The organism is Aestuariivirga sp. (assembly GCF_046294715.1).
Taxonomy (GTDB): Bacteria; Pseudomonadota; Alphaproteobacteria; order Rhizobiales; family Aestuariivirgaceae; genus Aestuariivirga.
On sequence record NZ_JBKBKI010000009.1, the window covers coordinates 57145 to 112689 of the forward strand.

General features: G+C 66.2%; 52 protein-coding genes and 1 tRNA gene (1 of these 53 only partly in view). 25 read left to right on the forward strand and 28 right to left on the reverse strand.

Going from position 1 to position 55545, the window contains the following annotated elements; all coding sequences use genetic code 11:
• Positions 1 to 84 precede the first annotated feature (84 nt).
• Positions 85 to 1947: a putative bifunctional diguanylate cyclase/phosphodiesterase gene (locus ACK4HL_RS08520; RefSeq protein ID WP_409758625.1), complete on the forward strand. Its 1863-nt coding sequence runs from the start codon at positions 85 to 87 to the stop codon at positions 1945 to 1947.
• Between the two features lie 49 nt (positions 1948 to 1996).
• On the opposite strand, the gene ACK4HL_RS08525 is transcribed toward ACK4HL_RS08520, so the two are convergent.
• A complete protein-coding gene (locus tag ACK4HL_RS08525; RefSeq protein ID WP_409758628.1) occupies positions 1997 to 2917 on the reverse strand; it encodes a sulfotransferase domain-containing protein in 921 nt (306 codons plus the stop codon).
• A gap of 102 nt (positions 2918 to 3019) precedes the next feature.
• Positions 3020 to 3628 carry a L,D-transpeptidase gene (locus ACK4HL_RS08530; RefSeq protein WP_409758631.1) on the reverse strand — a complete coding sequence of 203 codons (609 nt, stop codon included), beginning with the start codon at positions 3626 to 3628 and terminating at the stop codon, positions 3020 to 3022.
• Between the two features lie 203 nt (positions 3629 to 3831).
• On the opposite strand from ACK4HL_RS08530, the gene ACK4HL_RS08535 reads away from it, so the two are divergent.
• Positions 3832 to 5850 (forward strand): CocE/NonD family hydrolase, encoded by a 2019-nt coding sequence (locus ACK4HL_RS08535; protein ID WP_409758634.1) that lies wholly within the window; start codon positions 3832 to 3834, stop codon positions 5848 to 5850.
• Positions 5851 to 5938: 88 nt separating this feature from the next.
• Here the strand turns inward: ACK4HL_RS08535 and argE are convergent, their stop codons facing one another.
• Both argE and apaG read right to left on the reverse strand, forming a co-directional pair.
• A complete protein-coding gene (gene argE / locus ACK4HL_RS08540) occupies positions 5939 to 7096 on the reverse strand; it encodes an acetylornithine deacetylase (protein WP_409758637.1) in 1158 nt (385 codons plus the stop codon).
• Positions 7097 to 7102: 6 nt separating this feature from the next.
• Positions 7103 to 7495: a Co2+/Mg2+ efflux protein ApaG gene (gene apaG / locus ACK4HL_RS08545; RefSeq protein WP_409758640.1), complete on the reverse strand. Its 393-nt coding sequence runs from the start codon at positions 7493 to 7495 to the stop codon at positions 7103 to 7105.
• A gap of 83 nt (positions 7496 to 7578) precedes the next feature.
• Here apaG and ACK4HL_RS08550 point away from each other — a divergent pair, with 83 nt between their 5' ends.
• The 6 genes from ACK4HL_RS08550 to ACK4HL_RS08575 all read left to right on the forward strand — a co-directional run bounded on the left by ACK4HL_RS08550 (position 7579) and on the right by ACK4HL_RS08575 (position 13006).
• On the forward strand, positions 7579 to 8691 hold the full coding sequence (locus ACK4HL_RS08550) for a 2'-deoxycytidine 5'-triphosphate deaminase (protein ID WP_409758643.1): 1113 nt from the start codon (positions 7579 to 7581) through the stop codon (positions 8689 to 8691).
• A 404-nt stretch (positions 8692 to 9095) separates the two neighbouring features.
• Positions 9096 to 9833 (forward strand): DUF6065 family protein, encoded by a 738-nt coding sequence (locus ACK4HL_RS08555; RefSeq protein ID WP_409758646.1) that lies wholly within the window; start codon positions 9096 to 9098, stop codon positions 9831 to 9833.
• 58 nt (positions 9834 to 9891) lie between these two features.
• Positions 9892 to 10869, forward strand: a complete 978-nt coding sequence (locus tag ACK4HL_RS08560; RefSeq protein WP_409758649.1) for a hypothetical protein — start codon at positions 9892 to 9894, stop codon at positions 10867 to 10869.
• A 66-nt stretch (positions 10870 to 10935) separates the two neighbouring features.
• Positions 10936 to 11010 (forward strand) — tRNA-Gly (locus ACK4HL_RS08565).
• A 71-nt stretch (positions 11011 to 11081) separates the two neighbouring features.
• Positions 11082 to 12821 (forward strand): YbaL family putative K(+) efflux transporter, encoded by a 1740-nt coding sequence (gene ybaL, locus ACK4HL_RS08570; protein WP_409758652.1) that lies wholly within the window; start codon positions 11082 to 11084, stop codon positions 12819 to 12821.
• On the forward strand, positions 12818 to 13006 hold the full coding sequence (locus ACK4HL_RS08575; RefSeq protein WP_409758655.1) for a hypothetical protein: 189 nt from the start codon (positions 12818 to 12820) through the stop codon (positions 13004 to 13006). The genes ybaL and ACK4HL_RS08575 overlap by 4 nt, the downstream gene beginning before the upstream one ends.
• An 8-nt stretch (positions 13007 to 13014) precedes the next feature.
• On the opposite strand, the gene ACK4HL_RS08580 is transcribed toward ACK4HL_RS08575, so the two are convergent.
• The 4 genes from ACK4HL_RS08580 to ACK4HL_RS08595 are packed head-to-tail and all read right to left on the reverse strand — an operon-like array spanning position 13015 to position 17188.
• Positions 13015 to 14634 carry a N,N-dimethylformamidase beta subunit family domain-containing protein gene (locus ACK4HL_RS08580; protein ID WP_409758658.1) on the reverse strand — a complete coding sequence of 540 codons (1620 nt, stop codon included), beginning with the start codon at positions 14632 to 14634 and terminating at the stop codon, positions 13015 to 13017.
• Positions 14635 to 14649: 15 nt separating this feature from the next.
• A complete protein-coding gene (locus ACK4HL_RS08585) occupies positions 14650 to 15804 on the reverse strand; it encodes a serine hydrolase domain-containing protein (protein WP_409758661.1) in 1155 nt (384 codons plus the stop codon).
• Between the two features lie 59 nt (positions 15805 to 15863).
• On the reverse strand, positions 15864 to 16904 hold the full coding sequence (locus tag ACK4HL_RS08590; RefSeq protein WP_409758664.1) for a DNA topoisomerase IB: 1041 nt from the start codon (positions 16902 to 16904) through the stop codon (positions 15864 to 15866).
• A gap of 8 nt (positions 16905 to 16912) precedes the next feature.
• On the reverse strand, positions 16913 to 17188 hold the full coding sequence (locus ACK4HL_RS08595) for a hypothetical protein (protein ID WP_409758667.1): 276 nt from the start codon (positions 17186 to 17188) through the stop codon (positions 16913 to 16915).
• Between the two features lie 188 nt (positions 17189 to 17376).
• Here ACK4HL_RS08595 and ACK4HL_RS08600 point away from each other — a divergent pair, with 188 nt between their 5' ends.
• From ACK4HL_RS08600 to ACK4HL_RS08655, 12 genes are read left to right on the forward strand one after another with little or no spacing between them, the layout of a single operon-like run.
• Positions 17377 to 18501: an NAD-dependent epimerase/dehydratase family protein gene (locus tag ACK4HL_RS08600; protein WP_409758670.1), complete on the forward strand. Its 1125-nt coding sequence runs from the start codon at positions 17377 to 17379 to the stop codon at positions 18499 to 18501.
• Positions 18498 to 19574: an SDR family NAD(P)-dependent oxidoreductase gene (locus tag ACK4HL_RS08605; protein ID WP_409758673.1), complete on the forward strand. Its 1077-nt coding sequence runs from the start codon at positions 18498 to 18500 to the stop codon at positions 19572 to 19574. The genes ACK4HL_RS08600 and ACK4HL_RS08605 overlap by 4 nt, the downstream gene beginning before the upstream one ends.
• A complete protein-coding gene (locus ACK4HL_RS08610; RefSeq protein WP_409758676.1) occupies positions 19571 to 20866 on the forward strand; it encodes a TIGR04295 family B12-binding domain-containing radical SAM protein in 1296 nt (431 codons plus the stop codon). The genes ACK4HL_RS08605 and ACK4HL_RS08610 overlap by 4 nt, the downstream gene beginning before the upstream one ends.
• A complete protein-coding gene (locus ACK4HL_RS08615) occupies positions 20859 to 21983 on the forward strand; it encodes a glycosyltransferase family 4 protein (protein ID WP_409758679.1) in 1125 nt (374 codons plus the stop codon). Before ACK4HL_RS08610 ends, ACK4HL_RS08615 begins: the two co-directional genes overlap by 8 nt.
• The gene (locus ACK4HL_RS08620; RefSeq protein WP_409758682.1) at positions 21980 to 23086 is read left to right on the forward strand and encodes a glycosyltransferase; all 1107 of its coding nucleotides are present in this window, start codon (positions 21980 to 21982) and stop codon (positions 23084 to 23086) included. The genes ACK4HL_RS08615 and ACK4HL_RS08620 overlap by 4 nt, the downstream gene beginning before the upstream one ends.
• Positions 23083 to 24180, forward strand: a complete 1098-nt coding sequence (locus ACK4HL_RS08625; protein WP_409758685.1) for a glycosyltransferase — start codon at positions 23083 to 23085, stop codon at positions 24178 to 24180. Before ACK4HL_RS08620 ends, ACK4HL_RS08625 begins: the two co-directional genes overlap by 4 nt.
• Positions 24177 to 25289, forward strand: coding sequence for a glycosyltransferase (locus tag ACK4HL_RS08630; RefSeq protein WP_409758688.1), 1113 nt, complete (start codon positions 24177 to 24179; stop codon positions 25287 to 25289). The genes ACK4HL_RS08625 and ACK4HL_RS08630 overlap by 4 nt, the downstream gene beginning before the upstream one ends.
• Positions 25286 to 26365 carry an inositol-3-phosphate synthase gene (locus tag ACK4HL_RS08635; protein WP_409758691.1) on the forward strand — a complete coding sequence of 360 codons (1080 nt, stop codon included), beginning with the start codon at positions 25286 to 25288 and terminating at the stop codon, positions 26363 to 26365. Before ACK4HL_RS08630 ends, ACK4HL_RS08635 begins: the two co-directional genes overlap by 4 nt.
• 13 nt (positions 26366 to 26378) lie before the next feature.
• The gene (locus tag ACK4HL_RS08640) at positions 26379 to 26996 is read left to right on the forward strand and encodes a histidine phosphatase family protein (protein WP_409758694.1); all 618 of its coding nucleotides are present in this window, start codon (positions 26379 to 26381) and stop codon (positions 26994 to 26996) included.
• The gene (locus tag ACK4HL_RS08645) at positions 26993 to 27769 is read left to right on the forward strand and encodes a TIGR04290 family methyltransferase (RefSeq protein WP_409758697.1); all 777 of its coding nucleotides are present in this window, start codon (positions 26993 to 26995) and stop codon (positions 27767 to 27769) included. Before ACK4HL_RS08640 ends, ACK4HL_RS08645 begins: the two co-directional genes overlap by 4 nt.
• Positions 27766 to 28692 (forward strand): beta-xylosidase, encoded by a 927-nt coding sequence (locus ACK4HL_RS08650; RefSeq protein ID WP_409758700.1) that lies wholly within the window; start codon positions 27766 to 27768, stop codon positions 28690 to 28692. Before ACK4HL_RS08645 ends, ACK4HL_RS08650 begins: the two co-directional genes overlap by 4 nt.
• Before the next feature lie 42 nt (positions 28693 to 28734).
• Positions 28735 to 29949 carry a cytochrome P450 gene (locus ACK4HL_RS08655; RefSeq protein ID WP_409758703.1) on the forward strand — a complete coding sequence of 405 codons (1215 nt, stop codon included), beginning with the start codon at positions 28735 to 28737 and terminating at the stop codon, positions 29947 to 29949.
• 3 nt (positions 29950 to 29952) lie between these two features.
• Here the strand turns inward: ACK4HL_RS08655 and gyrB are convergent, their stop codons facing one another.
• The 7 genes from gyrB to betI all read right to left on the reverse strand — a co-directional run bounded on the left by gyrB (position 29953) and on the right by betI (position 38997).
• Positions 29953 to 32379, reverse strand: a complete 2427-nt coding sequence (gyrB, locus tag ACK4HL_RS08660) for a DNA topoisomerase (ATP-hydrolyzing) subunit B (protein ID WP_409758706.1) — start codon at positions 32377 to 32379, stop codon at positions 29953 to 29955.
• Complete coding sequence (recF, locus tag ACK4HL_RS08665) at positions 32379 to 33533, reverse strand: DNA replication/repair protein RecF (RefSeq protein WP_409758709.1); 1155 nt, start codon at positions 33531 to 33533, stop codon at positions 32379 to 32381. Before recF ends, gyrB begins: the two co-directional genes overlap by 1 nt.
• Positions 33534 to 33542: 9 nt before the next feature.
• The gene (dnaN, locus tag ACK4HL_RS08670) at positions 33543 to 34655 is read right to left on the reverse strand and encodes a DNA polymerase III subunit beta (protein WP_409758712.1); all 1113 of its coding nucleotides are present in this window, start codon (positions 34653 to 34655) and stop codon (positions 33543 to 33545) included.
• Between the two features lie 97 nt (positions 34656 to 34752).
• A complete protein-coding gene (dnaA, locus tag ACK4HL_RS08675) occupies positions 34753 to 36180 on the reverse strand; it encodes a chromosomal replication initiator protein DnaA (RefSeq protein ID WP_409758715.1) in 1428 nt (475 codons plus the stop codon).
• A 766-nt stretch (positions 36181 to 36946) separates the two neighbouring features.
• Positions 36947 to 37213, reverse strand: coding sequence for a 30S ribosomal protein S20 (gene rpsT, locus ACK4HL_RS08680; RefSeq protein WP_409758718.1), 267 nt, complete (start codon positions 37211 to 37213; stop codon positions 36947 to 36949).
• 160 nt (positions 37214 to 37373) lie between these two features.
• The gene (locus ACK4HL_RS08685; protein ID WP_409758721.1) at positions 37374 to 38363 is read right to left on the reverse strand and encodes a Gfo/Idh/MocA family protein; all 990 of its coding nucleotides are present in this window, start codon (positions 38361 to 38363) and stop codon (positions 37374 to 37376) included.
• Positions 38364 to 38379: 16 nt separating this feature from the next.
• Positions 38380 to 38997 (reverse strand): transcriptional regulator BetI, encoded by a 618-nt coding sequence (gene betI / locus ACK4HL_RS08690; protein ID WP_409758724.1) that lies wholly within the window; start codon positions 38995 to 38997, stop codon positions 38380 to 38382.
• Positions 38998 to 39131: 134 nt separating this feature from the next.
• Between betI and choX the strand changes: the two genes are divergently transcribed.
• The 3 genes from choX (at position 39132) to choV (ending at position 42229) form a co-directional block, all read left to right on the forward strand.
• Positions 39132 to 40070 carry a choline ABC transporter substrate-binding protein gene (gene choX / locus ACK4HL_RS08695; RefSeq protein ID WP_409758727.1) on the forward strand — a complete coding sequence of 313 codons (939 nt, stop codon included), beginning with the start codon at positions 39132 to 39134 and terminating at the stop codon, positions 40068 to 40070.
• Positions 40071 to 40187: 117 nt separating this feature from the next.
• On the forward strand, positions 40188 to 41042 hold the full coding sequence (gene choW / locus ACK4HL_RS08700; protein WP_409758730.1) for a choline ABC transporter permease subunit: 855 nt from the start codon (positions 40188 to 40190) through the stop codon (positions 41040 to 41042).
• Positions 41039 to 42229: a choline ABC transporter ATP-binding protein gene (gene choV / locus ACK4HL_RS08705; RefSeq protein ID WP_409758733.1), complete on the forward strand. Its 1191-nt coding sequence runs from the start codon at positions 41039 to 41041 to the stop codon at positions 42227 to 42229. Before choW ends, choV begins: the two co-directional genes overlap by 4 nt.
• Here the strand turns inward: choV and ACK4HL_RS08710 are convergent.
• The 8 genes from ACK4HL_RS08710 to ACK4HL_RS08745 all read right to left on the reverse strand — a co-directional run bounded on the left by ACK4HL_RS08710 (position 42189) and on the right by ACK4HL_RS08745 (position 50539).
• Positions 42189 to 43403 carry a phosphopentomutase gene (locus ACK4HL_RS08710; protein WP_409758736.1) on the reverse strand — a complete coding sequence of 405 codons (1215 nt, stop codon included), beginning with the start codon at positions 43401 to 43403 and terminating at the stop codon, positions 42189 to 42191. The genes choV and ACK4HL_RS08710 overlap by 41 nt on opposite strands.
• Positions 43404 to 43415: 12 nt before the next feature.
• Positions 43416 to 44723, reverse strand: coding sequence for a thymidine phosphorylase (gene deoA, locus ACK4HL_RS08715; protein ID WP_409758739.1), 1308 nt, complete (start codon positions 44721 to 44723; stop codon positions 43416 to 43418).
• A 1-nt stretch (position 44724) separates the two neighbouring features.
• The gene (locus ACK4HL_RS08720) at positions 44725 to 45507 is read right to left on the reverse strand and encodes a purine-nucleoside phosphorylase (RefSeq protein ID WP_409758742.1); all 783 of its coding nucleotides are present in this window, start codon (positions 45505 to 45507) and stop codon (positions 44725 to 44727) included.
• A complete protein-coding gene (gene cdd, locus ACK4HL_RS08725) occupies positions 45504 to 45896 on the reverse strand; it encodes a cytidine deaminase (RefSeq protein WP_409758745.1) in 393 nt (130 codons plus the stop codon). Before cdd ends, ACK4HL_RS08720 begins: the two co-directional genes overlap by 4 nt.
• A 3-nt stretch (positions 45897 to 45899) precedes the next feature.
• Positions 45900 to 46856, reverse strand: coding sequence for an ABC transporter permease (locus ACK4HL_RS08730; protein ID WP_409758748.1), 957 nt, complete (start codon positions 46854 to 46856; stop codon positions 45900 to 45902).
• On the reverse strand, positions 46857 to 47957 hold the full coding sequence (locus ACK4HL_RS08735; protein WP_409758752.1) for an ABC transporter permease: 1101 nt from the start codon (positions 47955 to 47957) through the stop codon (positions 46857 to 46859).
• Positions 47957 to 49474, reverse strand: a complete 1518-nt coding sequence (locus ACK4HL_RS08740; RefSeq protein WP_409758755.1) for an ABC transporter ATP-binding protein — start codon at positions 49472 to 49474, stop codon at positions 47957 to 47959. The genes ACK4HL_RS08735 and ACK4HL_RS08740 overlap by 1 nt, the downstream gene beginning before the upstream one ends.
• Positions 49475 to 49537: 63 nt before the next feature.
• Positions 49538 to 50539, reverse strand: a complete 1002-nt coding sequence (locus ACK4HL_RS08745) for a BMP family protein (RefSeq protein ID WP_409758758.1) — start codon at positions 50537 to 50539, stop codon at positions 49538 to 49540.
• A 210-nt stretch (positions 50540 to 50749) separates the two neighbouring features.
• Between ACK4HL_RS08745 and ACK4HL_RS08750 the strand changes: the two genes are divergently transcribed.
• Complete coding sequence (locus tag ACK4HL_RS08750; protein WP_409758761.1) at positions 50750 to 51172, forward strand: Hsp20 family protein; 423 nt, start codon at positions 50750 to 50752, stop codon at positions 51170 to 51172.
• A 2-nt stretch (positions 51173 to 51174) separates the two neighbouring features.
• Positions 51175 to 51429 carry a DUF1150 family protein gene (locus tag ACK4HL_RS08755; protein ID WP_409758764.1) on the forward strand — a complete coding sequence of 85 codons (255 nt, stop codon included), beginning with the start codon at positions 51175 to 51177 and terminating at the stop codon, positions 51427 to 51429.
• A gap of 41 nt (positions 51430 to 51470) precedes the next feature.
• On the opposite strand, the gene ptsN is transcribed toward ACK4HL_RS08755, so the two are convergent.
• The 5 genes from ptsN to ACK4HL_RS08780 form a co-directional block, all read right to left on the reverse strand.
• Positions 51471 to 51950: a PTS IIA-like nitrogen regulatory protein PtsN gene (ptsN, locus tag ACK4HL_RS08760; RefSeq protein ID WP_409758767.1), complete on the reverse strand. Its 480-nt coding sequence runs from the start codon at positions 51948 to 51950 to the stop codon at positions 51471 to 51473.
• Between the two features lie 34 nt (positions 51951 to 51984).
• Complete coding sequence (gene hpf / locus ACK4HL_RS08765) at positions 51985 to 52557, reverse strand: ribosome hibernation-promoting factor, HPF/YfiA family (RefSeq protein WP_409758770.1); 573 nt, start codon at positions 52555 to 52557, stop codon at positions 51985 to 51987.
• A gap of 190 nt (positions 52558 to 52747) precedes the next feature.
• Positions 52748 to 54268 (reverse strand): RNA polymerase factor sigma-54, encoded by a 1521-nt coding sequence (gene rpoN / locus ACK4HL_RS08770; protein ID WP_409758773.1) that lies wholly within the window; start codon positions 54266 to 54268, stop codon positions 52748 to 52750.
• Positions 54269 to 54286: 18 nt separating this feature from the next.
• Entirely contained in the window at positions 54287 to 55048 is a 762-nt protein-coding gene (gene lptB / locus ACK4HL_RS08775; protein WP_409758893.1) for an LPS export ABC transporter ATP-binding protein, read from the reverse strand.
• 108 nt (positions 55049 to 55156) lie between these two features.
• A protein-coding gene (locus ACK4HL_RS08780; RefSeq protein ID WP_409758776.1) for an LptA/OstA family protein crosses the window boundary here: on the reverse strand, positions 55157 to 55545 show its 3' portion. The gene runs 97 nt beyond the window's last position; 389 of the gene's 486 nt are visible here — the last part of the coding sequence; the start codon falls outside the window, past its right edge; it ends in the stop codon at positions 55157 to 55159.

Below are 55545 nucleotides of genomic sequence, written 5' to 3' on the forward strand. Positions count from 1 at the left end.
GAAATGCCGGCATCGCCCCGTAAGGCGAGCTTAACGGGTTTTAGGATAACGGGTGATGTCGCCTCCCTCCGCAGACTGGAAAACGTGAGTACAGGGTCCGAGACCGAGTTCTTCCAGGCACTGTTCGCCAGCAACAGCATCAAGACCCCCGGACCGCAAACGCAACCTGAGGCTGCCGGCGAATACCAAAGTCTCTTCGAGAATGCAGTTTGTGGCATCTATCGCGACCGTCTCGACGGTTCGCCGGTGCGCGCCAATCGCGCGCTCTACACCTTCAACGGCTACGGCAGCGAGGAAGAGCACCTCGACGCGGTGATCCAGCACGGGGGAAGCTGGTACGTCGACCCGGACCGGCAACGCCTGTTCCAGCACCTGATGGAGACGCAAGGCTTCGTCCGCGATCTCGTGTCGGAAGTCTACCGCCACCGGACGAAGGAGCGCGCCTGGATCACCGAGAACGCCTGGTATGTGCGGGACGGGGACGGCAACCCCATCTACATCGAAGGAACCATCCAGGACGCGACGGACCGCGTCACCGCCTTGGCGGAGGTCGAGAGGCATGCCAACACCGATCTCCTGACCGGAGCGGCCAGCCGCTTCTGTTTCCTCAAGGAGCTGCATGACCATGTCGCGCGGTGCGCGCAGGCGCCCGTGGCCCTTCTCACGGTCGATCTCGACAAGTTCAAGGAGGTGAACGACCTGTTCGGCCACAGCGCGGGCGACATGGTGCTGCGCATGACGGCACGCCGGCTCAGGAAGGCCGCCGAAGGCCGGGAGGCGATCGTGGCGCGGATGGGCGGCGACGAGTTCGCCGTCCTGCTTCCGGACTGTGCGGACGAGGCGGCGGCTTCCGCCGTTGCGGCGGCGATCGTCGAATCCATGGCCCGGCCCATCGACATCGAAGGCCACGAGATGACGATCGGGGCGAGCGTCGGAGTGGCCCTCTGCCCCGCTCATACCCAGGCCGCGAAGGAGCTCCTCACCTTCGCAGACCTGGCGCTCTACCAGCGCAAGCACGCGGGCCGCAACGGCTACAGCATGTTCAACATGGAGATGCAGGCCCGACACAAGCAGCGGCTCGCCCTGGAAAAGGAACTGAACGAGGCGATCGCGGCCGGTGCGCTCGAACTCTACTACCAGCCGATCGTGGCGAGCGGGTCGCGGCGCATCACAGGCGTCGAGGCGCTCATGCGGTGGAACCACCCGAGCAAGGGACTCATCCCGCCGGACGAATTCATCCCGCTCGCGGAAGAAGCAGGGCTCATGGTGGAGCTCGGGAACTGGGCCATCCGGCGGGCCTGTCTCGAGGGTGTGCGGATGCCGGCGCCGGTGCGGGTCGCCGTCAACGTCTCTCCGAGCCAGCTGCGCTCCGCCGGCATCGTCGAGACCGTGCGGCAGGCGCTTGCCGAGAGCGGCATCGCGCCCGGGCGGGTGATCCTCGAGATCACGGAAACCGCGATCCTGAGCAGCGAAGCGCTCGTCGGCCGCGTCACCGAGGAATTGCGCGCCATGGGCGTGGGCCTGGCCCTCGACGATTTCGGGACAGGCTACAGCTCGCTCAGCTATCTGCAGCGATACGCCTTCTCCGAAATCAAGATCGACCGGTCCTTCGTCGCCGGCGCGGTGAGCCGGTCGGTCAACGCCGCGATCATCCGCGGCGTCATCAGCATCGCGCGGGACCTGAACATCGATGTCGTCGCCGAGGGGGTGGAGACCGAGGAGCAGGCCGCATTCCTCACCCAGGAGGGCTGCGGCTTCCTGCAGGGCTACTTCTTCTGCAGGCCGACGCCGTTCAGCGAGATCTGCACGAGCCTCGCCGTCAACGCGCTGCAGGAGATGGCCTTGAAGCTGCAGCGGCTGATACGGAGCGGCGTGCGGGAGGACGAGGCACCGCCGGTTCACGCCGAAGGCCCGCGAGCCGCGAGCGCGGGCGAAACGACGGCCTGACAAGAGGAAGGAGGAGCATGGCTCTCTCCTTCCCTCGGTGCAGCGGGGCTCAGGCGACGGCGCGGGAGAAGCGCCCGGCCTCGAGCCAGGCGGCGCAGTCGGGCCCGAGTTCGGCGATGGCGCGCGCCTCATAGGCGCGGATCTCGGCGGGGCTCAGGGTGCCCTGCCAGCGGCCGTTGGTTCCCTTGTTGATGAAGGTCGCAGCGCCACCCTCCCAGATCGTGCCGCCCAGCGGGGCCGCCAGATGGGCGTTGCGCTTCATGTAGTCGAAGCTCGAATGCTCGACCACCTTCGCGAAGGTCTCCTCGTCCAGCTCGATCTCGAGGAAGGCGGCGATCTCGCGCACCGTGCCCTTGAGGTCCCGCTTCATGTCGTTGAAGTGGACGAGCAGGACGTTGGGCAGGTGGCGGATCTCCCACCAGCTGCGGATGTTCTCCCAGAAGGACCAGAGCGGATAGCCGTCCCTGGCGAACCACTCGCGGTAGAACTGGTGCACCGAGGCAGGGGGCGGCGTGAGCTCCGGCCCCACGCGGCCCGGCGTGTTGTTGAAGATGTCGAACACCTCCGGCTTGAAATTGGCGAGGTGGTTCCAGGCGCTCCAGGCGGCATCGCGGCCGTCGCGGGCGACGTAGATGAATTTGGCCCTGGGCGAGACCACCATGGCATCGGCCGGAAGATGCGTCTTGAGGAAGCGCCGGTGCTTCTGGTGCTTCACCGCCTCGATCGCCTCCTTCGGCATGATGCGGAGGTCGAGCCAGGGCGAGAGTTCCGGCACGTTGACATTCTCGGCACCGCGGAAGATCAGCTGCGAGACGATCTGCTGCATCCAGGTGGTGCCCGACTTGGCCCAGGTGGCGATGATCACGTCGTCGCCGCGGAACGCGAAATCGTTCCACACGGTCGAATCCATGTGATGGTTGTGGATCTCGCGGGTCTTCACCGGCCAGGCCACGGGGCCCTTCGTCTTCATGGCGGAATTCCTCCTTGGGGATTGCTGTCGCTTCACCGTCCGGCGGGCCTTCTAGTCGAAGGCCCGCGGAAAACTGTGCTGCCGGTCACAGGTGGCTGAATTTCAGAGCACCGTGACGCGGGCGCCGACCTTCACGTGGCGGTAGAGCTCGCTCACATCCTCGTTCAGCATGCGGATGCAGCCCGAGGAGGCGGCCTTGCCGATCGAAGAAGGCTCGTTGGTGCCGTGGATGCGGTAGATCGAGGAGCCGAGATAGAGGGCGCGCGCACCCAGCGGATTGTCGGGGCCGCCGGCCATGAAGGCGGGGAGGTCGGGGCGGCGCTTCCTCATCTCCTGCGGCGGGCGCCAGTCCGGCCACTTCACCTTGGCCGAGACCTTGTGCGAGCCCTTCCACTCGAAGCCCTTCTTGGCGCTGGCCACGCGGTACATCACCGCCTTGCCGCTGCCGAGCACGAAATAGAGCCGGTTCTGCTTCGTGTTGACGATGATGTCGCCGGCCGCCGCGGCAGTCTCGAACTCCACGATCTTGCCGCGCTTGAACTTCGCGACCTCGCCCGAGCCCTCCTGCGCATCGGCGGCGGCGGGGACGATGACGACGCCCTGGAAGGGCCCGTCCTGCTGGCTGGGGGAGATGGCACCCGCCGAGGCGGCGGTGGCGGAAAGGCCGGCGGCGATCAGCGCGGCGGCGAGAGAGGCGAGGAGCTTGTTCATGGCCGTTTTTCCCTAGTGTCTGTCGTTTCTCGCCGGTCTGGCGCCTTGGGCCTGAACTGAACTTGAGCCTTCGGTTTGACCGGCGTTCATGTTTGCTTTCGCTGTGTTGCCTTGTAACGTGCCGGGCGGCGGATTCTGTGCCGCGAGTCACACAGCGAAAAAAACCGGCGGGTGGCGAGACCTCCGCTTTCCTGAGGACGAGAATGACGATCACGACGGTTAGAGACTTTCCCCGCCGGGTGAAGGAGATCGAGAACATCTGGATTCCGCTGGCCGACGGCACGAGGCTCGCGGCGCGCATGTGGCTTCCGGAGGATGCGGAGGAGAGCCCGGTTCCGGCGCTGCTCGAATACCTGCCCTACCGCAAGCGCGACGGCACGCATGAGCGCGACGCCCTCACCCATCCCTATTTCGCCGGCCACGGCTATGCCGCGATCCGGGTCGACATGCGGGGGAACGGCGATTCCGAAGGGCTGATGCTCGACGAGTATGCGAAGCAGGAACAGGACGACGCGCTCGAGGTGATCGCCTGGATCGCCGCCCAGCCCTGGTGCACCGGGAAGGTCGGCATGTTCGGCATCTCCTGGGGAGGCTTCAACGCGCTGCAGGTGGCGGCCCGGAAACCCCCGGCGCTGAAGGCGATCGTGACGATCTGCTCGACCGACGACCGCTACGAGGACGACGTCCACTACAAGGGGGGCACGGTCCTCAACGAGCTGCTGGGCTGGGCCGCCACCATGCTGGCCTATTCCTCACGGCCCCCCGACCCGCTGATCGTCGGCGAGCGCTGGCGCGAGATGTGGATGGAGCGGCTCGCCAACGAGCCCTTCCTGGTGATCCCCTGGCTGCAGCACCCGCACCGCGACGCCTACTGGAAGCACGGCTCGGTGTGCGAGGACTTCGCGGCGGTGGAGGCGCCCACGCTGGTGGTGGGCGGCTGGAACGACGCCTATTCCAACGCCGTGCCGCGGCTGATGAAGGGCCTGCGCACGTCGAGGAAGGCGATCATCGGGCCCTGGGCGCACAAGTATCCGCACTTCGCCGTGCCGGAGCCCCGGATCGGCTTCCTGCAGGAGTGCCTTCGCTGGTGGGACCTGTGGCTGAAGGGCAGCAACACCGGCATCTCGCGCGACCCGGACTACCGCTACTACGTGATGGAGCCGTGGAAGCCCGGCAGTTTCCCGGAGCGGATCAACGGCCGCTGGCTGGGCGACAGCTTCTGGGGCTTCGGCCATGTCGAGACCAAGAAGTGGTGGCTCAATTCCGGCGGCATCGGGCCAACGGCCGGCAAGGAAGCGCCGCTCACGGTTTCATCGAAGCAGACGACGGGGGCGGATGGCGGGGAATACTGCATCATCTGGCTCGGGCCCGAGTTTCCGGGCGACCAGCGGCGCGACGACGAACAGTCCCTCACCTTCGACACGCCGGCCCTTCTCACCGACATCGACATCGTGGGCCAGCCGGCGGTGGAACTCGAATTCTCGGTGGACAAGCCGGTGGCCCACATCGCGGTCAGGCTCAACGACGTATGGCCGACGGGGGAGGTTTCGCGCATCACCTACCACCTGCAGAACCTCTGCATGCGGGACAGCCGCGAGAACCCGATGCCGCTCGAGCCCGGCAAGCACTACCGGATGAAGATCAAGCTCGACGACATCGCCTGGCGCCTGCCTAAGGGGCACCGGCTGCGCGTCGCCATCTCCACCTCCTATTACCCGATGATGTGGCCAGCGCCCGAGCCGGTGACGCTCACCGTCTATGCCGGGAAGTCGCAGCTGTTCCTGCCGCTCCGCAAGGACGTGGCGGGAGAGGCGCCGCTCTCCTGGCAGGGAGCGGAGGCTGCCCCGCGGGCGGACACGAAGGAGCTGAGGAAGCCCCGGAACAAGCGCGAGACGGTGACGGACCCCGAGACGGGTGCGCTCCGCATCGAGATCGTGGACGATTTCGGCGCGTACGAGCTGGCGCCGCACGGGCTCGTCGTTTCAGAAGTAGGCCGCGAGAGCTATTCGATCCTGCCGGACGACCCGCTGTCGGCGAAGATGGAAACGCACTGGACGGAGGAACGCCGCCGCGGCGACTGGCAGGTGCGGACCGAGACCTATGGCCGGATGACGGCGACGAAGACGCACTGGGTGATCTGGGGCCGGATCGAGGCCTATGAGGGCGAGACGCTGGTGTTCGAGAAGGAGTTCAGCGAAGAGATCCACCGGCTGCTGCAGTAGGAAGGGGCGCTCACCCGCCCTTCTTGCAGGAATTTTATCCTTGACTTTTATTCCTAGCCCGTGCTAGGAAGGCGGCATGGTGTTCGTGCTATGCCAACTGATCCGCCAGCTTCTGCATGAAGCCCTCGCACTTCCTCAGTTCGGACGTGTCGATGTACTCGTCCGGCTTGTGGGCCTGCTCGATGGAGCCCGGCCCGCAGATCACCGCCGGGATGCCGATCTCCTGGAAGAGGCCGGCCTCGGTGCAGTAGCTCACCGCGTGGGTGGAATTGGCGCCGGCGAGACGGAGGGCGAGGTGCTCGGCCGGGGAATCCTCCTCGGGCGCGAGGCCCGGGACGCGGTTCACCGTCTCGGTCGCGATGCCCGCCTCGGGGGCAATCGCCTTCATCGCCGGTTCGAGGCCCCTGGCGAAGGCCTCGAAACGGGCGGGCACGAAATCCGGGTCCGCCGTGGGGAGAAGCCGCGTCTCCCACTGGAAGGCGCAGCGCCGGGGAATGATGTTCTTGGCGGTGCCGCCCTCGATGACGCCGACGTGGACGGTGGAATAGGGCGGGTCGAAGCGGCGGGTGGGATCGCCCTCATCGACCAGGTCCTGCCGGATGCGGGACATTTCGGAGAGAAGCTCGCCCGCCACCAGGATGGCGTTGACGCCGTGGTGGGTGAGGCTGGAATGGGCCTCGTGACCGGTCACCTCGGTTGCGAAGGTGACGGCACTCTTGTGGGCGTTCACCACCTTCATGGAGGTGGGCTCGCCGACGATGACGGCGCGCGGCTTCGGAAGATTGTCGCGCATGTGGGCGACGAGCGGGCGGACGCCCTTGCAGCCCACCTCCTCGTCGCAGGAGAGGGCAAGGTGGATCGGCGACTTCAGCCCCGCCTTCAGGAAGTTCGGCACCTCCGCGAGGCAGACGGCGAGGAAGCCCTTCATGTCGCAGGTGCCGCGGCCGAACAGGCGCTCGCCCCGCGCGGTGAGCGCGAAGGGATCGCTCGTCCAGGGCTGGCCGTCGACCGGGACCACGTCGGTGTGGCCGGAGAGCACGATGCCGCCGGCGATCGCCGGGCCGATGGTGGCGAAGAGGTTGGTCTTGCGGTTCGCCTCGTAATCCACCCGGAAATGCGGCACGCCCCAGCCGTCGAGATAGTGCTCGACGAATTCGATCAAGGGAATGTTGCCGTCGCGGCTGGTCGTGTCGAAGCTCACGAGATGGGCGAGCATCTCCTCGGTCGAATAGGTCCTGCCTGTCATGTCACTTCAGTTGATTGCGTGCTTGTCGTGCGGGCTGTCGAGGGAGAAGGCCGGGATCTCGACATTGATGAATTCGCCGGTGGCGAGCTGCATCTGGTAGGCGCCGACCATGAAGCCGGAGGAGGTCTTGAGGGGGCAGCCCGAGGTGTAGGTGTAGCTGTCGCCCGGCTTCAGGGTGGGCTGCTCGCCGACGACGCCCGCCCCCCTCACCTCCTGCACCTGGCCATGGGCATCGGTGATCTTCCAGTAGCGGGTGCGGAGCGTGACCGTGTCCCGCCCGTGATTCTCGATGGTGACGGTGTAGGCCCAGACGTAATGCCCCTCCTCCGGCCGCGACTGGCCGTCCAGATATTGCGGGCGGACGACGACCTTCACCCCTCTGGTGACACGCTCATACATCGGGCCAGTTTAGCCCATCGGAAACGCTTTTCCACAGCCAAGACACTTGCCAAGCCCTCGGCATTTCAGCCATGTGGTGTTCCATGGGGAACAGCTCGGACAGACAAGGCATATTGCCCGCCCGGACGATCGCCGCCTTCTGCGAGGCAGGGCGAATCAGGCTCGCGAGGCCGGCCGACCCCGACCAGATCCAGCCGGCGAGCCTCGACCTCCGACTGGGGCCCTGGGCCTACCGGGTGCGCGCCTCCTTCCTGCCCGGCCGCCGCGCCACGGTTCAGGAGCGCGTGAAGGAGCTGGCGCTGCACCGCATGCCGCTCTCGGAGGGCGCAGTGCTGGAGACGGGCTGCGTCTACATCGTGCCGCTGCAGGAGCAGCTTGCGCTGCCGAAGGGTGTCGCCGCGGCGGCGAACCCCAAGAGCTCGACCGGCCGTCTCGACATCTTCACCCGCGTCATCACCGACTACGCGCAGGAATTCGACAAGGTGCCGGAGGGCTATGAGGGACCGCTCTATGCCGAGATCTCGCCCCGCACCTTCCCGATCCTGGTGCGCGAGGGCTCGCGCCTGTCACAGATCCGCTTTCGGCAGGGGCAGTCGCTCGCTTCCGACCAGCTGATCCGCGAACTCCACGCCAGGGAGGGGCTGATCTCTTCCGGAGAGGTGAACATCGACAACGGCCTCGCCCTCTCCGTCGATCTCTCGACACTGGACGGCGAGGGCCCGGTGGGCTTCCGGGCGAAGCGGCACGCGGGGCTCGTCGACGTGGACCGGAAGGCGGCGCTCGAGGTTTCCGACTACTGGGAGCCGATCTGGCAGCGGGGCTCCCTCGTGCTCGACCCGGACCAATTCTACATCCTCGCCTCCAAGGAGGCGGTGCGGGTGCCGCCGGCCCATGCCGCGGAGATGGTGCCCTTCAACCCGCTGGTGGGGGAATTCCGCGTGCATTACGCCGGCTTCTTCGACCCGGGTTTCGGCCACAGCGCCGGTCATGGCGAAGGCGCGCGGGCGGTGCTCGAGGTGAGGAGCCACGAGGTGCCCTTCATCCTCGAGGACGGGCAGATCATCGGCAGGCTGGTCTACGAGCCCCTCACGGAGGCTCCCGAACGCGTCTACGGGCAGGGCATCGGCTCCAACTACCAGCGCCAGGGGCTGAAGCTTTCCAAGCATTTCAAGGCCTTCGACCCGGCGAAGCGGTGAGGCGCGGCAACGAAAAGACGCTGCCACGCCCAGTTTCCGGCGTGACAGCGTCCTGAATCGTCAAAGCGACCGAACGGGGCTGCGCCCGCTCAAACACACACGGTCAATTGCCGACTGGCGGCTGCAGCGGCCCCAAAGCCGGGGGTTCCGGAGGCAGCGGTCCCAAGGCCGGCGGGGTGATGGGGAGCGGGCCATCAGAGATGCCCGGAGGCGGAAGCGGGCCGCCGGAAAGGAAAGTCGAATTCACGTTCATTGGGTCAACCCCTCATTTCAACTGGCGGAACAGTTGCTAGCAAACGTTTTCAGGGCAACATCGCCCCACCCTGATTGCAAGGCGGCTGGCGTACCGATGCGCGTTCAGGCCCCGCACGCAACCGTGCCTAGTAGAGGTCGACTGCCGCCGCATGAAACTGACCTGCTTTCTTACCGAAGACGCACGAAGTCTCGAGATCAGGCCTGCCTCGCCCCGGCGCGACTGGATCGACGCCACGCCGCAGCGATTCGCCGCCCGCTGCCTGCCGCTTCTCGCCGCCAATTCCCACGGCTGGGAAATTCTCCTGCAGGACGGGTGCAGCGTCGAATGGTCCGGCGGCGAGATGGCCGAGGACCTGAAGGTGACGACCGATTCGGGGGGTCCGTCGCACGCCCTCAGCCATTTCGGTTTTGGCATTCTCACATTCCGCGTCCACGGACTTTTCCGCACGGAACCCGGCATCAATCTCTGGGTGGGGGGCCCGGTCAATCTCTTCCGGGACGGAATCCAGCCCCTCAGCGGGCTGGTCGAAACGGACTGGTCGCCGATGCCGTTCACGATGAACTGGAAGGTCACGCGGCCGATGCACCCGATCCGCTTCGAGAAGGGAGATCCGATCTGCCACATCTTCCCCGTTCCGAGAGGGACAGTGGACGAGACCGAGCCCGAACTCCGCTCGCTGGCGAGCGATCCGCAGCTGAAGCGGGACTACGAGGAGGCCCGCGATGCCAGGCGCGCCTTCATCGACGGCCTCAGGGCCAACGACCCCCAGACCGTGCAGCAGGGCTGGCAGAGGAATTATTTCAAGGGCGGTTTTCCCTCCGGGCGCGCTCCGGTGGCAGGGCACCAGACGGCGATCGAGGCGCGGCCGTTCGTCAGGAAGGACTGAGATGAGGATGAATCGCCAGGAAACATCCTTATCCTCGTCCTCCTCCTGAGGGCTGCCAATGCCGGCCGCGCACGGCAAGTTTCTCGTCCTCGTCATGCATCCCCACCGGCAGCAATTCGCCGACATGCTGGAGATCGCCCGCGAGATCGGCAAGTCGGCACCGGAGATCGCGATCCACATCACGAACCCCAAGTCCACCGGGGCGGACGTGCCCGACTGGAAGTGGCGGCTTCCCACGCTGACGATCAGCTTCGGGAACCTTGGGCGCTTCCTGCCGCGGCGCGGCCGCATCCTGCAGAACAAGGCGATCAAGAAACTCGAGCAGTGCCAGCGGTTCAGGAGCCTGGGGATTGCCAGCCCCCATGCGGAACGGTTCGACTTCGGCCACGACTATGACGAGGCGAAGTTCGGCAGGTTCGCCGTGCTGAAGCCCCTGCCGCTGGAAATGACCTCGCTGGTGAAGAACATCCTGCTGTGCGAGACGCGCCGGCTGAGCACGCTGACGAAGAGCGACTTTCCGCCCGATCACTTCCTGCGGCTCGCCCCGGCGCTGGTTCAGCAATTCATCGATACCGGGCCCAGGCCCGAATACTTCCGCGTGCTCACTCTGCTCGGCGAGCCCATCTTGTGGATGCGGGTGAAGAGCGCCTGCGAGCAGGTGGCACTCGTGGCCGGGGAGAGCGCCGTCATTCCCGCCGTCATCGACCCGCGCACAACCTATAGCGCGGCCGCCGGAAACTTCCTCGAACTGATCGAGTTCGAGGTTCCCGACGACGTGCTGGCGTTCGCGCGCAAGGTCAACGAAGGATTCCCGCACATTCCGCTCCAGGCCTGCGACATCGTGCGCGAGGCCGCCACCGGCGTGCTCCACGTGCTGGAGATCAATGCGGGGGGCAACACGTGGGACTTCTCTTCCCGGCGGGTGGCCGGGGCGCGGGAAAAGCTTGGCGGCCGCGACAGGCTCCTCCAGCTCTACGATCCCTGGCCCCGCGCCGCGAGCGCCATCATCCGCAAGGTGAACGAACTCGCAAGCTGAACCCTCTTCGCGGCGCGACAAGGCGCTTTACCTCGGTTCCGGCGTCCACTATCCTCCGCGCCGAACGCGGGCGTAGTTCAGTGGTAGAACGGCAGCTTCCCAAGCTGCATGTCGTGGGTTCGATTCCCATCGCCCGCTCCAGTTCCTGCAATGACGCCTTGCAAATCCGGCTGCATCGCGGCTCAATGTCCTCATGACGACGAGGACGTTCAATGCCGCATGACACGCCGCTCATCGCGACCATCGCCATCGGCATCGGGCTTGCCTTCCTGCTGGGGCTGGCCGCACAGCGGCTGCGGCTGCCGCCGATCGCCGGCTATCTCATCGCCGGGGTGTTCATCGGGCCCTTCACGCCGGGCTTCGTGGCCGACCAGAAGCTGGCGCAGGAGCTGGCCGAGATCGGCGTGATCCTGCTGATGTTCGGCGTTGGCCTGCATTTCTCGCTGAAAGACCTGCTCTCGGTCAGGGCCATCGCCATTCCCGGCGCCATCGGCCAGATCGCGATGGCAACGCTGCTCGGCATGGGGCTGGCCTGGGGGATGGGCTGGCAGGCGGGGGCGGGCTTCGTCTTCGGCCTCACGCTTTCCGTGGCGAGCACGGTGGTGCTGCTCCGCGCCCTGCAGGAGCGCCGCCTGATCGAGACGGAGCGCGGGCGGATCGCGGTGGGCTGGCTCATCGTCGAGGACCTGTTCATGGTGCTGACGCTCGTGCTGCTGCCGCCGCTTGCCGGTTTCCTCGGCGGCCGCGCGGCGGATCCCGGCGTCAACCTCGGGCTGGCGACGAGCCTCGGGCTCGGCTCCGTGTGGGGAACGCTTCTCGTCACCGCTTTCAAGGTGGCGGGCTTCGTGGGGCTCATGCTGGTGGTGGGGCGGCGGATCATCCCGTGGGTGCTGCACTACGTGGCGCACACCGGCTCTCGCGAGCTGTTCCGGCTCTCGGTGCTGGCGATCGCGCTCGGGGTCGCCTACGGCTCGGCGGCGCTGTTCGGCGTGTCCTTCGCGCTGGGCGCCTTCTTCGCCGGCATGGTGCTGGCGGAATCCGCGCTCAGCACCCAGGCGGCCAGGGAGACGCTGCCCTTGCGCGATGCCTTCGCGGTGCTGTTCTTCGTCTCCGTCGGCATGCTGTTCAACCCGGCGGCACTCGTGGAGCAGCCTTTCGCGGTGCTCGCCACGTTCCTCATCATCGTCATCGGCAAGTCCTGTGCCGCCTATGGAATCGTGCGGCTGTTCCGCCACTCGAACCGGGTGGCGCTCACCATTTCGGCGAGCCTCGCGCAGATCGGCGAATTCTCCTTCATCCTCGTGGTGCTGGGCACCAGGCTCGAGGTGCTGCCGGTGGAGGCGCGCGACCTGGTGGTGGCGGGCGCCATCCTCTCGATCCTGGTGAACCCGGTGCTGTTCCTCGCGCTCGAGCGCTGGTCCGAGCGGCAGGACCAGGCCGCGCCGGCGGCCGCCGCGCCCGAGGAGACCGAGCGGGCGAGCACGCCACCGGAGCCGGAGGAGGAGGCGCCGACGGGGCTTTCAGGGCACGTCGTGCTGATCGGCCACGGGCAGGTGGGTTCGATCGTCGCCTCCGGGTTGAAGCGGGGCGGCATTCCCCTTCTCGTCGTCGAGGCCGACCCCGAGCGCGCCGAAGCGTTGCGCGGCAGCGGAACCGAGGTCTTCACCGGCGCTTCGGGCGAAACGGAACTGCTGAAACGGCTGAACCTCGAGGGTGCCCGCATGCTGGTGAGCACGTTGCCTGACCCCTTCGAGGCGGGGCATGTCGTCGAACATGCGCGCGCCGCCAACCCGGCGATCCGCATCATCGCCAGGGCGACCAACACGGACTCCGTCTCATACCTGAAGTCGCTGGGCGCCGATCTCGTCTTCACCGGGCAGGAGGAGATCGCGCAGAGCATGCTGGCGGCATTGCTGGGCGAAACGATGAAGGACACGGGAGGTGCCCGATGATCTGCGGCAGCATCCATGCGGACGTGATCGGCGCGTTCCTCGTGACGCTTGGCCTCCTCGCGCTGCTCTACGGCTTCTTCCGCGGCCTTGCCAACCTGAAGGAACGGGAAGGCATCGCGCTTCTCGTCTTCACGCTCGGCATCGCCGGGGTGGCGGTGGGGGCCTGGCTGATCCGCGCCTGCTGAGGCGCTCCTCAACCCAGGAAGCGGTCCAGCACGTTGCGCGTGACCTGCTCGACCATCGCATCGCGGCGGGTGAGGCCCATGATCCAGTCGCAGGTGCCGGCGTGGAAGACCTCGCCTGCGCCCTTCCGGAAATTGACGATCATGCCGCAGCCGCGCTTGGTGCGCTCGATGGCCTCAGCGTCCTTCCGGCCGGTGAGCACGGAGGCGACGTATTCGCCATCCTCCGTCCCGAGAAAACTGCGGCCGGGGAGGATGGTCGGGCCCTCCTCGATGGTGGAGGAGAGGCCCAGGGCGAGGATCTCGATCCCCTCCGGGGCACCAGAGCCCTCGAGCGCATGGGGAAGGCCGCCGCGGATCTCGTAGGGAAGCCCATCGACCTCGTAGCCGAAGATGCGGGACTCGGCGCCCAGTATGTCGCCGTAATAGAGGCCGGTATCGGCGAAGGCCCAGTGCTCCGGCCGGTAGACGGGAAAGCCCTTCGCACCGCGCGGCGAGCAGCCGGACCACGAGGCATAGAGGCCGTGCGTGGCGTTGAGGCCGAAGCTTGCCGCACCCGGCCTGCCGATCTCCGGGGCTTCCCAGGATTCGGTGACGCGGCTGCGCGGGCCGGTCTTCATGAAGGGGTCTTCCTCGCGCGCCAGATACTTGTAGCAGACCTGGGTCCGGCCCTCGTTCTCGAGCCGGATCTGCCACATGAAGTTTCCGGCGAAGCGGGCGATGCGGCCGCCCTTCGCCACATAGGCGTCGATCGCGTCGCGCATGTCCCAGGACCAGTATTCGTCGTGGCCGACGAGCACCACGCAAGGATAGGCTTCGAGGAGTTCGGGGCGAAAGTGGAGATCGGTCTGGCTGACGATGTCGAGCGCATAGCCCTGGCGCTCCGCCCAGGTCACGAAGTGGCGCTCGAAGCTGGCCCAGCCCGACGACATGTATTTCTTGGAATAGCCGTTGGCATAGGCCCATTCCATGTGCGGGTAGCGCGGCTCCGCCATGATGGGGGGCTGGTCCATCAGCACGGCGCGCGGCGCATCGGCGGGCAGGCTGACGAAACCCCTGGCCAAGGGGCGCTCGAGGCTCAAGACCGGCGAGAAGCGGTCGCCGTTGGGGCCGCAATAGCCCTGATAGTGGTTGGAGCCGCCCCAGTCGTTGTAGGCCGTCCAGGTGGCGGTGGCGGCGACGAGCAGCAGGCGCCCGCGCCTTGGTGAGCCCGCATGCGGCCGCACGAGGAAGATATGCTCATGCATGTCCGCCCCGCGGCCCTCTTCGGCCGCACGCGTGCGGATGATGTAGCCGCCCGAGGGCCAGTCGAGCGCAATGGGAATCTCGAGCGAGACCGGCCAGCCGCAGCCCTTGACCGAACAGTCATCCGGCGTGTCGCGCCAGACGCCTTCGAGGCCGTCGCGGGCGAAGACCGTCTTCGGCGCTGCGCCATCGCGGATGATCTCCACGGCGAAGCGCTTCGCGTTGGTGCACACGCTGAGGCGCGCGGTTTCGCCCGGCGCATAGGAGAGGCGGTCGGCGTAGCTCCAGATGCGGATGTTGCGCGGCGGCTCATGCAGCGGCCGCTCGGCATAGATGCCGAGGACGGCCTCGCGCCGCCAGGCCTCGTCGCGTTCGGTGTCCGTCATGATCGCCCCTCCGTTTCAGCGCAGGTTTTGCGCGAGTGCTGCGAAGAGCGCAAGGCTCAGCCGGTCCAGCGCATCATCTGCGGGTATGGGCTGGGAGGACTGCTTCACCGCCACCATGCCCGCCGCGCGGTCGACGTAGATCCACTGGCCATGGATGCCGATGGCGCAAAGCAGGTTCGAGGTGGGTTCCGGAACGTACCACTTGGAGCGGTAGCGGCCGCGCGGAAAGAGCGCTGCCATGTCGCCCTTCGCCCAGGCCGCCGGATCGCCGTTCGTGAGGATGTCCTCGATCCAGCTCTCCGGAATGATGCGTTTTCCGGCATATATCCCGCCGTTCCGCACCATCTCGCCGAAGCGGGCGAGATCGCCCAGGCTGGTGCAGATGCCGCCGGCGGTGCGGGGCGCGCCCTTCGCGTCGAGGGTGATGAAGGCGTCCTCCGCCATGGCCATCGGCTGCCAGATGTGCCGGGTCAGGAGTTCGGCGATGCTGTCGCCGCAGGCGCGCTCGATGATCCAGCCGAGCATGTCGGAATTGGGCGACACGTAGTGGAAGCGCTCGCCATGCGGATGATCGCCCCTGGGCAGGCTGGTGATGAAGCGGTGGAGGCCCTCCTCCCCCACGCGAGCGCCCGGCGGGTTCCAGCCCATGGCAAGGCGATAGCGCGCGACGTCTCCCTCGGGATCGAGGTAGTCCTCGATGAAGCGGATGCTCACCGTCATGTCCAGCACGTGGCGGAGCGTGCAATCCTCATAGGCGGAGCCCGCCGCCTCCGGCACATAGCCGACGACTGGAGCTTCGGGATCGAGCAGGCCCCGTTCCACCAGCACGCCGGCGAGCGTGGCGGTGATCGACTTGCTGACGGAGAAGACGATGTGGCGGTCCTTCGGGCCCTGGTTGAGATAGCGCTCCGCAACGGCGTTCCCATCCTTCAGCACGAGCAGGCCGTCGGTGTGGGTGAGGCGCAGCGCCTCCTCGGCGGCGAGTCTGCTGCCTTGCCAATCCACCGACACGCGCGAAAGATCGAGCGCCTCGCCCTTCGGCAGCGCCGCGCCGTGCCCGCCGCGGATCGCTGCAACGGGAATGAGGTCATCGACATGGGTGAAGCCCCAGATGCTGTAGGGGTGCTGGCGCCAATTGGCGAGTGTGGCGGTGGGGCGTTCGCTGCTCATGTCGAAGAGACTAGCAAGGGCCCTTCCCGTGAGCCATATCGCCCGCGCGGCCCTGCCCTTCAGCGGCCGCGCGCCGCTTCGAGAAAGCGGAGCACGGCCTCCTCCTCGGTCGACAGCCCGGCGCCGCGCGACTCCGCCTTCTCCGGCATGGCGCATGGCCCGCCCGAGAGCCAGCCCTCGATGACAGCGGGATGGACATAGCTCGACCGGCACACCGTGACGGTGTTGCCGAGCCGCTCCGCCACGCCGGCGATCGCCGCCTTGAGCTTCGAGGCGGCTTCGCGCTTGCTGGTGAAGGAGCCGGCCTCGGCCAGCGCGCGGGCGGCCATGACCGTGCCGTTCCAGGTGCGGAAATCCTTGGCGGATGTCTCAGGCCCCGCAAGTTCGCGGATGTAGGCGTTGACGGCGGCGGAATCGACGTCCCGCACCTGGCCTTCCTCGTCGAGGTACTGGAAGAGGTCCTGGCCGGGAAGATCCTGGATCGTGCGCACGATGCGCGCGATGCGGCGGTCGCTGATGCGGAGGCTCCAGATCTTGCCGCTCTTGCCCTTGAAACGAAAGTGGAGTTCCGAGCCGTTGAGCTTCACGTGGCGGTTCTGCAGCGTGGTGAGGCCGTAGCTGTCGTTGCCCCTGGCATATTCGGCATTGCCGATGCGGATCAGCGTCCGGTCGAGAAGATCGACGACGGCGGCGAGCACCTTGTCGCGGCTGATGCCGCGCTTTCCCATGTCCTCGGAAACGCGGGCGCGGATGGCGGGAAGCGCGCGGGCGAACTCCACGAGGCGCGCGAATTTTCCGGCGTCCTGCTCGCCGTGCCAGTCCTTGTGATAGCGGTACTGCTTGCGGTGCTTCTGGTCACGCCCCGTGGCCTGGATGTGGCCGCAGGGGTCGGGGCAGATCCAGACGTCTCGCCAGGCAGGCGGAATGGCAAGCGAGCGGATGCGCGCCAGCTCGGCAGGGTCGGTGAGCGCCGTGCCGTCCGGCATCAGATAAGAAAAGCCCTTGCCCCGCCGAATGCGCCGCAAGCCGGGTGCGGCGTCCGACACGTAGACGAGCGGCGGCGCCTCGAGCCCCGCCGCGCTGGCGCCGTCATCGGGCATCCAACCGCTCAGCCCTTGCCCGCGCCGTTGCGGCTGATCAGCTTGCTGAACATGCTCGACGGCTCGTAGAGGAGCGCCAGCTTCTTCTTCTCGAACTCCTCGAAGAACTCCTCCCAGGAAATCTCCACCAGAGCATCGTGCTCGGAGTTCGGCGCCTTGGGAAACATGATGCGGATGATCCCTACGTCCTTCCCGTCATGCGTCGCATCGACGGCGGCGGGCCTTCCCTTGTGCTTCTCCGCCCATTTGCGGATCGTCTCGTGATCGGTGGTGGTTTCGGCCATCTGCACCTCCTGTTCTCGTCAAAACGCGCATGTGAATGAACCGCCGGGGGTGCAGGCGAGTTCCCGACCGGGACCCGAGCACCGGACCCCATTTCAGTGTGCTCTCTGGAACTTTGCCCCCGCAGCTTTGTTCTTTGCCGCAGCAGAAATCTGAATCTCTGGTTGTTGCTGCGGGTCTTGCCGCCGGTATGGAGGTTGCGCGAGTGGAAACTGTGTTGATCACCGGCGGGGCCGGTTTCATCGGACGTCACGTCACGCAACTTCTGCTGGACAACGGTTACACGGTAAGAATTCTCGATCCTCTGATCGAACAGGTGCATCAAGGCCAAAGGCCCGCCGATCTTCCGCCCGCTGCAGAGTTGATCGTGGGTGACGTGCGCGACCGGAGCGCGCTGTCGCGCGGGCTCGAGAAGGTGGACGCCGTCATCCATCTCGCCGCCGAGGTGGGCGTGGGCCAGAGCATGTATGCGGTGGAGCGCTATGTCTCCGTCAACGACCTCGGAACGGCGGCGCTGTTCGAGGAGATGGTCGGACGCAACATCAGGCGCGTCGTGGTGGCCTCGTCCATGAGCATCTATGGCGAGGGGCTCTACCGCACCGAGGGCGGCGACATCGTGGAGAACGCGGTGCGCCGGCCGCGCGCTTGCGATGACGCGAGCTGGGACCCGCTCGACGAGCAGGGCCTCCCCCTCATCCCCATGCCGACTCCCGAATGGAAGCGGCCCTCGCTCGCCTCCGTTTACGCGCTGACGAAATACGTCCAGGAGCAGCTGACGCTGACGCTCTCGGCGGCCTATGGCATGGAGGGGGTGGCGCTTCGCCTGTTCAACGTCTACGGGCCGGGACAGGCGCTCTCCAATCCCTATACCGGCGTTCTCGCGATCTTTGCCTCGCGGCTCCTCAACGGGCAGCGCCCGATCGTGTTCGAGGACGGGCGCCAGCGGCGCGACTTCGTGCATGTGAGCGACGTGGCGCGCGCCTTCCTCGCCGCGCTCGAGAAGCCTTCCGCCGCAGGCCAGGTGTTCAACGTGGGAAGCGGCGAGGACCGTTCCATCCTCGAAATCGGCAACAGTCTTGCCGAGGCGATGGGCCGGCCCGAGCTCTCGCCCGAGACGGTGGGCAAGGCGAGGATCGGCGACATCCGCCACTGTTTCTGCGACGTGACGAAGGCGCGGGAGGTGCTGGGCTTCAAGGCGAGCAAGGATTTCGGCCAGGGCCTTTCGGAGCTGGCGCGGTGGGTGGCGCGGCAGACGGCGCATGACAGGGTGGAGCAGGCGCGGCGCGAGCTCGAGCAGAGGGGCCTCGTTGCATGAAGAGCGTGACGCCGTCGTCGAAACGGGCCCGGGTTCTCGTGACCGGAGGCGCGGGCTTCATCGGCTCCAATCTCGTTCACCGGCTCGCCGGCGAAGGCCACGAGGTGACGGTCCTCGATTCGCTCGCACGGCCGGGCGTCGAGGCCAATCTCGCCTGGCTCACCGCGCAACATGGCGGGAAGATCCACCACATCAGGGCCGACATCCGCGATGCCGATGCGGTGACGGAGGCGGTGCGCGAGGCCAGCGCGGTGTTCCACTTTGCCGCCCAGGTGGCGGTGACGACGAGCCTCTCCGACCCGCGCTCGGATTTCGAGGTGAATGTCGGCGGCACGTTCGGGCTGCTCGAAGCGCTGCGCAAGCGCGGCGGACGGGTGCCGCTCGTCTTCGCCAGCACCAACAAGGTCTATGGCGACCTCGCCGACGTGCCGCTGCGGCTCGCCAAATCCGCCTACGAGCCGGTCGATGCGGCGCTCTGCCAGCACGGCATCGCGGAGGACAGGCCGCTCGACTTCCATACGCCCTATGGCTGCTCCAAGGGGGCGGCCGACCAGTACGTCCTCGATTATGCGCGAAGCTTCGGTGTGCCCGCCGCCGTGCTGCGCATGAGTTGCATCTACGGGCCGCGGCAGCGCGGCACCGAGGACCAGGGCTGGGTGGCGCATTTCCTGATCAGCGCGCTCGAGGGCAAGCCCATCAGCCTCTATGGCGACGGCTGCCAGGTGCGCGACGTGCTCGACGTTTCAGACTGCATAGAGGCCTATGTCGCGTGCTGGCGGAACATCGAGAAGGTCGAGGGCCGCGCCTTCAACCTGGGCGGCGGGCCTGAAAACGCCGTGAGCCTGCGCCGCCTCATCGCCGAGATCGAGAAGCTCATCGGCAGCAGCGTCGAGACGCGCTTCTCGGAGTGGCGGGCGGGCGACCAGCGCTACTACGTCTCCGACACGCGCCGCATCCGCAAGGCGCTCGGCCTCAAGCCGGCGCTCGGGTGGAAGCAGGGCGTGCGGCGGCTGGCCTCCTGGCTCCAGTCGGAACGGGGTGCGCGAGCGCGCAAGCTCGAGGCCGCCGAATGAAGGTGGCGCTCGTCAACCCGTGCTGGAGCTTCGAGCGCTCCATCTATTTCGGCTGCCGCGAGCCGCACCTGCCGCTCGAACTCGGCTATGCGAAGGCGCTCCTCGAGCGCGAAGGCCACGAGTGCCTGATGCTCGACGGGCACATCACCGATACGGCGAACGCCGCGCTCGCCGCCGAGGTGGCGGATTTCGCCCCGGAGATGACGGTGGTGACGACGGCGCCAAGCTACCTCTTCTGGCGCTGCGCCCAGCCGGAACTGCGCGTGCCGCACGAATTCCTGCGGGCGCTGGCGCGGGGCGGCGGCAGGACCGTCGCGGTGGGGCCGCATGGATCGGCCACGCCGGAGGCCACGCTGCGCAAGCTCGGCTGCGACGTTGCGGTGCGCGGGGAAAGCGAGGAGATCATCCTCCTGCTCGCCCAAGGCAAGCCGCTCCGCGAAGTGCCGGCAATCGCCTATCGCGAAGAAGATGGCGCAATCCGCATCACCGGGGGCCCGCATGCCTCGCGCTTCCATGATCTTCCGGCACTCCGCTGGCCGAAGGCGTGGGTGGCGCGCCACCACCATCATCACCACCGCTTCGAGCAGGCGCCCGAGGGGCCGGGCGCGGAGGTGGAAGCCTCGCGCGGCTGTCCCTACAACTGCAGCTTCTGCGCCAAGATCGACTTCCGCGACAAGTACCGCCGCCGCGACCTCGAGCCGCTCATCGAGGAGATCGACGGGCTGATCGCGCAGGGCGTCACCTATCTCTATTTCATCGACGAGATCTTCCTGCCGCAGAAGCCGCTGCTCGAGGCGCTGGTGCCGCGCAAGGTGCAGTTCGGCATCCAGACCCGGATCGACCTGTGGAAGCCCGACATGCTGGACCTTCTGGGCGAGGCGGGATGCGTGTCGATCGAGGCGGGCGTCGAAAGCCTCACCGAGGAGGGCCGCGCCGCACTCGCCAAGAATTGCCGCCTCACGACGGATGAACTCGCCGAGCGGCTGATCCATGCCCGCCGCCGCGTGCCCTTCGTGCAGGCCAACCTCATCGAGATGGTGCAGGACGACCAGCAGATGGTCGCCGCCTGGCGCGAACGGCTGATCAGCAACGGCGTGTGGGCGAACGAGCCCGTGCCGCTCTACCCCTATCCGAGCTCGCCCGACTACCGCCGCCTGTGGGGCGAGCCCGACGATGAGGCGTGGGAGCGCGCGCATGAATGGTATCTGACGCAGTTCGACCATTTCAGCGACATACAGGACCAGCGCCCGGCCGCTCTCTCCGAGCTCGAGGCGGAGTGCCGCCATGGCTGAGGTGCTGACGGGCCGCCGCATCCTGCTCTCCACCGATGCGGTGGGGGGCGTTTGGACCTATTCGCTCGACCTGGCACGCGAGCTCGGCGCGGCCGGAATCGAAACCGTGCTCGCGGTGATGGGGCCGCCGCCGCGTTCCTCCGCCGCCGAGGCGGCGCGCGCCATCCCCGGGCTCAGCCTCGTCACGACCGACCTGCCGCTCGACTGGCTGGCCGAAACGCCGGAGCAGGTGACCGATGCGGCCGACGCCCTCGGCGAGCTGGCGCGCGGGCAAGGCTGCGACATCGTGCAGCTGCACACGCCGGCCCTCGCGGCGGGCCGCGCCTACCCGGCGCCGGTGATCTCCATCCATCATTCCTGCCTTGCCACATGGTGGTCCGCCGTGAAGGGAGACGAGCCGCTCCCCGAGGATTTCCGCTGGCGGAGGGAACTGGTGGCGCGCGGGCTTGCCGCGAGCGAGGCCGTCGTCGCCCCGACGAGCGCGCTGGCCCATGAGGTGGCTTCCGCCTACGGGCTTGCCTCGCCCCCCACGGTGATCCGCAACGGGCGGCAGGACATCGCCGCGCCACCTGCGGGCACGCGCTCGCCGGTCATCCTTTCCTCCGGCCGGCTGTGGGACGAGGGCAAGAATTTCGCAACACTCGACCGCGCGGCGGCGCTCATCGACACGCCGGTGCTGGCGGCGGGTCCGGACTGCGGGCCGCAAGGGGGAGCGGTCGAATTCACGGCACTCGAGATGCTGGGAACGCTCAGCGAGGAGCGGATGCGGCATTGGCTGTCCAGCGCACCCGTCTATGTCTCTACGGCACTTTACGAGCCCTTCGGCCTCGGCGTGCTCGAGGCCGCACAGGCGGGCTCAGCGCTCGTCCTCTCGGACATTGCCTCCTTCCGGGAGTTGTGGTCCGGGGCGGCGCTGTTCGTTCCGCCGCGCGATGCGGAAGCGGTGGCGCGCGCACTGGAGCGCGTGACGGCGGACGCCATGCTGCAGCAACTCCTCTCCGAACGGGCGCGCCGCAGGGCACAGCGCTATACCTCGCGCGCCATGGCGGGCGAGCTGATGCGGCTCTACGCGATGCTGATCGCGCTCTCCGGCCCGGAATGCGAGGCGGCGGCATGAAGATCGTCTATTTCACCCATGCGCTGAGCTCCTGCTGGAACCACGGCAATGCGCATTTCCTGCGCGGCGTGCTGCGCGAGCTGGTGCATGCGGGGCATGACGTGCGGGCCTACGAGCCCGAAGACTCCTGGAGCCACGACAATCTCGTGCGCGAGCACGGCGAGGCCGCGGGCGAGGCCTGGCGGCGGCATTATCCCGAGCTCTCGGTGGTGCGGATGGGCCGGGACTTCGATCCCGGCGCGGCGCTCGACCAGGCGGAGCTCGTGATCGTGCACGAGTGGAACACGCCCGAGCTCGTGGCGCGGATCGGCGCCGCGCGGCGGAACGGCGGCCGCTTCACCCTGCTCTTCCACGACACGCATCACCGCGCGGTGAGCGAACCGGACGCGATCCGCCATTTCGACCTCGAGTCCTATGACGGCGTGCTCGCTTTCGGCGAGGCGCTCGCCGCCGTCTACCGGCGCTGGGGATGGGGCTCGAACGTGTTCGTCTGGCACGAGGCGGCGGACACGCGGCTGTTCCGGCCGCCCGAGCAGGAAGGTGGCCGCCAGGGTGCCGTGTGGATCGGCAACTGGGGCGACGGCGAGCGCGAGACCGAGATCACCGACTACCTGCTGCGGCCCGCGCAGGCAGCGGGCCTTCCCCTCGACATACACGGCGTCCGCTACCCCCGGCATGCGCTGGAGGCGATCACGCGGCACGGTGCACACTATCGTGGCTGGCTTCCCAACGTGGAGGTTCCCGCCGCCTTCGCGCGCCACCTCGCCACGGTTCACGTGCCGCGCCGCTTCTATGTCGAGACGCTCCCCGGAATTCCGACGATCCGCGTCTTCGAGGCGCTGGCCTGCGGCATACCGCTCGTCAGCGCGCCGTGGGAGGACAGCGAACAGCTGTTCACGGCCGGCACGGACTATCTCCTGGCACGCAGCGGAGGCGAGATGGCGAAGCAACTGCGCGCCATCGCGACCGACCCCGACCTCCGCCAGTCGCTGACGCTGAACGGGCTCGCCGCCATCCATGCGCGGCACAGCTGCCATCACCGCATGCACGAGCTTCTCGCCATCGCCCAGCGCCTTGGCGCCACCACGCTGGAGACCGCATGATCAGAGTCGCCTTCTACGGATCGAGCCTCGTCTCCTCGTACTGGAACGGAGCGGCGACCTATTACCGCGGGCTTCTGCGCAATCTCGCAAGCCGCGGCTATGGCATCACCTTCTACGAGCCCGACGCCTATGAGCGCCAGAAGCATCGCGACATCGACCCGCCGGACTGGGCCACGTCCATCGTCTATCCGGCAACGCCGGAGGGGCTGCGCCGCGTGACCGCCGATGCGGCCCATGCCGACGTGGTGATCAAGGCGAGCGGCGTCGGCATCTTCGATGATGAGCTGCTGTCGGGGGTCATGGCGGCGGCACGGCCCGATGCGGTGCGGATCTTCTGGGACGTCGATGCGCCCGCAACGCTGGCGGAGATCCGCGCGAGCGACGTGCACCCGCTGCGGAACGCATTCTCCGGGCTCGACGCGGTGCTGACCTATGGCGGCGGGCCACCGGTGGTCGAGGCCTACAAGGCACTGGGCGCGCGGCGGTGCATTCCCATCTACAACGGCCTCGACCCGACGACGCATTATCCGGTCGCCGCCGAGCCGCAGTTCACGGGCGATCTCGGCTTTCTCGGCAACCGCCTGCCGGACCGCGAGGCGCGGGTCGAGGAGTTCTTCCTGAAGCCCGCCTCGCTTCTTCCCGGCCGCGCATTCGTCCTGGGCGGCAGTGGCTGGGACGGCAAGCAGATGCCCGGCAACGTCAGGCGGCTGGGGCATGTCTATACGCACCAGCACAACGCCTTCAACCGCTCCTCACTCGCCGTTCTGAACATCGCGCGCGACAGCATGGCGGCGGTCGGCTACTCGCCGGCGACGCGGGTGTTCGAGGCGGCGGGTGCGGGCGCCTGCCTCATCACTGACGCCTGGGAGGGGATCGAGTATTTCCTGAAGCCCGGCAAGCAGGTTCTGGTGGCGCGCGACGGTAACGACGTGGCCGAGCTTCTCGCCAACCTGACACCGCAGAGGGCGCAGGAAATCGGGCTTCGCGCCCTCGACCACGTGCTGAACCACCACACCTATGCGAGCCGTGCGGCAGAGGTGGACCAGGTGCTGCGCGCCGAACTGGCGGCCCGGCGGCGAAGGAGCGTGGCATGACATCCAACGGAGCGCTCGACGTCGTCGTCCTGGGCCTCAGCCTCTCCTCCTCCTGGGGCAACGGCCATGCCACGACCTATCGCGCGCTGCTGAAGGCACTGGCCGAACGCGGCCATTCAGTGACCTTCCTCGAGCGCGAGCAGCCCTGGTATGCCGCCAACCGGGACCTGGGCGCGCCATCCTGGTGCAGGCTCCACCACTATCGCTCGCTGGCGGAGCTCAGCAAGTTCGACCCCTTTCTCGCAGAGGCGGACGCGGTGATCGTCGGCTCCTACGTGCCGGACGGGATTGCCGTCGGCAACCACGTCCAGCGCGTGGCACGGGGCGTGATGGCGTTCTACGACATCGACACGCCGGTGACGCTTGCGAGCCTCGCCGAGGGCCGCTGCGCCTATCTCTCCGCCGAGCAGGTTCCGGGATACGACCTCTATCTCTCGTTCACGGGGGGGCCGATGCTCAACGTGATCGAGCAGCGTCACGGCGCCCGGGCCGCGCGCGCGCTTTATTGTTCGGCGGACACCGACACCTATCGCCCGATCGACGTGCCGAAGAAATGGGACCTCTCCTATCTCGGAACCTACAGCCCGGACCGGCAACCGGTGCTCGAGCGCCTGCTGATCGAGCCGGCGCGGCTTCTTCCCGGCAAGCGCTTCGTGGTGGCGGGCCCGCAATACCCCCAGTCGATCGACTGGCCCATGAACGTCGAACGGATCGAGCATGTGGGGCCTGCCGACCACCCGGCCTTCTACGGCGCGAGCCGCTGGACCCTCAACGTGACCCGCGCCGACATGGTGGCGGCAGGCCATAGCCCGAGCGTGCGGCTTTTCGAGGCCGCGGCCTGCGCCACGGCCATCATCTCCGACATCTGGGACGGCATCGAGACCATCTTCGAGGACGGCCGCAGCATCATGCTGGCGGAGAGCGCGGAGGACGTGCTGCGCATTCTCGGCGGCGGCGGAGCGGCGCGCACCGGGGCCGCGGCACATCGCGTCATCGCCGAAGGCCACAGCGCACGCCATCGCGCGGGCGAACTCGAGTTCCATCTTCGCGAGGCCGCGCGCGCCAAGGGCGGGCGGCAACTGGAAACGGCCGCAGGAGCAGCATCATGAGCAGGCGCAAACTTCGAGTGGGCATCGTCGGCGTTGGAAACTGCGCCTCCTCCTTCGTGCAGGGCATCGATTACTACCGAGACGCCAGCGCCAACGAGCCAGTGCCGGGCCTGATGCACGTCGAGCTCGGCGGCTATCACGTGGGCGACATCGAAATCGCCTCCGCCTTCGACATCAACGCCGCAAAGGTGGGCCGCGACGTCTCGGAGGCGATCTTCGCCGCGCCCAACAACACGCAGCGCTTCGCCGCGCCGGGGCCCACCGGCGTGCGCGTGGCGCGGGGCCCGACGCTCGACGGGCTGGGCCGCTATCTGCGCGAGGAGATCGAGGAGTCGCCGGAGACGGCGGAGGACGTGACAGCGGCGCTGAAGGACAGCGGCACCGAGATTCTGGTCTCCTATCTTCCTGTCGGCTCCCAGCGCGCCAGCGAATTCTATGCCGAGCGCGCACTCGAGGCGGGCTGCGCCTATGTGAACTGCATCCCCGTCTTCCTTGCCTCCAACGAGGCATGGCGCCGGCGCTTCGAGGAGAGAGGGCTGCCGATCATCGGCGACGACATCAAGAGCCAGGTGGGCGCCACCATCGTGCACCGCGTGCTGACGAACCTGTTCCGCGAGCGCGGCGTCAGGCTCGACCGTACCTACCAGCTCAATTTTGGCGGCAACACGGACTTCCTCAACATGCTGGAGCGGGAGAGGCTCGAATCGAAGAAGATCTCCAAGACGCAGGCCGTGACGAGCCAACTCGACGTGCCGCTGGAGGCAGGGAACGTGCATGTGGGGCCAAGCGACCACGTGCCGTGGCTCACCGACCGCAAATGGTGCCACATCCGCATGGAAGGCACGACGTTCGGCGGCGTGCCGCTCAACCTCGAACTCAAGCTCGAGGTCTGGGACTCGCCCAACTCGGCGGGAATCGTGATCGACGCGGTGCGCTGCGCAAAGCTGGCGCGGGACCGCGGCCTTTCCGGCGCGCTGGTCGGGCCTTCGAGCTATTTCATGAAATCTCCCCCGAAGCAGTTCACGGACTCGGAAGCCAGGGCGCAGACGCTGGCCTTCATCGCCGGCCATGGCTGAGAGTGGGAGTGTCATGACCCGGAGCACGACATTCCATCTCGTTCGCCACGCCGCTCATGACCGCGTCGGTTCGGTTCTGGTCGGCCGGCTTGCGGGCGTTCATCTCTCGAGCCAAGGCAGAGCGCAGGCGAGATCCCTCGCCGGGATGTTTGCGCGCAGCAGGATCGGCGCCGTGATCTCGAGCCCGCGCGAACGTGCCATCGAGACCGCCGAGCCCATCGCAGGAAGGCTGGGGCTTGCGATGCTGACCAGCTCGGCCTTGGACGAGGCTGATTTCGGCTTCTGGCAGGGCAAGAGCTTCAGCGAGCTCTCGGGCGACGCCGGCTGGAAAACCTGGAACGCCACACGGGGCGCTGCGCGGCCCCCCGGCGGCGAGAGCATGGCGGAGCTTGCGATGCGCTTTCTCGGGGAGATGCTGGCGCTTCATGCTGCCATGCGTGGCGCGGAAATCGTGCTGGTGAGCCATGCCGAACCGATCCGGGCCACGCTGCTGACGCTTCGGGGTCTCAGTGCGGATGACTGGAGCCGGATCGACATCGAGCCGGCCTCGATCAGCACCGTCGCACTCGATGCCGCAGGCGCTCACGTGCTGCGCGTCAACGCTGGCGCGGTGGCGGGGCTGGCGGCATGAGCGCCCTCCTGCAGGAAGATGCGTTGCGCCGCGAGGTCGAAGAGCTGGGACCGTGGTTCCACAATATCGATCTCCATGGTGTAAAGACAGCGCCCGATCATTTTCTCGGAGACTATCCCACCATCAAGTGGCGCCGCTTCGCCGCCGCACTGCCGCAGGACCTCGCCGGCAAGAGCGTGCTCGACATCGGCTGCAACGGGGGCTTCTACTCGATCGAGATGAAGCGGCGCGGTGCGGCGCGTGTCCTCGGCATGGACTGGGACGAGGCCTACCTTGCGCAGGCGCGCTTCGCCAGCAAGGTGCTGGGCCTCGACATCGAGTATCGGCAGCTCTCCGTCTACGACGTGGGGGCGCTGGGCGAACGCTTCGACCTCGTGCTGTTCATGGGGGTGCTCTATCACCTGCGCCACCCGCTGCTCGCCCTCGACCTCATCCGCGAGCACGTGGCGGGGGACATTCTGGTGTTCCAGTCCATGCAGCGCGGAAGTTCCGCGCCAGGGCACTTCGAGGGCGACTACCCCTTCGCGGAGACAGCCCATTTCGACGAGGCCCATTACCCGAAACTGCACTTCATCGAGAACCGCTATGCGGGGGATCCGACGAACTGGTGGGTTCCGAACCGTGCCTGCGCCGAGGCCATGCTGCGGAGCGCGGGCTTCGCGATAGAGAGCCACCCGGAACCGGAAGTCTATGTGTGCCGGACAGCGGCCCGGCCCTATGGCGCGGAGCCGGCCTACCCCGCGCGCGGGAAGACAGGAGAGCCAGCCCCATGATCGAAGCCGCGATGATCTGGAACGAGCCCAACAACAAGTCGCACTGGGACCCTCTCCTCGACCCGGACTGGACGCGGTTCGGGGAGATGGCGAAGCTCGCCGGCCGCGCCATCGCGCAGGCGAACCCGCACCTGCCGCGCGTGCTGGGTGGGATTTCCCCCATCGATCCCGCCTTCATCCAGAACCTCGAGAGGCAGGGCGTTCTGGAGGAGATCGACGTCGTGGCGGTGCATGGATTTCCGCTCGACTGGAACCTGTGGCAGATCCACGAATGGCCTTCGAAGCTCGACGAGATCCGCGCTGTCACCGGGAAGCCGGTGTGGGTGACGGAGGTGGGCATCTCGACCTTCGGCGCCGAGGAGGTGCAGGTGTGGGGGCTGAAGCGCACCGCGCAGCTCCTGATCGGCAAGGCACCGCGAATCCACTGGTACAGCCTCTATGACCTGCCGCGCGCCTGGCCCGCCACGACGCGGCATCGCGAGGCGGAGGGCTCGTCCTATTACCGGCATTTCCACATGGGCCTCCTGCGCGAGGACGGCAGCCCCAAGCCGGCGCTCGAGGCCTACGCGGCATTCGCCGGCGAGATGGGGCTCTGCCAGTGGTTCCATTTCGAGGATCACCGGCTGGAGGACGCAGTCGACTGGATGAAACGCCTGGGCGTTCGGCACCTGCGCACCGGGCTTTCCTGGGCCGACCGCTTCAGGCCAAACGCGCTCGACTGGTTCGACCGGCAGATGGAGGCGCTTGCCGGTTTCGAGGTGACGGTGACCTTCTGTTTCACGCCCGAGCACAGGGGCATCGAGCCCCATCACACGAGCCCGCCGGTGGCACCGGCGGAATTCGCCGAATTCTGCGCGGAGATGATCCGCCGCTATGCGCCTGCGGGCCAGACCTCGACCGCGGACCAGAAGTTGCCCGCCTGACCGGACAGGAACCTCCGCTGCCAGCGCGCCGTTTCCTTCTTCATGGACGCCAGCCCCCGCGCTCCGCAGGCCGACAGCACGCTCGCCTTCCTGAGGGGCGGCTATGGCTTCATCGGCCAGACGTGCGATCAACTCGGAAGCGACATGTTCCAGGCGCGCCTGATGCTGCGTGCCGTGACATGCATGCGGGGGCCAGAGGCGACCGAGGTTTTCTACGTGCCGGGGCGCTTCACCCGGAAACATGCGATGCCGGCGCTGACGGCGAGCCTGCTCCAGGATTTTGGCAGCGTGCAGATGCTGGACGGCGCGCGCCACCGCCGCAGGAAGCGCATGCTCCTCTCGCTGATGACCCTGGACTCGCTCGAGGAGGCGCGCGAGATCTTCGCGGATGAGTGGCACATGGGTTTCGGCGCAGGAGGCCGCTTCAGGCTGATGGACCACGCCTCGCTCATCCTCTGCCGCACGGCGCTCATCTGGTGCGGATTGTCGCGCGAGGTGGAGCATGACGAGCGGCGCACGGCCGAGTTCACGGCGATGATCGAGGGAGCCGGCAGCATCGGCCTCGGCCAGATCCGCGGCCAGGCGCTGCGGCAGCGTGCCGAGAGCTGGGCACGCCGCGTGATCACGCGGCTTCGGGAAAATGAGGCCGGCGAGACGACGCCGGCCCGCACCGTGGCGCTCGCCACGGAGGAAGATGGAAAGCCACTTTCACGCAAGGTGGCGGGCGTAGAGCTGATCAACCTGCTGCGGCCGACCGTTGCCGTGGCGCGCTTCATCGTGTTTGCCGCACATGCGCTGCACCTTCATCCCGCCTGGCGCGACAGGCTCATGGCCAGCCCCCGACATGCGCGGGCCTTCGCGCAGGAGGTGCGGCGCTTCTATCCCTTCTTCCCCGCCGTGGGCGGGCGGGTGTTGAAACCGTTCTCCTTCCGCAGGCATGAATTCCGAGCGGGCGACTGGGTGCTGCTCGATCTCTACGGCACGAACAGGCATGCCTCCTGGGGCGATCCGGAGCGTTTTCGCCCCGAGCGCTTCCTCACCGACCGCGGAGCCGAGGCGCGGCTCGTGGCGCAGGGCAGCGGCGACCTGCTCAAGGGGCACCGCTGCGCCGGGGAGGAGCTGAGCATCGTGCTTCTCTCGGAAGCCTGCCGCCTGCTCGCCGAAGCGCATTACGAGGTGCCGGAGCAGGATCTCTCCATCCCGCTGGACAGGTTTCCCACCGCACCGCGTGACGGATTCCTGATGGCGTTCCGGTAAGATTCAAACGTCGAGGTTGGCGACGCTCAGGGCATTTTCACGGATGAAGTCCCGGCGCGGCTCGACCACGTCACCCATCAGCTTGGTGAAGATGTCGTCGGCCTCGTCGAGCTCGGAGACCTTGACGCGCAGCAGCGTGCGCACGTTGGGATCGAGCGTCGTTTCCCAGAGCTGCTCCGGGTTCATTTCGCCCAGGCCCTTGTAGCGCTGCATGGAGATGCCCTTGCGCCCGAAGGCGAAGACGGCCTCGAGCAGCGAGGTGGGGCCATGGATCACCGTCTCGCCGTCCTTCCTTCGCAGCTTCGCCGGCCTTGCATAGATTTCCTGGAGGTGCTCGGCCTTCCTGTCGAGGCGCAGCGCATCGGCAGAGCCGATGAGCTTGCCGTCGAGCGTCCAGGCTTCCCTGACGCCCCGCACCTCGCGGGTGAAGGTGAGGCCGCCATCGGCGGTGGGCTCTCCGACCCAGCCGCGCTCCGTCTCATCCGCGATGACGTCGAGGCGGCGGGCGATGTAGGCGGCAGCGCCGGTGGCCTGGTCAGGGCTCGACAGCACCTCGGGGTTCAGCACGCCGGCAATCGCCGCCTGCTCGATCAAGGCCTTCGGATAGCGCGAATGCAGCGCGTCGAGTGCGGAGCGGATCGAGAGGGCCTCCTCTACGATGGCGCGGAGATCGGCGCCGGCGCGTTCGGTGCCGTCGGCGAGCACCAGCGCGGTGTTCTCGAGGCCAGTGTCGACCAGGTAGGATTCGAGCGCCTTCGAGTCCTTCAGATATTGCTCGGAGGAGCCACGCTTCACCTTGTAGAGCGGCGGCTGGGCGATATAGAGGTGGCCGCGCTCGATGATCTCCGGCATCTGGCGGTAGAAGAAGGTGAGGAGCAGCGTGCGGATATGGGCGCCGTCGACGTCGGCGTCCGTCATGATGATGATCTTGTGGTAGCGCAGCTTGCCGACGTTGAACTCCTCGCGGCCGATGCCGGTGCCCAGGGCGGTGATCAGCGTGCCGATCTCGGCGGAAGAGAGCATCTTGTCGAAGCGGGCGCGCTCGACGTTGAGGATCTTGCCTCGCAGCGGCAGCACGGCCTGGTTCTCGCGATGGCGCGCCTGCTTGGCGGAGCCGCCGGCGGAGTCGCCCTCGACGATGAAGAGTTCCGACTTGGCGGGATCGCGCTCCTGGCAATCCGCCAGCTTGCCCGGAAGGGAGGAAACGTCGAGTGCCCCTTTCCGGCGCGTGAGCTCGCGCGCCTTCCTCGCCGCCTCGCGCGCGGCTGCAGCCTCGACCACTTTCGAGACGATCGACCTCGCTTCCGCGGGATGTTCCTCGAACCAGGCGCCGAGCTGATCGTTGACCAGGCTCTCGACCACCGGGCGAACTTCGGAAGAGACGAGCTTGTCCTTGGTCTGGGAGGAGAATTTCGGGTCCGGCACCTTCACCGAGAGAACGCAGGTGAGCGCTTCGCGCGCATCGTCGCCGGTGAGCTGCACCTTCTCCTTCTTGGCGATGCCGCTGTCATTGGCGTAGTTGTTGACGACACGCGTCAGAGCGGCGCGGAAACCCGCGAGATGCGTGCCGCCGTCGCGCTGCGGGATGTTGTTGGTGAAGCACAGCACGTTCTCGTGATAGCTGTCGTTCCACCACAGGGCGCAGTCGACGGTGATGCCCTCCCTCTCGCCATGGATCATGATCGGCTCGGGGAGCACGGACTGCTTGGTGCGGTCGAGGTAGCGCACGAAGGCGGCGATGCCGCCCTCGTAGAACAGCTCCACTTCCCGGGGCTCGACGCCGCGCTTGTCGGCCAGCAGGATCCGGACGCCGGAATTGAGGAATGCGAGCTCGCGCAGGCGATGCTCCAGCGTTGAGAAGTCGAACTCGGTCCTGGTGAAGGTCCCGGAGGACGGGAGGAACGTGACCTCGGTGCCGCGCTTCTCCGGCGCATCCCCCACGACCTTCAGCGGTGCATCGGGCTCGCCATGGGTGAAGCTCATGTAATGCTCCTTGCCACCCCGGAAGATGGTGAGCTTGAGCTTGGTCGACAGCGCGTTGACGACCGAAACGCCGACGCCATGGAGGCCACCCGACACCTTGTAGGAATTCTGGTCGAACTTACCGCCGGCGTGAAGCTGGGTCATGATGACCTCGGCGGCCGAAACGCCCTCGGTGGGGTGAATGTCGGTGGGGATGCCGCGGCCGTTGTCGGTGACGGTGCAGGAGCCATCGGCATTGAGCGTCACCGTCACGCGCGTGGCGTGGCCGGCGAGCGCCTCATCGATGGCGTTGTCGACCACCTCGTAAACCATGTGATGGAGCCCCGAGCCGTCATCGGTGTCGCCAATATACATGCCCGGGCGCTTCCTCACCGCGTCGAGGCCCTTCAGGACCTTGATCGATTCCGCGCCATAGGCGCTGCTGCCGGTCTTATCCGCGTCTGACATCACTCATCCATCGCTTGGCACACGCGCCCGTCTTCCACGTGAAAGATGGCGCCGTGGTGACCCATTCCTTCGAACAGCTGGGCATCTGTTCCCGTCATCCAGCTTTGCGAGCCCAGGGCCGCCAAAGCCTCCAGCAAACTTCCCCGCCGGGCGCGGTCGAGGTGGGCCGCCACCTCATCGAGGAGCAGGATGGGAGACACTCCCGCCGCTCCCTTCACCGCCCGCGCCTGGGCCAGCATGAGCCCGATCAGCAGGGCCTTCTGCTCACCCGTGGAGCACTGCCCCGCCGGCATCCGCTTCGTTCCGTGGACCACGTCCAGATCGCTCCGGTGCGGCCCCCTCAAGGTCCGGCCGGCCGCCCTGTCCAGACCACGCGAATCGCGCAAAATCTTACGATATTCGTCCTCAACTTGCACCGCCGGCCTTTGCGTCACGAGGCTCTCGATTTCGCCCTCGATCGCCACTTCAGCCCAGGGGAAGGAACTCACGCCGCGGCCTTCTCCTATATGGGTCCGGAGGGCCTCCAATCCAACATGTCTCGCTGCGGAAATCGCCACCGCGGCCTCGGCCATGCGGGCTTCCAGGCTGGTGAGCCAAGCAGCGTCGGCGCGGTGGTCCTCGAGGAGCAGATTGCGCTCGCGCATGACCTTCTCAAATGCCAGGACGCGCGCGCCATGCTCGGGGTCGAAGGCGGCGACCATGCGGTCGAGGAAGCGGCGGCGGTCCGACGCAGGCCCGGCGAAAAGGCGGTCCTGGGCGGGGGTGAGCCAGAGCAGCCGCAGATAGTCACCGAGTGCGCCGGGGCCCTTCTGCGCTTCACCGTCGATGACCACGAGCCTTCCGCCGCCGTCGCCCGTATCAGACTGGCCATTCCACGCCGTGCCGAGCGAGACGGGCCCGGACGGCGTCTCGACCGCAGCGGCGACTGCCCAGCCGCCCGGTCCGCCCTGGCGGGCCAGATCCTCGAAGGAGGCGCCGCGCAGGCCGCGACCGGGGCCGAGCAGCGAAATGGCCTCGAGGACGTTGGTCTTCCCAGCGCCATTGGCCCCGGTGAGCGCCACCAGCCGGGCAGCGGTCTCGAGGCGGAGCCCGCCATAGTTGCGGAACTCCGTCAGCGTCAGCCGGGAGATGGCGAGGGTCGGGGAATCGGTCACAAAGGAGGCTTACACCCGCATCGGCATGAGCACATAGAGGGCCTGCTCGTCGCCGGGGTCGCGGATGATGGTGGGCGAGCCCGCATCGGCCAGCTGGAACTCCATGCCGTCGGACTTCATCTGCCCGGCAACGTCCATCAGATAGCGGGAGTTGAAGCCGATATCGAGCGGATCAGCCTCGTAGGAACAGGCCACCTCCTCCTCCGCGGAGCCCGAATCCGGGTTGTTGACGGTGAGGATCACCCGGTTGGCGCCGATCTGCAGCTTCACCGCGCGGCCCTTCTCCATGGAGATGGTCGAGACACGGTCGACGGCCGAGGCGAAGGTCTTGGTGTCGAGTTCGAGCTTCTTGTCGTTGTGGCGCGGGATCACGCGCTCGTAATCCGGGAAGGTGCCGTCGATGAGCTTCGAGGTGAGGACGAGATCGCCTGCGGCGAAGCGGATCTTGGAAGCTGAGAGCGAGACCCCGACCGGGCCGTCCACGCCCTCGAAAAGCTTCACCACCTCGAGCACCGTCTTCCTCGGCACGATCACGCCGGGCATGCCCTTGGCCCCGTCCGGCCGTGCGATCTGCGCCTGCGCCAGGCGGTGGCCATCGGTTGCCACGGCCCGCAGCATGCCGGCGTTCGCCACCTCGTGAAAATAGATGCCGTTCAGGTAATATCGCGTTTCCTCGGTGGAAATCGCAAAGCGCGTCTTCTCGATCAGGCTCCTGAGGTCGGCCGCGGAGAGAGCGAAGCTGTTGGGGAAGTCGCCCGCCGCCAGGTCGGGGAAATCCTCGGGCGGGAGCGCCTGCAGCGAAAAGCGGGAGCGGCCGGCGAAGATCGACACCCGCTGGCCGTCGCCCGCCTGCTCGAGTTCGAGCTGGGCCCCATCCGGGAGCTTGCGCACGATGTCGTAGAGCATATGGGCGGGTACGGTGGTGGCGCCGCTCCTTGCCGCCTCCGCAGGCACGCTCTCCACGATCTCGATGTCCAGATCGGTGGCGGTGAGCTTCAGCTGGCCATCGCCCGCCTGGAGAAGCACGTTGGAGAGGATCGGAATGGTGTTCCGCCGCTCCACCACGCTCTGCACATGGGTGAGCGCCTTGAGGAAGGCCGACCTCTCGATGGTGACGCGCATAACCGGAAAATCCCCCGTTCTTCTGCTGCCGGCGCTCACGCCGGGCCGGCAACTTTGGCGCGGTTAGGCGCGTGATTCAAGGGATATCCGGTGCTTTTCAGCCCTGCTCCACGAGCCTTATCAGGAGAGCAACCTCGCGGGCGAGCTTGTCGTCCGTCTTGATCTGGTCCTCGATCTTGCGCACGGCGTGAAGCACGGTCGAGTGATCGCGCCCGCCGAAGCGACGGCCGATTTCCGGCAGCGAGCGCGCCGTCATCTTCTTTGCGAGGTACATGCCGATCTGACGTGGCACGACCACGCTCCGGGCGCGGCGCGGCGAAAGAAGATCGGTGCGGCCCACGTTGAAGTGGCGGCCGACGACCTTCAGGATGTCGTCGATCTTGATCCGGGAACCGTCGGGATTGGCCTGCATGTCGCGCAGCACAAGCGAGGCAAGATCGAGCGTCACGGCAGCCTGGTTGAACTGCTGGTAGGCGAGGATCCGGTTCAGGGCACCTTCGAGCTCGCGCCCCGATCCCGTCACCCGGTTGGCGATGAATTCGAGCACCTCCTCCGGGATCATCACGGAGGGATCGCGCTTCAGCATCGTCTCGTGGCGGCTCCGCAGGATGCGTCGGCGCGTCTCGAGGTCGGGCAATTCGATGTCGACCACCAGGCCACCCATCAGCCGAGATCTCATGCGCTGGTCGATGGCGTCGAGCTGGGCCGGGGGGACATCGGCCGCCACCACCACCTGCCGGCGCGAGTCCACCAGCGAGTTGAAGGCGTTGCAGAATTCCTGCTGCATCGTCTTGCCCTGCAGGAACTGGAAATCATCGATCAGCAGCACGTCGATGGCCGCGAACTGGTCCTTGAAGGCCAGCGTGTCGCGTTGGCGGAGTGCCATGACGAAATTGATCATGAAGCGCTCGGCGGTGAGGAACATCACCTTGCGGTCCGGCCGGCTCTCGCGGATGCGGTGGGCGACGGCGGAGAGCAGATGCGTCTTGCCGAGGCCCGAACCGGCGTGAATGAAAAGTGGATTGAAACTGATGGCGGCACCGGGTGCGGCATCGGCCACGCGGCACATGGCGGCATGGGCGAGCTGGTTCGACGGACCCACCACGAAACTCCCGAAGGTCTGCCCGGGATCGAGCTGCGGCACGCGTTCGGCCGCAACGGCCTGGGCAGCCGCAACGACAGGGGCAGACGCGGCGGGGATGACCGACGGCTGCGGAGCCGCAGGCGGTGGGCTTTCTTCCACAGCCGGGCGGGGTGGCAGGCCGCCCCGCATGCGCACACGCACCTGCACGGTATCGAGAGCGCCGAGTTCCGCCTCCCCGATCTTGTGGAGGCGCGAGAGGTAATGCGTCTCGATCCAGGATTTCAGGAATCGGGTGGGGACGGAGACGGTGAGACGGCCCGAGTCCAGGTCTTCGATCTCCATTCGCGCGAACCACGAACTGTAGAGATCTTCTCCAAGCTCAGCCCTCAGTCTCTGCGCAACACGGTCCCACCTGGCCTTCACGTCCGTCACTACCGTCATGTCTTCACCGCATCCCTTGGCGCGCATTCTGCGGCGCGCATCATTCCTGCGGCTGAACCGACGGTTCAGCCGTTTGCTTCTGCCTTGCCTGTGATGTGCCTAGGAGTTTCCGGTGCTCAGCCCGAACGCCGAAAGATCTGATCTGCTCATTGAATGCCCCTGCCACTGCATCTCTGGTTCAACCGGTCCATCCTCGGAGAGTTCGTCATGCCTCGCACCCCACTCACACGCAATAGGCTCCGCCCGGGACGAAGACGCCCTGCAAAACCCGTTACTGACCGCTTGCCGGAACTGCGGGCCCTGCCTGGCCCCTCAACCCCGTTTTCGAGTGGACGCTGGGCCGCCCGGCCTGTCCACGGACCAGAACTTACAAAACCGTTATCCGCCCAAGCAACCCGATTCAGGAATCGCTCCGTACACGGAAGGGGCTTGACAGAGCTTCAGCCCGGCGGCGTTCCCATGAGTCAATCCTAAGACTCTGAGAAGCCACCGGTTTTACCATGGGGAAGCGGAAGGAAGAGGGCGGCCGCTGCCTCGGCAACCCTCGACAACCCCCGGGCCGGCGGGGCGAGAATGGCCCTCACTTCTACCGGGGTGCCTCGAGTGATCCTGCAACCTGTTGAAACCGCGTTGGAATTTTTGCGCGAGACAATCCGTCCGCTGACAAATGTGAAAAACGGGGAAAACGGGGAAAAAGAAAAGCGCCGGTCAGAACAGCCCGGCGCTCAAATCTCAGATCATGCCCCCGCAACTGCAGGGCGAAGGTTCAGCCCTTCAGGGCCTTGACCCTTGCCGCGAGGCGCGAAACCTTGCGGGAGGCCGTGTTCTTGTGCAGCACGCCCTTGTTGGCGCCACGCATCAGTTCGGGCTGGGCCGCCTGAAGAGCGGCCTTCGCCGCAGCCTCGTTGCCCGAGGCGATCGCCTCTTCCACCTTGCGCACGAAGGTGCGGATGCGGCTCAGGCGGGTCTTGTTGATCTCGGTCCGGCGGGCGGCGACGCGGGTGGCCTTCTTCGCCGATTTGGTATTGGCCATGTGGCTTTGGTCCTGCTTCTCTGAAATCGCGTGATTGGCCTCGAAAGACAAAAAACCGCATGCCTCACGGCAGACGGCCCGCCTTCCCGGCCCATCGGGATGGCGGGCTTATAGTGAGGGCGGACGCCGCCGTCAATGGCCTAGAGGGCCGTCCTTCGGCTCACGGTTTTTCCCACTTGCGGGTCTTTTCCGATCGGAAGAAGGCATCGAGGATCCGCATGTTCTGAATGGCGTCCTCGAGGCCCCAGGAGGGCTTCTCCTTCCCGCGGATCACCCGGCCGAAGGCCTCGGCCTGGAGCTGGTACTGATCGGAAACGGGTAGCTCCGACCAATCCCCCACATTCATCTCCATGCCCTGGAGGAAGATGCGGTTGGGCTTGTCCGGAGGGGCGTTGAAGGGAATCTCGACCTCGATCCTGCCCTTGGTGCCCAGGATGTTCACCCGCTGATAGGGGGCGAGCTGGGTCGACACCGCGAAGGAGAGCTGGCGGCCCTCGCCGAAATCCGCAAGACCGCTCGCGAGACGGTCCGTTCCGAATTTGGGGTCGCGGTCGAAGACGCCAGTCACCCGGCGCGGCTCGGCGTCGAAGACGAAGCGCGAGACGGTAATCGGATAGCAGCCGATGTCGAGAAGGCCGCCACCGCCGATGTCGGCCATGTTGCGGACATTCCTGGGATCGCGGTTGAAATAGGAGAACAGCACCTGGATTGCCCGCACGTCTCCGATCTTCTTCTTTTTCACGAGATTGCGGACGGCAATCCACTGGGTGGCGTGGCGCACCATGAAAGCTTCCGCGATGTGCAGGCCCTTCGGCGCCTTCCTGAGCTGCACGGCCTCCCTGGCCGTGATGGCAATGGGCTTCTCGCACAGCACGTGCTTGCCGGCCTTCGCGGCGGCGAGCGTCAGCGGCACATGAAGGTGGTTCGGCAGCGGGTTGTAGACGGTCTCGATCTCGGGATCCGCCAGCATCTCCTCATAGGAGCCATAGGCCTTGGGAATGCCGAGCTTCCCCGCCCAGTCCTCCGCCAGCTTGCGCTTTCGCGACGAGATCGCCACGATTTCGAGATCCCTGCTCTTCAGCATGCCCGGAATGACCTTGGCGACGCCGATATTGGCCGTCGAGATGATGCCCCACTTCACCGGTTTCATGTGTGCCCTCCCTGGTTCAGGAGTGCATGTTTAATCCGGCACGGCTTCCCTTCAAAGCACGTTCGAGCGAAGCGGAGAGATAGTCGCGGGTGAGCGCGCGCGGTGTCTCGGGAAGGTCGGGCTTGCCGGTGAGGGCATAGCGCAGCCACAGCCCGTCGATCATGGCGCCGATCCCCTCTGCCAGCCGCAGGGCCTCGTCCCGGGGCACCAGTCGCTTCAGGTCGTGCAGAAGGCTGCTTCTCAGACGCTTGTGATAAAGCGTCAGGATGGTCATGAGCCGGGCAGAGTGACGGGCATTGCCATAGAGCGCAAGCCAGGCGCTGAACACTTGCTCCTCGAACTGGGATTCGCCGAAACAGGCATCGATCAGCGCCACGATGCGCTCGCGAGGCCCCTCTGCGTTCCCCAGCCTGACGGCCGCCTCTGCCCTCAGTTCGGCCAACAGCGAACGCATCGTCGTGAACAGCAGATCGTCCTTGTCGGTGAAGTAGTGGTGCACCAGGCCGGGAGACATGCCGGCGCGACGGGCGATCCGCGCCACGGTCGCATTGGCAAAGCCCTGCTCGTGGATCACGGCGATCGCCGCCTCCACGAGCTGCCTGCGCCTGATCGGCGCCATTCCGAGCTTCGGCATCCTGGACCTCTGGAGGAAACTGTAGTTTTTATTGGTCGGCCGTCCAATGAAAAACTTGCGCGCTTTCTTGATCCTGCACTAGTCTTGCCGCAGCGCCGCTGGCCAGGGAGGGCCCGGCATACAGGGAGAGACCAATGAAATCAGTGATGAAGAGTTTCGCGGCGGCTTCCGCGGTGCTGGTCGCCATGGCCGGATCCGCCTTGGCGGCGGAACCGGAGAGCTGCAAGGCGGTGCGTTTCGCCGATGTGGGCTGGACCGACATCCAGGTCACGACCGGTGCTACCTCGGTGGTGCTGGAGGCGCTCGGATATGAACCGCAGGTCTCGACGCTGTCGGTGCCGGTCACGCTCGCCTCGCTCAAGAACAAGGACATCGACGTGTTCCTCGGCAACTGGATGCCCAGCATGACCGCCGACATCCAGCCCTATCTCGACGACAAGTCGGTGGAGCAGATCGGCGTCAACCTCGAGGGCGCGGGCTACGGCCTCGTGGTGCCGCAATACGTGGCCGACGAGGGTGTGAAGTCCCTCGTCGACCTCGGCGCCCATGCCGAGAAGTTCGGCGGCAAGATCTATGGCATCGAGGCCGGCAACGACGGCAACCGCATCATCCAGACGATGATCGACGACGCCAAGAACAACCTCTCGGGCTTCCAGCTGGTCGAGAGTTCCGAGGCGGGCATGCTGACCGAGGCCGAAAAGGCCATGAAGAACAATGAGTGGATCATCTTCCTCGGCTGGACGCCGCACCCGATCATGGGCGAGATGAAGATCCACTACCTGGACGGCATGGGTGATTCCGGCTTTGGCGCCGCCATCGTGCACACCGTCACCCGCGCCGGCTATGCGCAGGAATGCCCGAATGCCGCCAAGCTGCTCTCCAACCTCAAGTTCACGCTCGAGATGGAAGGGGCGATGATGGACCCCGTGCTGAAGGACGCGGCTGATCCCAAGGAGACCGCGAAGGCCTGGCTGAAGGCCAATCCCGACGCGGTCAAGCCCTGGCTCGAGGGCGTCACCACCTTGGACGGCGGGGATGCCGCCGCGGCGGTGGAAGCGGCGCTGAAGGGCTGAACGGCATGTGGCCCGGGAGATGTCTCCCGGGCCTTTCGCTTCTGCCCTTCGGCCTAGACGTGCCTGTTCGAGCGCGGCCCGCAAGAGGCTGCGTCATAACCTCGGGGGGAGGTGCGCATGGATCCGGTGTCCGATCTGATCAGATCGTGGAAGATACCCGTCGGCAGATGGGGCAAGTCCCTCATCGACTTCATCGTCGACTATTTCCAGTGGCTGTTCGACGCGCTCAAGATCTCGCTCAATTTCGTCGTGGAAGGGGCCACGGCCGGCCTTCTGATGATGCCGCCGCTGCTGCTGGCCGTCCTCATCGCAAGCTTCGCCTGGTGGCTGCAGAGATCCTGGAAGCTGGCGCTCGGTGTCCTCGTCGGGCTTCTCTTCATCCTGAACCAGGGACTGTGGCGGGAAACGGTTCAGACGCTGGTGCTGGTGGTGGGTTCCACCGCGCTCTCCATGGCCATGGGCGTTCCGCTCGGCATATGGGCCGCGCACAAGCCCAGGGTCTGGCGTGTGACGCAGCCGGTGCTCGACCTGATGCAGACCATGCCCACCTTCGTCTACCTCATTCCCATCCTCATCCTGTTCGGGCTCGGCGCGGCGCCGGCCCTGATCGTCACCATCATCTTCGCCATGCCGGCACCCGTGCGCATGACCTATCTCGGCATCACCTCGATCCCCAAGCCGATGATCGAGGCGGGAGAGGCCTTCGGCGCCACGAGGCGGCAGCTCCTGTGGAAGGTGGAATTGCCGGCCGCCATGCCATCGATCATGGCGGGGCTCACGCAATGCATCATGCTGTCCCTCTCCATGGTGGTGTTCGCGACGCTGATCGGCGCCCCGAGCCTCGGCAACCCGGTGAACAAGGCGCTGGCCAACCGCAACATCCCGCTCGGCATCGAGGCGGGCCTTGCCATCGTGGTGCTGGCGATCATCCTCGACCGCATGCTGGCGGTGAAGGCGGGAGCAAAGAAATGAGCACCGCGGTCGAATTCCGGAACGTCGACATCATCTTCGGCGAGCGGGCCGAAGAGGCGCTCGCCATGGCGCACGCCGGGGCGGAGCGCACGGAAATCCTCTCGCGGACGGGAGCCGTGCTCGGCGCCACGGGGGCGAACCTCACGGTGAAGGAAGGCGAGATCAGCGTGCTGATGGGGCTTTCGGGCTCCGGCAAGTCCACGCTGCTGCGCGCCGTCAACGGGCTCAACAAGATCACGCGCGGCGAGGTCCTCGTCAAGGACGGACCGCGCATGGTGGACGTTGCCTCCTGCGACGCCGCGACTCTGCGGCACATCCGCCAGAAGCAGGTGGCCATGGTGTTCCAGCAGTTCGCCCTGCTGCCGTGGCGGACAGTGCGCGAGAATGCCGGTTTCGGCCTCGAGCTCGCGGGGGTTCCCGAGGCGGAGCGCAATCAGAAGGTCAGCAAGCAGCTGCAGCTCGTGGGGCTCGAGCAATGGGCCAACAAATACGTCCACGAGCTCTCGGGCGGCATGCAGCAGCGCGTCGGCCTCGCCCGGGCCTTCGCGACGGAGGCCCCCATCCTGCTGATGGACGAGCCGTTCTCCGCACTGGACCCGTTGATCCGCACCAAGCTCCAGGACGAGCTGATCCAGCTCCAGAAGCAGATCCGCAAGACCATCCTGTTCGTCAGCCACGACCTCGAGGAAGCGCTGAAGATCGGCAACCGCATCACCATCATGGAGGGCGGCCGCATCGTGCAGTCGGGCAGCCCTGAAGACATCGTACTGAAGCCCGCCAACGACTATGTGCGCGACTTCATCGCGAACGTGAACCCGCTTTCGGTGCTGACGGCCTGGAACGTGATGCGGGCTCTGCACGAACTGGAGCGTGGCGAGGATGGCTGGGTGTGGCTCGACCGGCGCAAGACCACCCGCTTCAAGCTCGACGCCCAGGGCAAGGTGGTTGCCGCCGAGCGCGACGGGCAGCCCGCCACATGGGTCTCCTGCGACCGGCTCGATACGCCGGCCGACGTCGGCACGCGACCTGTCTATTGGGCGAGGCCGGGCACTTCGCTCAAGGTGGTGATGCTCGCCATCCACAACACCGACGTGGCACCCGTCGCAATCTTCGACGAGAACGACCGCTTCATGGGCGCGATCGGCGTCAGGAATGTGCTGCAGGCGGTGCTGAAGCGACCGGACTGAGAGGATCCCAGGCCTCGCCCGCGGCGAGCGGCCCCGCGCCGAGGTGACGGGCGATGGTCTGGCCGATGTCGGCGAAGCTGCGGCGCAGCCCGAAGCTCCCCGGCGGCAGGCCCGGCATGTAGCTCATCACAGGCACCTGCTCGCGCGTGTGGTCCGTGCCGCTCCAGGTCGGATCGTTGCCGTGATCGGCGGTGAGGATCAGGAGATCACCCGCCTTCAGCCTGGCCATGATCAGAGGCAGTTCCGCATCGAAGGCCTCGAGCGCCCTGCCATATCCCACGGGATCGCGGCGGTGGCCGAACTCCGTGTCGAAATCGACGAAGTTGGTCATGAGCAGTCCACCCTCGCCCAGGCCGTCCATGTTGGCGAGGGTCGTGTCCATGAAGGCACGGTTGCCGGCGACCTTGATCTCCCGGCCCGTACCGACATGGGCATAGATGTCGCCGATCTTGCCGATCGAGACCACATCGCGCCCTGACCTGCTCAGAACATCCAGCAAGGTGGGGCGGGGCGGCGTCACCGCATAGTCCTTTCGGCGTCCGGTGCGGGCAAAACTCCCTCGCCTCCCGCCGATGAACGGCCTCGCGATGATGCGGCCGATGTTCATGGAATAGGTGAGCTCTCGCGCCACACGGCAGACCTCGTAAAGCCGCTCCAGCCCGAAATGCTCCTCATGGGCGGCGATCTGCAGCACGCTGTCTGCACTCGTATAGGCGATGGGCTTGCCCGAGCGGATATGCTCTTCGCCGAATGTCTCGATCACTTCGGTGCCCGAGGCGTGGCACATGGCGAGAAGCCCCGGCAGACGGCAGCGCGTGACGATACCATCGATCAGTTCCTGCGGGAAAGCGGGAATGGTGTGCGGAAAATATCCCCAGTCGAACTCCAGCGGCACGCCCCCGATTTCCCAGTGGCCGGTGATGGTGTCCTTGCCGCGCGAGACTTCCCTTGCCACGCCGTACTGCCCAATGAGCGGCGTCTCAGGCAGTGGATTGCGCCCCGCTGAAAGCGCCGCGGCCCGGCCGAGGCCGAGCGAGGCCATGTGCGGGACTTCGAGACTCATGTGATCGCAGATATGGAGCAGCGTGTTCGCCCCCTCATCGCCAAAGCTTGCGGCGTCGGGCGCGCCGCCGACGCCGAAGGAATCGAGAATCAGGAGAAAAGCTCGGGGCATTCCGGCTCCGCTTCAGGCTGCGATGCGCGCCAGGACGGTTGCTGACTTTCCCGGCGCCTCGCCCACAACATAGGCGTTTTTCACGATCGCCGCAGCCTTGGCACATGAGGCCTCGTCAGCCGCATGGACAAGGCAGAGCGGTGCCCCCCTTTCGACCGCCGCGCCTTTGCCGAGAAGGGACGAAAGCCCGACGCGATGATCGATCCTGTCTGACGCGACACGCCGCCCGCCACCCAATTCGATCACGGCAAGGCCAAGTTCGCGCGTACGAATGGCCGTCACGAGGCCTTCCGCGTCCGCGGTCACGGCACGGACGACGGGAGCCATGGCCAGGTGCCGGTCATGGTTCTCGAGAAAGTCCGGGGGACCGCCCAAAGCCTCGACCATCCTTTCGAATTGCTCCGCCGCCCTCCCTGAGGCAAGCGCCGCCCGGAGCATGGCGCGCGCCGAGGCCTCATTCTGCGCGAGCGCTGAACTGAGCAGCAACTCGGCCCCGAGCGCCAGCGTGATTTCCATAACGCGTGGCTCGATCCGCCGGTTCAGGAGAAAGCCGCACGCGTGCGCGACTTCCAGTGCATTGCCCGCGCAGGGCGCGAGCGGCTCGTCCATGTCGGTTACGAGGGCGGTGGTCCTCAGCCCCGCGCCATTGGCCACCGCGACGAGACTTTCCGCCAATCCCCGGGCCTCTTCCATCGATGCCATGAAGGCGCCGGAGCCCATCTTCACGTCGAGCACGAGGTGCTCAAGGCCCGCTGCGAGCTTCTTCGAAAGGATGGAGGCAGTGATGAGCGGGATCGACTCGACGGTGGCCGTGACGTCACGGATGCCGTAGAGGCGCTTGTCGGCGGGAGCGAGATCTGCCGTCTGGCCGATGATGGCGCAGCCTGCCTCACGCGTGACCTTTCGGAAGAGGTCCAGACCCGGATTGGTGACATAGCCCGGGATGGAATCCAGCTTGTCCAGCGTGCCGCCGGTATGGCCGAGACCCCTGCCCGAAATCATCGGAACGAAGCAGCCGCAGGCGGCGAGCATGGGGGCCAGCATGAGCGAGAGATTGTCGCCGATGCCGCCGGAGGAATGCTTGTCAACCACCGGTCCCGGCAGGTCCCAGCGGAGGACAGTGCCGGAATCGCGCATGGCGAGCGTGAGTCCCACCGCCTCCTCCCGGCTCATGCCGCGGAAGAAGACCGCCATCGCAAAGGCCGCGACCTGGCCTTCCGAAACGCTACCATCGGTGAGGCCCGCGATGAACTCCCGCACCTCCTCGCGCGAAAGCGCCGCGCCGTCCCGTTTCCTGCGGATCACCTCTTGCGGCAGCATTTCAGCCGTCCTTCAGGAACCGGGTGACCAGGGTCTTCATGTTCTCGGCCGCCTTCGCTCCCTCGCGCTTCGTCTCTTCGTGGCTCGGCGATGCGCCCTCTATGCCCGCGGCGAGATTGGTGATGACGGAGAGCCCCGCCACCTTCAGGCCGAAGCGGCGGGCGAGAATCGTTTCAGGCGCGGTGGACATGCCGACAGCTGAGCCGCCGATGATCTGGAACATCCGGATTTCGGCGGGTGTTTCGAAGGATGGTCCCGAATACCAGCAATAGACGCCCTCATGCAGGCTGATGCCCTCCGCCTTCGCCGCGGCATGGAAGCGCTGGCGCAGGGCGGGGTCGTAGGCGTCGGTCATCGGCACGAAATTCTCGTCGCCATGCTGGCCGACAAGCGGGTTCATGCCGGAATAGTTGATGTGGTCGGAGATCAGCATGATCGAGCCCGGCCGCATCTCGGGCCTGAGGCTTCCGGCGGCGTTGGTGAGGATCAGCGTCTCGATCCCCGCACCTTTCAGCATCTCGATCGCACGCCCCATGACGGCGGCATTGCCCGATTCATAGGGGTGGGCGCGGCCCGCCAGCACGACCACTTCCTTGCCCCCGAGGCTGCCAGCAAAGAGCCTGCCCGCATGGCCGGAGATCTTCGGCAGCGGAAAGCCCGGAAGCTCCGCGTAGGGGATGACGAGCGCGTCTTCCGCTGCCTCTGCCAGCGCGCCGAGGCTCGATCCCAATAGGATGGCCGTTCTCGGAGCGCGGGCGCCGAGCCTTCTTGCGAGTTCGTTCATGCGAGGTTTTCCGGTCCGAAGGAGAAGGGCAGCAGCTCATCGAGCGTGAAGCTGCGGATCAGTTCGCCCGTTTCTGCGCAGCAATGGATCTTCACATCCGGCGCGGCGAACTCCCTGATCTTCTGGCGGCAACCTCCGCAGGGGGTGCAGAGCGCATCGCCATTGCCCATCACCGCCACTTCCGTGATGCGCCTTCCCCCCGCCATCACCAAAGCGGAGATGGCGGAAGGCTCCGCGCACCAGCCCTGCGGATAAGAGGCGTTCTCGATGTTGCATCCGGCGTGGATGCGGCCCTTTTCGTCGCGCATCGCGGCCCCCACGAGGAAGTTCGAGTAGGGCGCGTGCGCCCTGAGCCGCGCCTGGCGTGCCGCTTCGATCAGGTCGCGCATCGTTCAGCGATCCTTCACATAGGGAATGCCCGAGGCCTTTGGCGGTATCGACTTGCCGATGAAGCCGGCCAGCAGAACCACCGTCAGCACATAGGGAAGCATGTTGATGAACTGTACGGGAACCTGCAGGCCCGCCACCGACGCGCCCTGCGCGAAATTGCCGACGGCCTGCAAGAAGCCGAAGAGCAGGCAAGCCCCAAGCGCCGGATAGGCGCGCCAGTTGGCGAAAATCAGTGCGGCCAGCGCCATGAAGCCTCCGCCCGCCGTCATGTCGCGCACGAAGCTCGAGGAGAGCGACGTCGAGATGAAGGCGCCGGAAATGCCGCAGAGCACGCCGGCAATCAGCACCGCACGGTATCGGAGCCCCGCGACGGAGATGCCGGCCGTATCGACGGCGTGGGGGTTCTCCCCCACCGCCCTGAGCCTCAGGCCGAAGCGCGTGCGGGCGAGCGCCCAGGCCGTCAGGGGAACGAATGCAAAGGCCACATAGGCGAGGATCGAATGAGAGAGGAATATCCGCTCCAGCGGGCCGATGACGGGCACGTCGTGCAAGGATGAAAGTCCCGGTATGTCGATCGGGAGGAAGCGGCCCTCGGGCGGCAGGGCCGGCGTGCGGCCACCCTCCCTGAACCATTCATTGCCCAGCACCACGGCGAGCCCAGCCGCCAGCATGTTGATGGCGACGCCCGAGACCACCTGGTTCCCACGCTGGTTGATCGAGGCATAGCCGTGAACCAGCGCGAAACCCATTGAGGCGAAGATCGCCAGGAACAGTCCGATCCAGGCGGAGCCATAGACGGCTGAAGCCGAAGCAGCGACGAAGGCCGAGATCAGCATCTTGCCCTCGAGCCCAATGTCGACGATGCCCGCCCGCTCCGACCACAAGCCGGCGAGGCAAGCGAGAACCAGCGGCACCGTCATGCGGATCGTCGAGGCGAGGAGTTCGACGTAGAGGTCCATCTACTTGTCCTCCGTCCGGAAGAAGATGGCTGCCACCCAGGGCCGGAAAACATGCTCCAGCGCTCCCATGAAGAGGATGACGAGGCCCTGTATCACCACAACCATGTCGCGGTTGATCTCCGGCTTGGCGAAGGAGAGTTCGGAACCGCCCTGGTAGAGGAGGCCGAAGAGCATGGCGGCGAGCACGATCCCCACCGGATGCGAGCGGCCCATGAGGGCGACCGCAATTCCCACGAATCCCGCCCCGCCAACGAAGCCCAGGACCAGCCTGTGCTGCACGCCGAGAATCTCGTTCACTGCCATCAGCCCGGCGAGCGCGCCCGAGATCGCCATGGTGAGGATGATGATGCGGTCAGGCTTGATGCCGGCATAGACGGCGGCACTCGGATTGGCGCCCAGCGCGCGCATTTCGTAGCCGAGCTTGGTGCGCCAGAGCAGGTACCACACGGCGAAGGCCGCCGCGATCGCCAGGAAGACCGAGAAGTTCAGCGGAGAGGACGCCACCCTCATGCCGAAGAACTCGCGCGCCACTTCTCGGAAGCTCATGATGTAGGCGCCGGTGATCTCGCGGCTCTCCACCGCCATCTTGCCGACCGGGCGGAACCAGTAATTGATCAGGTAGCCGACGAGGCTCGCCGCGATGAAGTTGAACATGATCGTGGTGATCACGACATGGCTGCCGCGCTTGGCCTGCAGCACACCGGGGACCCAGGCCCAGAAGGCGCCCACCGCCATGGAGGCCAGCACGGCGAGAGGGATGACGATCGGCCAGGGCAGGAAATCGAGACCGAGCCCCACTGCGGCAGCACCGACGCCTGCCATGTAGGCCTGGCCCTCGCCGCCGATGTTGAACAGCCCGGCATGGAAAGCGACCGCCACGGCGAGCCCCGTGAACACGAAGTTGGTTGCATAGTAGAGCAGATAGCCCCAGCCCTTGATCGAGCCCACCGCGCCGTCCAGCATGATCCACAGCGCCTCGAAGGGGTTCTCGCCGATAATGACCACGACGAGGCCAGACACGACGAGCGCCACGGCAAGATTGATGAGGGGGATCAGCCCGACGTCGACCCAGTTCGGAAGCTCGCCGCGCGATTTCATCATCAGGCGGCGTCCTTGGCGACGCCGGCCATCAGCAGGCCGAGCTCGCGCTCGTCCGCCTCCGGCCCACGCTCGCCCATGATGCGCCCTGCGAACATCACCAGGATCCGGTCCGACATGGAGCGGATCTCATCGAGTTCGACGGAGACGAGCAGCACGGCCTTGCCTTCGTCCCGCAGCTGGATCAGGCGCCTGTGAATGTATTCGATGGCGCCTATGTCAACGCCGCGCGTCGGCTGGCCCACCACGAGGAGATCGGGATCGCGCTTGATCTCGCGGGCGAGAATGAGCTTCTGCTGGTTGCCACCGGAGAACTTCGCACATTTGAGAAACGGATCCGGCGGGCGCACGTCGAATTCCTCCATCTCGGCGCGGGCGCGTGCCACGACGCTGTCGCGGTCGAGGCGGAAGCCGTGGCCCAGCGCCTCGTCATGATGCCAGCCCAGAATGGCGCTCTCGGCCGCATCGAAGGAGGCGATGAGGCCGCGGTGCTGGCGGTCCTCGGGTACGTGGGCGAGGCCCTCCTCGCGCACGTGGCGCGGGTCGCCGAGGATGCCGATGTCCTTGCCCTCGAAGATCACCTGCCCCGAACTCGGCTTGGTGATGCCGGTGATCACGTCGAGTAGCTCCGACTGGCCGTTGCCCGAGACGCCGGCGATCCCCACGATTTCGCCCTTCCGTACACAGAAGGAAACATTATCGACCCGGGCGACGCCATTCCTGTCCTTCCAGGTGAGATTCCTCACGTCCAGGACGATTTCGCCCGGTTTCGACGGTCCTTTTTCGACCCGCAACAGGACGTGCCGGCCCACCATGAGTTCCGCCAGTTCCTCGACACTCGTGGTCCGGGTTTCGCGCGTCGCCACCATCTCGCCGCGGCGCATGACGGAGACGCGGTCGGTGATCGCCATGATCTCGCGCAGCTTGTGGGTGATGAGAATGACGGTCTTGCCCTGGTCCCGGAGCGTTCCTAGGATGCGGAAGAGATGATCCGCCTCGTCGGGCGTCAGCACGCCGGTGGGCTCGTCGAGGATCAGCGTCTCGGCCCCCTTGAACAGCGCCTTCAAAATCTCGACGCGTTGCTGCAGGCCGACGGGGAGCTCGCCGACGACTGCATCCGGATCGACCTCGAGTTCGTAGTCTGTCGCAAGCCGGGTAAGCTCGGTCCGCGCCCTGTCGAGCGCCGGTCCGATGAGCGCGCCGCCTTCCGCCCCCAGCACGACGTTCTCCAGCACGGTGAAGGGTTCGACCAGCATGAAGTGCTGGTGCACCATGCCGATGCCCAGGGCGATCGCATCGGACGAAGAGCGCACCTTCACGGGCTTTCCCTTCACCCGGATCTCGCCCTTGTCGGCGTGGTAGAAGCCGAAGAGGACCGACATCAGCGTCGACTTGCCCGCGCCGTTCTCACCGATGATGCCGTGGATGGAACCCGGCGCGACCTTCAGCGAGACGTCTTTGTTGGCATGAACGGAGCCGAAGCGCTTGTCGATGCCGATGAGTTCGATTGCCGGAGTCATGCCGTCCCCGTTGCCGACGAAACGAGCCGCCTCCCCGGCGGGAAGCGGCTCGGCGTTCGTCGCTTACTGCACCGGGCAGCTGTTGTCGGTGGTGTAGTCGTGCACCTTGATCGTGCCCGCGATGATGTCGGCCTTGGCCTTCTCGGCGGCGGCCTGCATCTCCGCCGTCACCAGCGGCTTGTTGTGCTCGTCCATGGCATAGCCCACGCCATCTTCCTTGAGGCCCAGCTCCTGGATGCCGGGCTTGAAGGTGCCCTCCTTGCCGGACTTCATGACGTTGTATACGGCGACGTCTACCCGCTTCAGCATGGAGGTCAGAACCGACCCCGGCTGGAGGTAGTTCTGGTTAGCGTCGACACCGATCGATAGCTTTCCGGCATCTTTTGCAGCCTGCAGGACGCCGGTTCCGGTCTGACCAGCAGCGGCATAGACGACGTCCGCGCCCTGTGCGATCTGGCCCTTGGTGATCTCGCCGCCCTTGACCGGGTCGTTCCAGGCTGCGCCTGTGTCACCCGTCATGTTCTGGAAGATCACGGCATCGGGCTTTACCGCCTTGACGCCCTGCGCGTAGCCGCAGCCGAACTTTCGAATCAGCGGAATGTCCATGCCGCCCACGAAGCCCACCTTGCCGGTCTTGGAGGCCATGGCCGCCAGCATGCCGACAAGATAGGAGCCCTCATGCTCCTTGAACACGATGGACTGGACGTTCGGCAGGTCCACCACCATATCGATAATGGCGAATTTCAGGTCCGGGTATTCCTTGGCGACCTTCTCGACGGCGGAGGCCTGAGCGAAACCTGCGGCGATGATGGGCGAATAGCCTTCGTCGGCGAAGTTGCGGATCGCCTGCTCGCGCTGCGCCTCGTTGGCGATCTCGAACTCGCCATAGGCGATGCCGGTCTCGGCCTTGAACTTTTCCGAACCGTTGTACATGCTTTCGTTGAACGACTTGTCGAACTTGCCGCCAATGTCGAACACGATCGCCGGCTTGTCGTCCGCACCCACGGCCGAAGCCGCCGAGACCGCGAGCGCGGCCACGGCGCCGAGAAGTGAACGTCTGAGCATGTCGTTGTCTCCCTGTTGTTTCCGCCCGATCTAACCACAACCTGCTACAGGCCGCGATACCAATTTGACCTTCCGATCAAACCACCGGGGCGGCGGGCCGGTCAAGCGCTTGGCTTGAATCCGGGGAACAGGTTTCACATATGATGGTTGTAGCTGAGGATGCCGTTCCCGGGTTCCAGCTAACACGCTGCTTCACGAGGGCACTGATTTATGTCGCGACTTTCTGTTTTTTCATCGCCCCTCCTGCTCGGCTTCGATGAGCTGGAACGGATGCTCGACCGGGCGTCCAAGTCCGCGGGCGACGGCTATCCACCCTACAATATCGAACGGCTTGCCCGAGCGGAAGGCGAGGCCGAACGCTTGCGCATCACGCTCGCCGTCGCGGGTTTCGGCCGCGATGAGCTCGATGTCACGGTCGAGGAGAACCAGCTTGTGATCCGCGGCCGCCAAAAGGAGGAGGACGGAAGGGCTTACCTGCACCGCGGCATCGCGGCCCGCCAGTTCACGCGGACCTTCGTGCTGGCGGACGGCATGGAAGTCACGGGAGCCCGGCTGGAGAACGGCCTGCTGGAGCTTCACCTCGAACGGCCCGAACCCCGGCGGATGGTCCGCCGCATCCAGATTGGAGGGTGATCATGAACACCAAGAAGACCGTTGAGCTCTCGCCGCAGGACCTCGCGCTGCTGGGCGAAGGGGCATTGGGTTACATCCGCGAGATCGAGGTGCAGGAGGCCCAGCGGCTGCTCGGCGGCCAAGCGAGCGTTGCGCCCAATTCCAAGCTTTTCTGCCTCTACAATGCGGATGGCACGCCGGTTTCGATCTCCGGCTCGCGCGAGGCGGCGCTTGGCAGCGCCTTCGAGCACGAACTGATGCCGATGAGCGTCCACTGACCTGCTTCCTCCTCCCACGGGAGGAGGAATATCGTCCCGCCCTACGCCGCGGACGCGTTGGGGGTGGGGTTGGCGGCCGGTTCCGTCAGGATGGCGTAGAGGCCTTCAGCATCCTCGGTGCCGCGCAGCTTCGCCACCACGGCGGGATCGCGCAAGATGCGCGATATCTTGGCCAAGGCCTTCAGGTGATCCGCGCCGGCATGTTCCGGCGCCAGGAGAACGAAGACCAGATCCACCGGCTGGCCGTCCACCGCCTCGAAATCGACAGGCGTGGTCAGCCGCGCAAACAGCCCATACACGCGCGAGATCGCCGGCACCTTGCCGTGGGGAATGGCAATCCCCTGACCGAGGCCGGTGGAACCCAGCTTCTCCCGCTTCAGCAGCGTCTCGAAGATCACCCGATGGTCGATCGCGACGCGCGTCGCCAGCGCCTGGGAGAGCTCCTGCAGGAGCTGCTTCTTGTTCTGCGCCCTGACGTTCGCCAGAACGGACTGCCGATCGATGATGGTGTCCAGCGTCATGGGGGCGGGTCCCTCGAAGTAGGGGGTCTCGGACTCAGGCTGCCGGCTTGGGATCGACCCAGCCGATGTTCCCGTCAGGGCGCCTGTAGACCAGATTGAGGCCGCCATGCCCGCCATTGCGGAACAGCAGGAAAGGCCTGGTTGAGATGTCGAGTTGCATAACAGCCTCGCCCACGGAGAGTTCCGGCAGCTTGACCTCGGTCTCGGCCACCACGACGGGGTTCAGGCCATGGGAATCCTCATCGGTTTCGGAGGCCGCGGAGATCACGTAGATCTGCGCCTCGAGCTGGCGCACCGGCTCGCGCCGCGAGCGGTGGTGCTGCTTCAGGCGCTGCTTGTAGCGGCGAAGCTGTTTCTCCAGATGACTGGCCGCCTCGTCGAAGCTCGGATGAGCCTCGGCAGCGCTGCCCTCAGCCTGGAGAACGAGCCCAGTCGCAAGGTGCAGGACGCAATCGCTGTGGAAGCTTGCCCGCTGCTTTTCGACCGTCACATGGGCGTGGACGGTACCGTCGAAATACTTCTGCTGGATCTGGAGAAGGCGGGTCTCGATGTGTTCCCGCAAGGCGTCGCCGACATCGAGGTTCTTACCGGTGACTTTGATCTGCATGGTCGTCGCAAATATCCCTGCTTCGCCCGTGTCGTTACAAATGGGCGCGTTTAGCGAGCACGTCAACTGGCCTTTAAAGCTTGCCTGAAACGCACCAATTCCGAAGTTTCTCCCTCGCCCGGGTCTCTGGTGCCGCTCATCCTTGCCCGGCTGCGAAGCGGGCGGAACCTAGTCACCGGGACGAGGCAAGTCAACGCCCTTGCCGGGCCTGGACCTTGCGCTCGCGACGGCGTTGGACGGAAGAGGGAATCCCCAGTCCTTCCCGGTACTTGGCGACGGTGCGCCGGGCGATTTCGATGCCCTGGGACCTCAGCTTGTCGACGAGCGTGTCGTCCGAGAGCACTTCCTCGCCTTCCTGGGCGATCAACTCACGGATGCGATGACGGACAGCCTCGGCGGAGTGGGCGTCACCTTCCCCATCGGCAGATGCGATGGCCGTGGTGAAGAAATACTTCATCTCGAAGATGCCGCGGGGGGTGGACATATACTTGTTGGAAGTGACGCGGCTCACCGTCGATTCGTGCATCTCGATCGCTTCCGCCACGGTCTTGAGGTTCAGCGGGCGGAGATGCTGGATGCCCAGCACGAGGAAGGCATCCTGCTGGCGCACGATTTCGCGAGCCACCTTGAGAATGGTCTTCGCCCGCTGGTCAAGGCTCTTCACCAGCCATGTGGCGCTCGCCTGGCATTCGGACAGATAGAGCTTGTCTTCACTGCGGGCACCGGCGGAAACCCGCGCCAGGTACAGATTGTTGACGAGCACCCTGGGCAGGGTCTCGGTATTGAGCTCGACGATCCAGGCCCCCTCGGGAGATGACCTGACGATCACGTCGGGGATCACCGGCTGGACCGGCTCCGAGCCGAAGGCGTGGCCGGGCTTGGGATTGAGAGCCCGAAGCTCGGCGATCATGTCCTTGAGGTCGTCGAGATCCACCCTGCACAGGTTCCTGAGTGCGGCATAGTCCCGGCGGGCGAGGAGATCGAGATTGGCGATGAGCGCCGCCATGGCCGGGTCGTAGCGGTCCTTCTCCTTCAGCTGGAGGGCAAGGCATTCCTTGAGGTCGCGCGCGAAGACGCCGGGAGGATCGCAAGCCTGGAGTTTGCCAAGCACCGCCTCGACCTGGCTCACGGAGGCACCCAGCGTGTCGGCCACGGCTTCGCTTTCCGCGGTGAGATAGCCGGCCTCGTTGAGCATGCCTATCAGGTGCTGGCCGATCAGCCGTTCACCCGGATCGGAGAGGAGCAGGCTCATCTGCTCCGTCAGGTGGTCGGCGAGGCTCGGCTGGCGCGTCAGCGTCGAGGCAAGATCGAGCTCGTCGGCACTGAGGGACATGCCGGACTGCGGTCGAATCGACGACCAGCCGGAATCCTGCGCGCCGATCGCCTCGCGGTTGGCGGCATCGGCCCGCGACTCGTGAGTGTAGACATTCTCGAGGTCGGTATCGAGGGTGCGCAGCCGTTCCTCGGCCCCGGCATTGACGGCAAGTGCGCTCACCATGTCCGGTTCGGAGGGCGGCGCCTCGGGTGCTTCCTTCTGCTGAACCTCGACGCGCTCGTCGCGCTCGAGCAGCGGGTTCCTCTCCAGTTCCTGGTCGACAAAGGCCTGGAGCTCGATGTTCGACATCTGCAGGAGCTTGATGGCCTGCTGCAGCTGCGGCGTCATCACCAGGGACTGGCCCTGGCGGAGTTCGAGCCTCTGGTTCAACGCCACGAGCCTGCCCCCGCCTGATCAGAGGCTGAAGTCGGCGCCGAGGTAGTAGCGCCGGACATCGGGGTTCGAAACGATCTCCGCGGGTGTCCCCTCGGTCAGGACCTCGCCCTCATGGATGATGAGCGCAGTGTCGATGAGCTCGAGCGTTTCCCTGACGTTGTGATCCGTAACAAGCACCCCGATTCCCCGAGAGGTGAGCTGTCGCACCAGCTTGCGAATATCACTGATCGCAATCGGATCAATTCCCGCGAATGGCTCGTCGAGGAGCATGAACTCGGGATCTGCTGCGAGGGCGCGGGCGATTTCCACGCGGCGACGCTCACCGCCAGAAAGCGCAACAGCCGGCGAATTCCGGATGTGGGAGATGGAGAACTCATCGAGCAACTCACGCAACTTGACCTCGCGCTTCTGCTTCGAGCCCTCGGTCAGCTCGAGCACGGCGCGAATGTTTTCCTCGACCGTGAGGCCGCGGAAGATCGAGCTCTCCTGCGCCAGATAACCAATTCCCAGCCTGGCCCGCCTGTACATGGGCAGATGGGTGATCTCCGTGCCGTCGAGGCTGATCCGGCCGCTGTCGGCGGCAATGAGCCCCGTGATCATGTAGAACACGGTGGTCTTGCCGGCGCCATTGGGTCCCAGAAGTCCCACAGCTTCACCGCGCCTGACGGAGAGCGAGACATCGCGAACCACGGGCCGCCGCTTGTAGGACTTCCTCAGCCCCTCGACGACCAGCCCGGCTTCGCCAGCCCGGGGCAAGGCGCGGGTGCCCGTCTGCGGAATCTGTGCCCGCCGGGGCGGCCCGCCCTTCGCCTGCCTGTCTGTCACCACGTCTTCATCACGCGCCAAGGGAGTGTCCGCCCAATTGCTTTAATTTTAGATAAAGACCCTTCATTGGGGGAGAAAGCTTCCCCTCACCCGTCCGCCGCTCATCTGGATCTTGTCGGTCCGAAGGTCGGCTTGGAGCTCGCTGCCGGTGAGAACGGTGGCACCCTGAACCAGCTTCACCTTGCCGCCCACCACCAGCTTTTCGGTCTGGGGATTGTACTTGGCCCAATCGCCGGTGATGGTCTCCTGCGGTGTCTTGATCGTCACGTTGCCCCTGGCGTCGAGGTCGGTGGCGTCCGTCTTGGTGGTGCCGTCCTTCTGCTTCACATCGGCATAGGTCACCGTCAGCTGGTCGGCCTTTAGGTTTGTCGTTCCCCGGGTCGCGTCGACGGCCCCGCGGAAGATCGCCTTGTTCTCGGCATCGAGGATTTCCATCTCGTTTGCGGCGACGT

Excerpts from the sequence above, each read along its gene's own strand:
- ACK4HL_RS08575 (WP_409758655.1), top strand. The coding sequence starts at position 12,818 with ATGATCTGCGGCAGCATCCATGCGGACGTGATCGGCGCGTTCCTCGTG.
- cdd (WP_409758745.1), bottom strand. The coding sequence starts at position 45,896 with ATGCGCGACCTGATCGAAGCGGCACGCCAGGCGCGGCTCAGGGCGCAC.
- ACK4HL_RS08615 (WP_409758679.1), top strand. The coding sequence starts at position 20,859 with ATGGCTGAGGTGCTGACGGGCCGCCGCATCCTGCTCTCCACCGATGCG.
- gyrB (WP_409758706.1), bottom strand. The coding sequence starts at position 32,379 with ATGTCAGACGCGGATAAGACCGGCAGCAGCGCCTATGGCGCGGAATCG.
- hpf (WP_409758770.1), bottom strand. The coding sequence starts at position 52,557 with ATGCAGATCAAAGTCACCGGTAAGAACCTCGATGTCGGCGACGCCTTG.
- ACK4HL_RS08630 (WP_409758688.1), top strand. The coding sequence starts at position 24,177 with ATGACATCCAACGGAGCGCTCGACGTCGTCGTCCTGGGCCTCAGCCTC.
- ACK4HL_RS08585 (WP_409758661.1), bottom strand. The coding sequence starts at position 15,804 with ATGAGCAGCGAACGCCCCACCGCCACACTCGCCAATTGGCGCCAGCAC.
- ACK4HL_RS08560 (WP_409758649.1), top strand. The coding sequence starts at position 9,892 with ATGCCGGCCGCGCACGGCAAGTTTCTCGTCCTCGTCATGCATCCCCAC.
- dnaN (WP_409758712.1), bottom strand. The coding sequence starts at position 34,655 with ATGCGCGTCACCATCGAGAGGTCGGCCTTCCTCAAGGCGCTCACCCAT.
- ACK4HL_RS08620 (WP_409758682.1), top strand. The coding sequence starts at position 21,980 with ATGAAGATCGTCTATTTCACCCATGCGCTGAGCTCCTGCTGGAACCAC.
- dnaA (WP_409758715.1), bottom strand. The coding sequence starts at position 36,180 with ATGACGGTAGTGACGGACGTGAAGGCCAGGTGGGACCGTGTTGCGCAG.
- choX (WP_409758727.1), top strand. The coding sequence starts at position 39,132 with ATGAAATCAGTGATGAAGAGTTTCGCGGCGGCTTCCGCGGTGCTGGTC.
- ACK4HL_RS08625 (WP_409758685.1), top strand. The coding sequence starts at position 23,083 with ATGATCAGAGTCGCCTTCTACGGATCGAGCCTCGTCTCCTCGTACTGG.
- ACK4HL_RS08745 (WP_409758758.1), bottom strand. The coding sequence starts at position 50,539 with ATGCTCAGACGTTCACTTCTCGGCGCCGTGGCCGCGCTCGCGGTCTCG.
- ACK4HL_RS08590 (WP_409758664.1), bottom strand. The coding sequence starts at position 16,904 with ATGCCCGATGACGGCGCCAGCGCGGCGGGGCTCGAGGCGCCGCCGCTC.
- ACK4HL_RS08650 (WP_409758700.1), top strand. The coding sequence starts at position 27,766 with ATGATCGAAGCCGCGATGATCTGGAACGAGCCCAACAACAAGTCGCAC.
- ybaL (WP_409758652.1), top strand. The coding sequence starts at position 11,082 with ATGCCGCATGACACGCCGCTCATCGCGACCATCGCCATCGGCATCGGG.
- apaG (WP_409758640.1), bottom strand. The coding sequence starts at position 7,495 with ATGTATGAGCGTGTCACCAGAGGGGTGAAGGTCGTCGTCCGCCCGCAA.
- ACK4HL_RS08550 (WP_409758643.1), top strand. The coding sequence starts at position 7,579 with ATGGGGAACAGCTCGGACAGACAAGGCATATTGCCCGCCCGGACGATC.
- ACK4HL_RS08730 (WP_409758748.1), bottom strand. The coding sequence starts at position 46,856 with ATGGACCTCTACGTCGAACTCCTCGCCTCGACGATCCGCATGACGGTG.
- ACK4HL_RS08525 (WP_409758628.1), bottom strand. The coding sequence starts at position 2,917 with ATGAAGACGAAGGGCCCCGTGGCCTGGCCGGTGAAGACCCGCGAGATC.
- ACK4HL_RS08530 (WP_409758631.1), bottom strand. The coding sequence starts at position 3,628 with ATGAACAAGCTCCTCGCCTCTCTCGCCGCCGCGCTGATCGCCGCCGGC.
- ACK4HL_RS08555 (WP_409758646.1), top strand. The coding sequence starts at position 9,096 with ATGAAACTGACCTGCTTTCTTACCGAAGACGCACGAAGTCTCGAGATC.
- ACK4HL_RS08610 (WP_409758676.1), top strand. The coding sequence starts at position 19,571 with ATGAAGGTGGCGCTCGTCAACCCGTGCTGGAGCTTCGAGCGCTCCATC.
- ACK4HL_RS08535 (WP_409758634.1), top strand. The coding sequence starts at position 3,832 with ATGACGATCACGACGGTTAGAGACTTTCCCCGCCGGGTGAAGGAGATC.
- ACK4HL_RS08600 (WP_409758670.1), top strand. The coding sequence starts at position 17,377 with ATGGAGGTTGCGCGAGTGGAAACTGTGTTGATCACCGGCGGGGCCGGT.
- ACK4HL_RS08750 (WP_409758761.1), top strand. The coding sequence starts at position 50,750 with ATGTCGCGACTTTCTGTTTTTTCATCGCCCCTCCTGCTCGGCTTCGAT.
- ACK4HL_RS08685 (WP_409758721.1), bottom strand. The coding sequence starts at position 38,363 with ATGAAACCGGTGAAGTGGGGCATCATCTCGACGGCCAATATCGGCGTC.
- rpsT (WP_409758718.1), bottom strand. The coding sequence starts at position 37,213 with ATGGCCAATACCAAATCGGCGAAGAAGGCCACCCGCGTCGCCGCCCGC.
- ACK4HL_RS08605 (WP_409758673.1), top strand. The coding sequence starts at position 18,498 with ATGAAGAGCGTGACGCCGTCGTCGAAACGGGCCCGGGTTCTCGTGACC.
- ACK4HL_RS08580 (WP_409758658.1), bottom strand. The coding sequence starts at position 14,634 with ATGACGGACACCGAACGCGACGAGGCCTGGCGGCGCGAGGCCGTCCTC.
- ACK4HL_RS08740 (WP_409758755.1), bottom strand. The coding sequence starts at position 49,474 with ATGACTCCGGCAATCGAACTCATCGGCATCGACAAGCGCTTCGGCTCC.
- ptsN (WP_409758767.1), bottom strand. The coding sequence starts at position 51,950 with ATGACGCTGGACACCATCATCGATCGGCAGTCCGTTCTGGCGAACGTC.
- ACK4HL_RS08635 (WP_409758691.1), top strand. The coding sequence starts at position 25,286 with ATGAGCAGGCGCAAACTTCGAGTGGGCATCGTCGGCGTTGGAAACTGC.
- ACK4HL_RS08645 (WP_409758697.1), top strand. The coding sequence starts at position 26,993 with ATGAGCGCCCTCCTGCAGGAAGATGCGTTGCGCCGCGAGGTCGAAGAG.
- choV (WP_409758733.1), top strand. The coding sequence starts at position 41,039 with ATGAGCACCGCGGTCGAATTCCGGAACGTCGACATCATCTTCGGCGAG.
- ACK4HL_RS08755 (WP_409758764.1), top strand. The coding sequence starts at position 51,175 with ATGAACACCAAGAAGACCGTTGAGCTCTCGCCGCAGGACCTCGCGCTG.
- ACK4HL_RS08710 (WP_409758736.1), bottom strand. The coding sequence starts at position 43,403 with ATGCCCCGAGCTTTTCTCCTGATTCTCGATTCCTTCGGCGTCGGCGGC.
- ACK4HL_RS08640 (WP_409758694.1), top strand. The coding sequence starts at position 26,379 with ATGACCCGGAGCACGACATTCCATCTCGTTCGCCACGCCGCTCATGAC.
- choW (WP_409758730.1), top strand. The coding sequence starts at position 40,188 with ATGGATCCGGTGTCCGATCTGATCAGATCGTGGAAGATACCCGTCGGC.
- argE (WP_409758637.1), bottom strand. The coding sequence starts at position 7,096 with ATGACAGGCAGGACCTATTCGACCGAGGAGATGCTCGCCCATCTCGTG.
- ACK4HL_RS08735 (WP_409758752.1), bottom strand. The coding sequence starts at position 47,957 with ATGATGAAATCGCGCGGCGAGCTTCCGAACTGGGTCGACGTCGGGCTG.
- deoA (WP_409758739.1), bottom strand. The coding sequence starts at position 44,723 with ATGCTGCCGCAAGAGGTGATCCGCAGGAAACGGGACGGCGCGGCGCTT.
- ACK4HL_RS08720 (WP_409758742.1), bottom strand. The coding sequence starts at position 45,507 with ATGAACGAACTCGCAAGAAGGCTCGGCGCCCGCGCTCCGAGAACGGCC.
- betI (WP_409758724.1), bottom strand. The coding sequence starts at position 38,997 with ATGCCGAAGCTCGGAATGGCGCCGATCAGGCGCAGGCAGCTCGTGGAG.
- ACK4HL_RS08595 (WP_409758667.1), bottom strand. The coding sequence starts at position 17,188 with ATGGCCGAAACCACCACCGATCACGAGACGATCCGCAAATGGGCGGAG.
- ACK4HL_RS08655 (WP_409758703.1), top strand. The coding sequence starts at position 28,735 with ATGGACGCCAGCCCCCGCGCTCCGCAGGCCGACAGCACGCTCGCCTTC.